The sequence below is a fragment of the Pseudoalteromonas sp. SCSIO_11900 genome (genome assembly GCF_000576475.1).
GTDB classification, from domain to species: domain Bacteria; phylum Pseudomonadota; class Gammaproteobacteria; order Enterobacterales; family Alteromonadaceae; genus Pseudoalteromonas; species Pseudoalteromonas tetraodonis.
Map to the genome: position 1 here is coordinate 804863 of NZ_KK070023.1, position 57671 is coordinate 862533.

The following is a 57671-nucleotide window of genomic DNA, read 5'->3' on the forward strand; positions in this document are numbered from 1 at the left end:
TTGCTCATATCGGTGACGGTAGATATGAAACTAAAAAGCCCTTACGGGCTTTTTTTATGCCTATAATTTAATATAAAACCCCCAAAGTTAATGAGAATCATTTTCATTAAGGTGTTGACTACCACTCAAATCTAACTGATAATCACTATCAACAAGAGGGAGTGCATTGCTTCTTGTGACTGAAAAATTCATTTGTTTCTCGACCCTGAAACAAACGTGTGGCGCACGCTAACAGCTATGGAAACCTGTTATAAACCACAACGCCCCTTGCTGTTTATGACCTGTTTCCGCCCTACTCATTTACTTGCTACATTGCTCATATCGGTGACGGTAGATATGAAACTAAAAAAGCCCTTACGGGCTTTTTTTATGTCTGTAATTTAACGCGTAAGGCCTTAACCTAAGCTTTTATAAATTAACGGCGGTTTTTTCGTGCACGTGCTCGGCGTTGTTTTTTCTCTTCTTCTTTGGCTTGCTTTTTCGCCTCTGCTGCCGCGCGCAATCCAGCTACCATTATCTCTTCTTCTTCACGCATGGTAGGTGTTTCCATGGTAATACGACCGATAATGCCATCTCGTAATTCATTAATTAGAATTTCCGACATTTTATACGTATCGATTTGGTTACCACCGCGAATACAGCCGCGCTTTTTACCCGCCATTTCAACAAACTCCCAATCGCTTTCTGGCAGTTCATCTAATTTATAGCGCGCTTTTAAAAGCTCAGGATAAGCATGCAATAAATACTCGGCGGTGTAACTTGCCACTTCTTCGTACTCAATAGCGGTATCACGTATCGCACCGGTTGCGCCTAAACGATAACCTGAGTTTTCGTTCTCTACTTTTGGCCACAGCATCCCTGGCGTATCGTAAAGCATAATGCCATCATCAAGTTTAATACGTTGCTGCGCCTTAGTAACTGCAGGCTCGTTACCGGTTTTAGCCACTATACGCCCAGCAAGCACATTTATGAGCGTCGATTTACCTACGTTAGGAATCCCCATAATCATGGCTTTAATTTGCTTATCGGCACCGACTTTATGCGGCACTAACTTTTTACACAGTTCATTAATTCGATGCACTTCTGCGGCTTTATCGTTACCAAACGCAATGGCTTTTACGCCATTTTCTTGCTCAAAATAGTCTTTCCAGATTTGCGTCATTTTAGGATCAGCTAAATCGGCTTTATTGAGAATTTTGATGACCGGCTTACCTTCACGCAGGGTAGCCACCATCGGGTTTTCGCTACTGTAAGGAATGCGCGCATCTAGCACTTCAATGATCACATCCATTTGTGGCATTATTTCTTTAATTTCATTTCGGGCTTTATTCATGTGCCCAGGGAACCACTGTATTCCTGTTCTACTCATTTGATTTTCAAACCTTTTAATTCAACCCATAACGCCATGGGGCACTGTGTGGGGTACTGGGTGAATAATTTCGATTTATCACCTCAACTAATAGTACATAGTTTACTACAGAAGCAAGCTATAGTGCTTCTAAAACTAAAAAGAGTTCACTTCAAGTTTTCTTAAGGCCAATCTCTGAGCGCACAAAATAACCGAGCACCCAAGTATTTTCCTATTTTTTAATAATGTATATTCTCTACAGTGTGAGCAATCTGGAGAGCTTCAGCCTCGTCCAGAAAACATCGAAAGTTCGAAATTCCATCACATGCTCCTGCGCTTACTTTGCCCCTGTCTTTTTCATGGCGTAACCGAACTTTGTATTAAGATCTGCAAGAGACCAAAGCCTGTCGAATATTTTGCAACTTTATCCATAACATCATCTAAGGAATGAACAACTCATGCCTCCATGGCTCAAGAACCGCACTCAAAAAAATGAATCAAAATCCCATTAACACCAATTAGGCTTGGCGACCCCTCTAAAAATAATAAAAACCAAACACAAGAGAAGATTATGAAAAACACATTTTATAGACAGCCAGTTCCTCGCTATTTTGAAACAAGTCAAAATCAATGTGCCAGCCTCTGAGCTTCTCAAGGTGTAGAGGAGTAATTAATCTATGAATCGCTCAGAACTTTTTTGCGATAAGCAGCCTGAATGACTGTGAAAAGTATATTGGACACGTTACATAACAAATAGATAACACGCCCATTAATTTAAACTTTCAATTAGCCAGCGTTATGGTTTTGTGCGCTTGCCATATCGCTGGGTTACGATGAGAAACAACAATGATTGTGCAGTCTAATTGCATTAGTTCCTTGGCAATAATAGCTTCTGTTTCGGTGTCTAACGCTGCAGTTGCTTCGTCTAAGATAAGAATAGGCGCTTTTTTTAATATTGCTTGTGCTAGGCCTATTCGTTGTTTCTCACCTCCTGATAACTGCCCGCCACCATCGACCACAGGCTGATTAATACCCAGTGGAGACTGAGATATTACGTTTGTTAACATCATTTTTTGAGCTATATTTTCTACTTCTTCATCGCTTGCAGTTGGGTTACTCATACGGATATTGCTCGCAATAGTGCCATTAAATATAACTGGCGACTGTGGCACATAAGCAAACAATGTTTCACGCTGAGTGCTGGTGATTGATGATAATGATGTGCTACCGATTTGAACACTACCACTTTGAGGTACATCAAAGCCCATTAAAAGATGGAGTAAGGTGCTTTTACCTACACCACTCTCTCCGCGGATCAATACCCTAGTACCTGATTCAATTTCCGCTGAAAAACAACTAAATGCAGGTTGATAAGTTAGTTTGTCAATTCTCATATTGTAATTATGGAGTTGTTTAGGCTGCTTATTTATTGGCTCTTGCAATTGGGGAGCTTCTAGCACATTAAAGTAACTTTTTATTGCTGAGGTATGCTCATTTACACTTAAAGCGGCTAAAGCAAGCGCCTCCATTGGAAAGGTTGCACGTAATGCCAGTAACATGACTACAAAAACATACTCCCCTGAGTAAACGCCTGCTGCCAACATATAAACCAGCACCCCTAGGCATGGTAAAGCACCTGCTACAACGGCATAAAATGTCGATTTTGCCGCAGCCTTATTGGTGCAAGCTAATGCTTTACTTTGTGCAAGCCAAGCTTCTTCAGCTCGCTTACTTGCATTGATGCAACCCGTTGCACTGCGTAGCAGTTCAATATGATCAACAAACTCTTGCCCCGCATGCTTAGATTTTTGTTCTAACCCACTACGCTGTTGATCTGATTTTAAAAGTGCCCGCTGAGAAATTAACTGTATGTACAAAGCAATCATTAATAATCCAGCCAAGATTAAAGCAACCTGGTATCCAGCAACCCAAGTCATACCTATAGTGATCACTATTGGAATTAATGGTGCATGGATAAACTGTTGTAGCTGATGGGCAGGTATCGCCATAAAACTAGGAATATGTTGACCCATTAAAGTGATTAACTTGGTTTGGTTTTGCGCCTTAAACCAACGCACTTTAATATGAGCCATGCAGTTTATTATTTCACTATAAAGCGCATCAATTAAGCTTACCGCTACATTAAAGCCTGAACGAGAGACTAAAATAGTCATTATAATGGTCACACAGCCCAGTAATAAAACTGTGTATGTAGGCCACACACCTAAAATAGCCAAGGCAATTGCTATGTAACTCAGAGATTCTAAAACAGCCACAGCCCCCCAACCGATTGTCACGGGCAGCAACACTTTAAATGCAGACTTAGTTAATATTGATGGTTTACGCATATTCTTAACCTACACCTTGATTACTTTTTAAGATAAGCTCATCATCAGCTAATAAGCTAATTTCGGGGTCATGACTCACTATGATTATGATTTTATTGTATTTTAATGCGTGTTGCTGCAATGCTTGGATAATTAGCATGGATGTTTCGTCATCTAACGCGCTAGTAGGCTCATCAAGTAGCAAAATTGCTGCTTCGCTTAAAAAAGCACGAGCTAAATTTAAGCGTTGTTTTTCACCACCGGAGAGTGCGCTCGCCTGCTGAGATAAATCGACATTAAGTTGGGCGCTCTGTAGCGCACTCAGGTATTTATTTGCAGCAGCCCTGCCACCTGTTAGAGCTAAATTATCTTGTACCGTTGCATCTAATACACTCAATCCTTGTGGCAACAACATAACCAATTTATTTAATGAGTGTTCGGTAAGATGTTTTATATTTTCAGAATTAATATAAATCCTCCCCGAATAGGCCGGTTCAAAGCCAGCTATTGCACGCAGTAAGCTTGATTTGCCAACACCGCTTTGTCCAGAAATAACAAATAGTGAACCTGATTGAGCCGATAAGTTAATACTTTGCTGGCGTAATTCATTATTAATTTGTAAGCTCAGATCACTAATAACAAGCTTGTTAGATTCAATAGGCTCACACTCTTTTTCACCAAACACCAGCGTGGGTATATTTAAAAACTCCTCAATATCTTTCGCCGCCATTTTGCCTTTATAAATGTAATCAAGCCCGTGACCTAATTTAAGTGCTGGCGCTACAATCACTAAACTAAAAAGCATTAACGGCGCAAGCGAATCAATTTCCCATTGACTGCCAATCCAGTAAACCAATGTATATGTCGCGACCGCTTGCAACATTGCCGTTGCTAGCGCCACGATGGTTGCTACTCGTTTAACTCGATTTTTCATACCGTGAGTAAAACTTGTTGTTGCGCTTTTTAAGCGAGCAAGTGGGCCAGCCGCCGCTGGAGTTGTTCGACAAACTAATACTCCTTTGCTGTACTCAGTCACACTGCCTGTTATTTGAGCCATCACATTAGTGCTCTCTTGAACCTGCTTTTTTGCTAATCTCGGAATAATAAAGAGATAACAAAGTATTGCTAACCCGCCCGGAATAAGAGCAACAAGCGCACTTATATGCGTGGTATAGAGCAATACCCCTAATGTAATAACCGGTATGATGAACAATACAGTCAATTCAGATGGTAGGTGAGCTATCATGTAATGCAAATTAGCTACATCGTCATTAATTAATTTCTTTAACTTATCACTGCGGTATTTTACCAAGCTATAAACTGGTAAAAAGCTAAGTTGGCGAGCGATATCAATGCGCAATTGGGCGGAGAACTTAGCTTCTGCATTATGGCTAAGCCATGCACTTATTCCTGCAAAAGTAGCTGCAAGCAACCAACTTATACATGCTATCAATAACCATTTATCAGCATCCCCTAAAAGTAGCTTAACCACAGATAAAAGTGCAAAAACCCCTGCTATACCACTACATACCGAGAATAAAGTGCCTATAAGCAACTCAGTTGAAATGGGCTTTACCGTGCGCTGCAACCTTTTGTACTTTGCAAATCCTAACAACATAAACAACCCAAACGATAAAGTTAAATGATAAAATTAATTATCAACACAGTGTTGATAATCAGTTCAGCAAAGAGTAATCTAAATAATAATTATTATCAACCTACCTCTTAAAGGATTAATTTGTGTCATCTTTAATACAAAAAAAGTTTTCTGTTTCACTGCTAAGATTGTTTGTATTAACTTACTCTTGCGCTGCTATTACAAACGTATACGCAGATGAGAATGAAGAGAAAAAAGAAGATATTCAGCACGTTATTATCTATGGCCAAAAATTAGCCAGAACAATGCAAGAAACCACAAGTTCGGTACAAATCATTACAGCTGAAGAACTTAAAAAAAATGCTGACCTTACGACAATTGCTGAAATCCTGCCTGGTACTGCAAACGTTATTTATGCTGGTAATACCGATGCACCTATTATTCGAGGCAACGATACAAAAGGCCCTGTTAGTGCAGGCAACGCCTACCTTTCAAAGCCTATTCCGAGTGCAACTATCAGCGTAGATGGCCGATACTTAACAGCCAGTGAGCTCGACTTAGGGGCTGCAGGCTTATGGGATGCAGCTTCGGTTGAAGTATTTAGAGGCCCACAAACAACAAACCAAGGTGCAAACAGCATTGCTGGTGCTGTGGTAATTCGTACTAATGAGCCTACTTTTACACCTGAAATTGCAGCGCAAGCTTTGCTTGGGAGTCGTAATAAACATAGAATTTCCGCTTTAGTATCAGGGCCTTTAAGTGAAGATTTTGCTGCCCGTATCGCCATAGATTACAGCGCTAGAGATACATTTGTGACCTACACTAACCCAAATTTTACTGCACATGACTTCGATCTCGACTGGCAGAACAAAGATTTGCGCGCAAAGCTTTTATGGCAACCAAGCAATATTGACGGTTTAACCAGTAAGATCACCTACGCTTATAACGAAACCCACAGACCTAGAAGTGAAGTAGTTACTGAACCCTATGACAATCTTGAAAACGCCTCTATTTTTCAAGATAACCAAACAAGTAGTAACCATGCAGGCATTTGGGATATTGAATATTTTTTTGATGAAGGCATCTCATTGGTTAATCAACTGCAATATTCAGAGGGTGATTTCGATTACTTATTTGCCGAACCTTTTTCAGGTGATGCTGAGCGCACAAATAAAAACGTTTCGAACGAGTTACGTTTAACATTTGATGATAAAAACAAAGATTTTCAAGGAGTCACAGGGCTATTTTATTGGCAAGATAAAACTAAAAATACGTTTAATAATGTTTTAGGTAATGCAGATGCCGACCTTGAACACCAAAGTATCGCCGCATTTGGGGAGTTAATTTGGCAATTCGCCAACCAGTGGGAACTCACTGGCGGGCTACGCTATCAAGAAGATACGATTAGTCATGACGGTCTAGCGAGCTATGTGCCTGAACGACATGAATATAAAGAAACATTTAATGTTTTGCTGCCTAAATTGTCTTTGGCTTATAAAGTAAGTGATGAAATAAATATTGGCGCATTAATAAATAAAGGATACATACCAGGCGGCACGGGGATTAACTTTCGTGGTGGCGAATATTATACCTTTGATGAAGAGTATGCTTGGAATTACGAGCTATTTACTCGTATGTCATTTCTTGAACAACGTTTTACCATAGATGCCAACGTATTTTATACCCAATTTAAAGACTCACAACGCGCCGTGACTGACTACTTAGATGGTCGTGCATTTGGTTCGATAATTGTCAACGCCGATGAAGCGACAAGTTGCGGAGTAGAGTTAAACGCGGCTTATTCTGCCAATGAGCAACTCTCATTGTATGGCGGTTTAGGTTTATTAGAGACTGATATTAGTGAGTTTAACGATTATAGAGGGGAGTCATTTGTCGGTAATGAATTTAGTAAGGCTCCTGGCTATATGTTTAATTTAGGTACTGAATATAAAGTCACAGAAGCGTGGTCGCTGGATATCAATATGCGTTATACCGATTCATATTATTCATCTGACACCAATGACCCTGAACTACGCGTCAACTCTTACACTGTAGTGAACTTCAACACTGCATATCAATTTAATGAGAATCTATCTGGGTTTATTTATGTAAAAAATGCATTAGACAAGCATGCTCCACTTAGAAAGAATTTTGATAGAAGTACAAATGGTGAAGCCGCCTATTTACTAGAGCCAAGGGAGCTTGGCGCTGGTATTAGGCTCTCACTCTAACTAAAAGCATTATCGCGTAATGTTGCTGTATTAAATGAAAAACATTTTACCAAACAGCGGTAATGGTTAAGATGTATTTTTTAAATATAGGAGCTCTGGCACATGACAGAAAAACGAGTTAACAACAATACGCGACAGCGCGGTAGACCAAGCCGAATTAGTCGCGAAAGCATTGCTCGAGTGGCCCTCGATATAGGTATACAAGATGCCACTTTAGTGAACATAGCTAAAGCATTACAAGTGGATCGCTCTTCACTTTATCATCATGTCAAAAGCCGCAAAGATGTGGTGAGCTTAGCCACGGAGATTGCTGTTCAAGAGCTAAACTGGGAGGCTCAAGAAGATGCAACTTGGCGCGAAGAGCTAATAATTTTAACGGATGCTCTTTGGCAACTTTATACACAAAACCCAGGCTTAGCCGAAGCTGTACAGCAAGCTTTAGTAACACCAATAGAAGGTATCCATGGCTTTGCTGAGTCAGTTGCTAGGTTACAACAAAAAGGGTTTGCTCTTGATGATGCTGTAATCGCAGTTGATATGCTCGTTGATATGGTTTGCGACTGTTTTTTAGGCTGGTGGTCAAATAACAAGCCAGACAGTAAAGGGAAGCCACGCAGTGAACGATTAATTAAGCTATGGCAAGAACAAGCCAAAGATCATCATCATGCGGAACAAATTAATGCCATGGTTGCCATTATGCAAGCAGGCCAACGACTGTGGTGGGAGCGTAAGCGCGATCTTGTATTAGATGCAATAGCGCTCAGGCTTTCCCCGTCATAACAAATAGCGCATCAAACAATTAAATTATGCCACTGAAATCATCATTATTAATTATTATAAGTACACTATTAATCGCTTTATGTTCATTATTTTTAGGGGTTTCAAAGCTACCTATTACAGCTCTTTTCCAAGGTTCTGAAGAAGCGTGGTTTACCCTAACAACTAGTCGAGTTCCTCGTTTAGTTGCACTTGTCCTTGCTGGAGCGGGGTTAGCAATATGTGGGGTAATCTTACAACAAGTTGTGCAAAACCGATTTGCCGAACCTGCAACAACAGGTGGTCTAGATGCTGCAAAACTCGGAATGCTTATTGCCGCGATCCATTTTCCTAATACTGGAGCGCTAGGAAAGTCTTTAGCAGCCTTTATTTTTTGTTTATTTTGCTGCGGTTTGTTTGTCTTGTTGCTACGTCGTATCAAGCTAAAAAGCAGTGTATTGATCCCAATCATTGGCTTAATGTATGCCAGTGTATTAAGTGCCATAGCCAATTTTTACGCCTATCAAAATAACCTAATGCAAAATATGCAGGCGTGGTTATTGGGTGATTTCTCGAAGATAGTGCAAGGGAACTATGAAACTTTATTTTTTATTCTTCCCATCGTGGTACTGACTTACTTTTTTGCACAACGCTTTATTATTATTGGTATGGGGGAAAGCGTAGCGATAAGTTTAGGGTTAAACTATTTCTCTATAGTGGCTGTGGCTTTAGTGATTATATCGTTATGTGTCGCCGCAATTATGATTACTGTAGGCAGTTTACCATTTATAGGGCTTGTGATCCCCAACTTGGTCGCAATGTATTTTGGCGACAATATAAAAAAGACATTACCTATTAATGCATTATGTGGGTCAACATTCTTAATTATATGCGATATTTTCAGCCGTTCTTTAATCTACCCATTTGAAATTCCTATCGGTTTAACTGCTGGTTGCCTAGGCGGTTTTTTATTTTTGCTCATTTTATGGCGGCAAAAAAAATGAAAAAACTCATCCTATTTGGCTTTTATTTAAGTTTTACGCTACTTATTGGTTTTTTTCTTTTTTGGCAGTCCGACTTTAACTTTCAGTATATTATTTCAAATAGACTTATACGCTTAGGTGCAATCATCATCGGTGGTGTATGCGTCGCATTTAGCGCTATTTGCTTTCAAACAATTTGTGGTAATCGTATTATTACGCCAGCAATTATGGGTTACGAAGCCATCTATCTGTGCTTTCAAGCAACGCTAATTTTGATATTTGGTACTGCAAGTCAAATTGTGATTGGCGCTTATAGCAACTTCTTTTTAAGTATAGTTGTAATGCTAATTTACTCATTTGCACTACAACAATTGCTTTTTAAAAATGGTCAAAAGAATGTCTACTTCCTGCTACTTTCAGGCCTTATAATTACCTTAGTTATCAGCAGTATTACACAACTTATTCACTATAGTATTAGTCCTGGTGAATTCGCTATTTTCCAAGGCTTTAGTCTAACGTCTTTCAATCGCGTTGAGTTACTACAACTTATTGTGGCCTTTGTTATTACAGCGACAGTTGTATTATGCTTGCAAAAGCAACATCGCCGGTTTGATATTCTTTTACTTGGCCAAGACCAGGCTCAATCTCTTGGCATCAATACCCATCATTTTATTAAATTAAATTTAGCGCTGATTGCTATATTAGTTGCTGTTTCTACAAGCTTATTAGGCCCCACAGCCTTTATGGGGATTTTTGTTGCCAACTTAGCCTATTCACTCGTTAAAGTAACTCGCCATTGGTGCATATTAAAAGTCGCTAGCATAATTGCAATAACCGCGTTCTTAATTGCGCAGGTTTTAGTGGAACATGTATTTAATTACCGCTTAACGGCAGGTATTTTGGTTAATTTATTTTGTGCTGCTTACTTTTTAGTTTTGATTATACGCCCAAGGAATCATCTATGATAACTGTTACAAACTTGTCGTATTCATATCAAAATACGCGCGTACTTAAAGATATTAATGCATGTTTTCCTGAGCAAAAATTAACATCTTTAATCGGGCCAAATGGCGCAGGAAAGAGCACTTTACTTATGTCTATTGGCCGCCTGTTAGGGGGTGATAAAAAGTGCATCACATTGAATCATAGACCTATCAGTGAAATCCCCACTAAAGAACTCGCATTAAAGATAGCAACATTAAGACAAACCACGAATATTGATTTACGGATCACAGTACGCGAACTCGTTGCATTTGGTCGATTTCCTCATAACCGAGGGAAATTAACAACATTGGATAATGAGGCAATTGATCACGCGTTAGCATTTTTATCAATTTCGCAATTAGAAAACACTTTTATTGATGAGCTTAGTGGAGGACAAAGACAGTTATGCTTCCTTGCTATGACAATTGCGCAACAAACCCCCTACTTGTTACTCGACGAACCTTTAAACAATTTAGATATGAAGCATGCATCCCACATAATGAATGCGTTAAGGCGCCTTTGTGATGAGCAAAAGCGCACTATTATTTTAGTTGTACATGATATTAACTTTGCCGCTAATTACTCAGATCACCTTGTCGCATTAAAAAAAGGTTCGGTACACAGTAGTGGCACTGTAGAGCAAGTCGTTACCCAACAAAACCTTCAAGATTTATATGAATTTAACATTGAGATCATTCCCAGCTCTCACGGCCCAATTTGTAACTATTTTCACTCGACAGGAATCGCATAAAATGAATAACGCTTTACCAACAAGTATATTTATCATCTTATTCTTACTTACTGGCTGCGAACCCAATACGGGTGCAAACATGGCTAAAGAGAGACCTTCAGCTGAAGCCATGACTTTAAATCATTCATTGGGGGAAACAATAATACAAAGCACGCCTAAAAGGGTTATAGCATTAGATATGAATGCTGTAGATACTCTCAACCAATTAAACATACCCGTAATAGGAATTCCAAAAGACTTTATTCCACATTTTTTACCATCATATAAGAACAATCCAAACGTTCGAGATCTCGGGGCAATTATACAACCAAACTTAGAACGCGTTTATTCTTTAAACCCTGATTTAATTCTCATTTCATCGCTGCAAGCCTCTCATTACAAAGCACTGAGTGAACTTGCGCCAACCTATTATTTCGATATTAATTATCAAAATAGTGGCGCTGACCATGTTGAAAAAATAAATACTTATATGCTCAACTTAGGACGTATTTTTAACAAGCAAGAATTAGCGCAAGAAAAGGTGGCAACTTTAAACGCAAAGTTAAAAGGTACTAAGCAATTAATAACTGATCGCCCAGAGTCGGCGATGATTGTATTACATAATAACGGTACGTTACGCTATTTTGGGGTGCAATCTCGATATGGCTTTATTTATAATGGGCTAGGTGTTAAACCCGCAAGTCAAGAAACGGCAACAAGTGCGCATGGCCAACCTATATCCCATGAATTTATGTATAAATATAACCCTGATATCATTTACGTTATTGACCGTACAGCAGTGATGGAAAATAAGGCCGCTGTTAATTTAAACGATTTAAATAACCCCTTACTCAAGAAGACCAATGCATGGAAAAATAACCGCGTTCGTATTGTTGACTCCGAAGCGTGGTATATAACGGGTGCTAGCTATAGCTCATTAATGATAATGCTAGACGATATTGCACAAGGTTACGTAAATTAAAAATTCAGTTCTTGTTGCGGTCATATACCTAAACCATCTTAAACTCTGAGTTCTGTATCTTGAGGTGGTTTGGGTATTAATGCGCTATACTGACGCAAATTTTTTCATATAAGACACTATGGCTCTCAAATCTACCATCATGAAGGCGCAGTTATCGCTAAGCGATATGGACCGTCACGTATACCAAGACTTTAATTTAACCTTGGCACAACACCCATCTGAAACCGAGCAGCGCTTGATGATCCGCTTACTCGCTTTTGCACTTAATAGCTGTGATGGATTAGAGTTTACTAAAGGTTTATGTGCTGATGATGAGCCGGAGCTTTGGCATGTCAATTACAGTGAAGAAATAGAGCTTTGGATTGAGCTAGGGCTGCCTGATGAAAAGCGCCTTAAAAAAGCTTGTAATAAATCTAAAAAAGTAGTGCTTTATACTTACGGTGAGAATAACCAAGCTATTTGGTGGCAAAAGCATCAGCCTAAATTATACGAGTTTAAAAACTTAAGCATTTTTAGCCTTGATTATGCTGCTACTCAGTTATTAGCTGCGTTGGTTGATCGTAATATTAAATTGGCTATTACCATTCAAGATGGTGAAGTATGGGTTAATACCGACACCACTAACATTGAGATAAAACCTCAGCAATTAATGTAATTAGAATAGGTTATACCAATTGCATTAAATTAGTTATCTATTATAGCGACAAGTAAATAAGTCGGTAACAAGGCGAAAATTGTGACATATAGCTGTTCTATATAAATAATTTTTAACGTAGGTAGCGGATTATTTAATACGCTAGAATGATCATGTTTTTAATAAAATTGGTAATAGGGGGCGTATGAAAGTTAAACGCGTTATTGTTTTACATGGCTTGTATATGTCTGGCTTGGTTATGCGCCCGTTGTGCTCACGCTTGGAAGAGTCGGGGGTTAAAGTTTTAAACTTAACCTACAATACTCGAGACCCTAATCGAGATGCTATTTTTACGCAAATAGATGAGTTTATTAGCAATGAGCCTTCTGCTTTAGTGTGTCACTCTATGGGGGGCTTAGTTGCTCGCGCCTATTTAGAGGCAAACTCAGCGCCAAGTCATCATGTTGAAAAGGTAATCACCTTAGGTACGCCACATACTGGCAGCCATATTGCTGAAAAAATGCAGCAAAAAGGGTTCGAGCTATTATTAAAAAATAGTGTTGAGTTTTTACTTTCTAAAAATGGTGATTGGCCTTTTAAAGCCAAGCTATATAGCATTGCCGGCGACTTACCGATTGGCTTAATGCCACTCATTGTAAAAGGCAGCCGCTCTGATGGCACCGTACTGCTGGATGAAACCAAACTTAAAGGTATGGCTGAACACAAGGTGTTTCATTTAAGCCATACCAGTATGATTTACTCTCGCCAAGTCGTTAATTATATTCTTGAACGCTTGAACGAGGACATTTAGTCCTCGGCTGCAGCGGCCACTTTATAGCTGATCAAAAATATAATACCCAACACCAGCGGCATGGGTGCAGCGATATAACCAAAGGTATCAGAGTTTGCAAAACTCGCACCCGCTAAGTGCGCAACTAATCCAATAACAAACGCGACCAAAGCAATACCAATAACGATGAGTTCAGCTTTATTCTCTTTACGTGTTTTAGCTTCCATTATTTCTCTCCGCATATAATCAAGTAGCCCCTTAACTCAATAAAGTGCTCTCTATCAAGTTGGGTTATAGTGATTATGCGCTTTACTTATGCGCATTTTTTGACCTAAATCAATAAATAAAATAAGTGTGCGCTGCGCCTGTCAAAAGCTTGTTTTAGATCATGTTTTATACTTAATAAAGCACTAATTTTACTGCTCAAGGTAGTATTTTTATAAACACAACCCATATCTATTAAACAGCGCTAGCTAACTTATTTAAAAAGTCGAGCTACGGTGATAGCTTTTAGCTATGACACCAATATATATAAACAATTTTATTAATACACCATCTTAGGTAATAATGACTGAATTGAACAAGGTGTAAACAAATTCATAAAACGGTTCTTTAAGGAGCAAGGTATGTCGCAAGTAAATGCAATTGGTTTAAACAGTACAAAAAGTGAAGATATTATTAAGTCACTGAATACGCTTTTAAGCAGCTATCAAATTCAATATATGAATGCGCGCGGTTTTCACTGGAATATTAAAGGCCGAAACTTTTTTGAATTACATTTAAAGTTTGAAGAAATTTATAACTTACTACTATTAAAAGTAGATGAAATCGCAGAACGTATTTTAACGCTTGATGGTGCACCGCTACATGCGTTTTCAGATTACTTAGAAGTAAGTGAAATTAAAGAAGCAAAAGGGATCAGCGATGGCGTAACCGCAGTAGAGAACTTACTTGCCGGATACAGCAGCTTAATTAAAATGCAGCGCGATATTCTTGCACAAGCCGCTGAAGCGGATGATGAAGGTACCGCGTCACTAATGAGTGACTACATTAAAGAGCAAGAAAAACTAGTGTGGATGTTAAAAGCCTACCTAGATTAAGTTATTTTAAAAAAATAAAAAGCCTCAGTTATTACTGAGGCTTTTTTGTAACAATCATTTACGGGCTATGACAAAGCGATAAAAAAGGCCATTTCTAGGGCTTTTTCTTCTAAACTCTTAAAGCGACCCGATGCCCCACCATGCCCTGCATCCATGTCGGTTTTAAACACTAAAATATTATCATCGGTTTTATATTCACGCATTTTAGCCACCCATTTCATTGGTTCCCAATACTGTACTTGTGAGTCGTGCAAACCGGTTGTCACCAATATATTGGGGTAGTGTTGCGCACTAATATTGTCGTACGGTGAATACGCTTCAATAATGTCGTAAAAATGGGGGTCATTTGGGTTACCCCATTCATCATACTCATTTGTTGTAAGCGGAATGCTTTCATCTAACATGGTGGTGAGCACATCTAAAAATGGCACATGACAGCCCACTCCACAGTAAAGCTCAGGCGCTTGATTTACCACAGCTCCCATTAATAACCCCCCAGCACTGCCACCCGAGGCAAATACTTTACTTTTGTTGCCGTATCCTTGCTCAGTGAGCGCTTTGGTTACATCTATAAAGTCATTAAAGCTATTTTGTTTATGCTGTTTTTTACCATGTTCGTACCATGAACGCCCTAGCATTTCGCTACCACGCACATGCGCAATCGCATAAACAAAACCACGGTCGAGTAAGCTAAGTGACGTACTCGAAAAGCTAGGATCAATGGTGATCCCATACGCGCCATAACCATATTGAAACAACGGATTTGAGCCATCTTTGTTAAAGCTATCTTTACGATATACCAACGACACCGGCACTTTTACTCCATCTCGAGCGCTTATCATGAGTCGCTCTGACTGGTAGTCATTTGCGTTAAAATCACCAAGTACTTTTTGTTGTTTAAGTAAGGTTTTTTCACCGGTGGTTAAATCAACATTATAAAGCGAGCCTGGCGTTGTTAAGCTTGAATAGTAAATGCGTGCATGGGTTACACTTGGCTCTGGGTTCATCGCAATAGCGGCGTAGTAACAAGGATCATCAAACTCAAGGTTCATTCGCTCGGCGTTTTTATTAACCACAACAAAGCGTGCTTGGCCTTGTTCGCGCTCGCTAAGCACTAAAAAGTCGTTAAATAGTTCAACGCCTTCTAATAATACAGTTTCACGATGAGGGGTATGTGTTTGCCACTGGTTTTTATCAGCAATGGTGTCGCTTGTTGCGGTCATTAATCTAAAGTTTTTGGCCTGCCAGTTAGTCACTATATAAAAAGTATCACCAAGCTTATCGATATCAAATTCATGCCCCTCTTCGCGCGGCATTAAAGCGGTAAACTCACCTTGCGGTTGATTGGCATCAAGCACCCACATGTCGTTAGTTTCTGTGCTCGCCAAATCAATAATAATGAAGCTTTCATCACGACTTTTACCCAACCCCATAAAAAAGCTGCTGTCTTGCTCTTCGTATACCAGCACATCTTGGTGTTGCTCAGTCCCTAGTTCATGTCTAAAAACTTGATAACCTAATAAGGTTTTTAAATCCTTTTTTACATAAAATACGGTTTTATTGTCGTTCGCCCAAACCACTTGCCCCTCGGTAATCTCAAGTACATCGTCGAGCATTGTATTGCTGCTTAAATCTTTAAACCGTACTGTGTATATACGTCTGCCATCGGTATCTTCAGAGTAAGCCATTAATTGCTCGTTGGGGCTCAGCGCCACTTCCCCTAATTCATAAAACTCATAGCCATTGGCAAGTTCATTAACATCAAGTAGTAGCTCTTTATCAGCCATTGCCATACTGCTGCTGCGATAATGACGCGCATATTCATCATCTCCGCGAACCTCTGAGTGATACCAATACTGGCCATCTTTTACCGGTACAGTGTTATCATCTTTTACAATACGGCCTTTGAGTTCCTCAAATAATGCACTTTGTAATGGCTTAATAGGGGCTAATTGCTCATCACAATAAGCGTTTTCTTGTGCTAAATGCGCGAGTATTTCGGCACTTTTTCGTTCATCATCGCGCATCCAATAATAATCATCACTGCGTGTTTTTGCGTGAGTAGTCAGCGCATGAGGTTGCTTTTTAGCAATAGGAAAATTAGGCAATAAGCTTAAAGAATAATCAGAAGAAGACACAAAAAAACCGTTTAAAAAATAACAATGGCGGTCAGTTTATCATAAAAATAAAAAAGCCAACCGATTTATAAAAGGTTGGCTTTTTTCAGCTACATGATCTGGGTGATGTTAACTTACGCTCGCTTTTTTACTTGCGAACGGGCGCTTAAATAGCGCGCCTATGTCGGTTAAAATAATATATAAACACGGCACCAAAATAAGGGTGATCAGTGTTGCAAACATAACCGCAAAGCCCAGAGCTACCGCCATAGGTATTACAAATTTGGCTTGTAAACTGGTTTCAAACATAATCGGCAATACCCCTGCAAAGGTCGTAATTGAGGTAAGTAATATGGGTCTAAAGCGTGCACAGCCTGCTTCAATAACCGCATCTTTTATACTGATACCAGCTCGACGCGCCTGATTAATAAAATCAGTCATCACCAAAGAGTCGTTAATAACCACCCCTGCAGCAGCAATTAAACCAAAACCCGACATTAAACTAATATCTAAACCAAACCAAAAATGACCCCATATTGCCCCCGTTAAACTAAATGGAATAACCGACATTACAATGAGAGGTTGTGAGTAACTTTTTAACGGCACGGCAAGTAATATATAAACTAAAATCATACCGCCAGCAAAAAATAACAATTGCTCATTAGCTTGCGCCTGTTGTTCTTCAATTGCGCCACCTAGTTCTGACTTAACACTTGGGTATTCGTCCAACAGTTGTGGTAGTAGATTTTCTTTTACTTGCTTAACCACTTCGCCTGGCTCAATCACTTCCTCATCAATATTGCCATACACATAAACAGTGCGATAACCGCCTTCACGACGAATATAACTAATACCAGGGGTTTCGGTTAGCTCAACTACATCACCTAGCAATACATCTTTGCCTTGTGGCGTAGTGATAACCGCGTGTTTAAGCGATGAAAACGCTTCGCGAGTAAGCTTAGGGTAACGTACCATCACCCGTACTTCTTCACCGCGGCGAATAACACGTTGCGCCTCGCCACCATAAAAGCTCGCGCCTACTTGATTTGCAATTGAGGCCAAATCTAACCCTAAGTCAAAGGCGACTGGTTTTAAGCTCATTTGTACTTCTTTGCTAGCAGGGTCAATGGTAGAGCTTATATCAAATAAGCCTTCTTGCTGCTGCAATAACCCAATAAAGCGGCGCCCTGCTTCATTCAATGTATCGATATCAGAGCCATACAGTAAGTAACCAAACTCACCGTTACCGCCGCCACCTCCACCGCCAACATCATCCTGAATAGTTAGTGATTTAACACCCGCGATATTAGGCATCGCTTCACGCCAGCGGCGCGAAAGCTCAAAGGCATTATAAGGGCGTAAATCTTCATCAACCAATGGCGCTAATAACTGCGCCTCTGTACGACCTTGGTTAAATACCAATACATCGCGAATCATCTTTTGCCCTTCTTCGCGCTCGGTTTGCTTATCTATTTCAAGCACCATGGCTTCGATTTGACGAATAGCATTAATGGTTTGGATGTCTGATACATTATCATTCATTTCAACATTAATTTGCGGGAAGTCATGCGGCACTTTAGGCGATGGGATCATTCTCACCTGGTTTGACGATATTAACGCAAAGGTGAAAATTAGTAGCGCAATAAAACTAAACAGCACCGTCCAACGCCACTTTATACAATTAACAATAAACTGCCTATACGGCCCATTCACAAAGCCAAAAAAGCGCTTATTAAAGCGTGCTCGCCAACCGTCAGGGTTAATAGGTGAAAAGTGAGTATGCGCAATGTGTGCCGGTAATATCAGCTTAGATTCAATCAAGCTAAATATTAAACATAAAATCACCACCACTGAAATACCTATAAAAAAGGAACTTTCAGGGCCGCTTGAAAGCGTAAACGGCGCAAATACCGCAATGGTTGTTAGTACACCAAAGGTGGCAGGGGTTGCCACTCGTTTAGCGCCATTAACCACATTAACAACACCGCCGCCTTTTTTTTCTATTTCGGTGTAGGCACTTTCACCTATGACAATGGCATCGTCCACCACAATCCCCAGCACCATAATAAAGGCAAATAAAGACACAATATTAATTGTGATACCAAATAACGGCATCAGCATCATCGCACCTAAAAAGCACACTGGTAAACCAATCATTACCCACAGGGCGAGCTTAAAACGTAAAAATAATGAAAGCATAATAGCGACTAAAATAGCCCCTTGAAACAAGTTAGCTTTCATCATATCTAAGCGTGCATTGAGGTAGTATGTCATGTCCATTAATGGCTCTAAACGCACACCCAATGGCAGCTCTTTATTTTTTTGGTCCATGTAGGCTTTAACAGAATCGGCCACCGGAATAATGTTTTGATCTTCGGTGGCTTTTACCGATAAATAAACTGCGTTTTCGCCATTAAATTTAAAGTAACGCTCACCTTCAACGAACTGATCTTTAATAATCGCAATATCTTGTAGCAACACCTTGGCACCATTGGCGCCAATTTTTACCGGAATTTGCCTAAACTCTTCACCAGAATAAAACTGATTTTCTACTCGAACCGAAATAACACCCGCATCAGTTTTTAATTGTCCGGCTGAAAAGTTAGCCGAATAACGACGTACCGCGTTCGCTACATCCGATAAGGTTAAATTATATTGGCGCAGTGTGTCAGGCTCTATTTCTATGGCAATTTCATCCAGTGGCACATCGTTTACCACCAAAGAGACATTCGATAACTGCAAGAGTTCATCTTCAACCTGATTTGCGATTGGCTTAAGCTCATTTAGCGGTAGGTCGGCAACGAGCGTCATACCAATTACATCTTGGCGAAACTCTATTTGACTAATGGTAACCGGCTCCATTCCTGCAGGGAAAGTCGCGATACCATCTACTCGCAGTTTTACCTTATCGAGAACGTCGGTAAGCTCTGCGTCAGTATTAATTTCAAGGCTGGCAGAACCCCCATTACGAAAAGCGCGATATACCCCTTTTTTTATCTCAGTTATATCTTTTAGCGATTCTTCAATTTTTATTAAGATACTTTCTTCAATTTCTTGTGGCGATGCCCCTGGGTAGTTTGCATTTACAGTAATATAGTTAACTTCTATATTAGGGAACATTTGTCGCTGAATGGTAAAGTAGCTTATAAGCCCCATTACAATAATAAAAAACATCATTAAATTGGCAGCAACAGAGTTGTTAGCAAAATAAGCAATTAACCCTGTTTGTTTGGTTGTATTGGGCTGTTCTGTGTTATTCATAACTCACCCTACCTTAAAGTTTTTCAGTGGATGCATTTTCTGCTGCATCTGTATTTTTAGTCTCTGTTAAACCGGCTATTTTTACTGCCATGCCTTTTTGAGGGTATTCCGGTAAGGTAGTAACGAGCTTATCGTTGACTTGTAAGCCATCGCTAATATAAAAATATTCACCCTCTTCACGAATCACTTTTACTTTACGCGGCTCTAACTGTTGCTCATCATTAACTATCCACACTGTTTGGTTATTTACTAACTCTTGCGGTAAACGATAAATATTATTGAGCATAGTGCCGGCAAAGTTTACTTGTACATAAGTGCCAAATTTAATTGCAGGCTGCTGATTAGTAAGCCCATAAGGATCTTCAATTCTTACCACTAAACTGCTCATGCGAGTCGCGTTATCAACAATCCCTAAATCGCGGTCTATTACTGCTTGGCGAGTAAACCCATTTAATCCTGTTTTAATAACCGTTGCCGTTACCCCTTTAACACGCTCAGGTAAAAACACACTGTCAAAGCCAGCGATCGGAATAATCACTTCAGCGGTTTCAATATTATTCAGCTCGGCAACTTGAGCGCCCATACTGACAAACTGGCCAACACCTACGTTACGACTCACTACTAACGCATCGTATGGTGCAGTGATTTCACAATTATCTAAATCGCGTTGGGCTCTTTTTAATGCTGCTTGCGCCGACTTAACTGATGCTTGCGCACTCAGCACTTGTGGTTTGCGTAAAAATAAATCTGTACGTGCTTTATTTGGGAAACGTTTTGCTTCGTCTTCTGCTACTTTGGCTTGCGCTTGCTCTTCAATTAACACCGCTTGAGCGCGGGCAAGTTCAGCTTCAGCTTGCAATACTGCGGCCTCATAGTTGTCTTTTTCAATTGTAAATAGGGTTTCACCGCGGCCCACAACCCCACCTGCTACAAAGCTCGGATGCCAGCTGACGACTTCACCTGACACTTGCGCTGAAAGCTGGGTATTTTCAAGCGGCTGCACTTCACCATAACTATTAATGATAACTTGATGGTTGTTAGCGGAAACGGCTTCAACCTGCACCGTTGGTCGAGTGTCTATGACTTCTTTTTTGTCTGACTCTTTTGCAATCGCATTAATTGCAACAAAACCAGCAACACCTAATGCCAGTGCTACAAATGGAAAAGCCCATCTAAGTACATTACCTTGCATCTGTTTATTTCTCCCAAATTACTATTAGCACTATGATACCAAAGCTTAATGAAACATTAACGTGACATTTGTAAGCAACTGTTACAAAAAGGTATAAACAAGGTCTTCTTCCGCAAATAAAAGGTAAGTCAAAAGCACTGTTAAGCCGCTTTATAAATGTATTGTTACAATCTTTTACCATTATAAATCATAAAGCTAATCACTTTAGGTTAGTATTTATTAATCATACTGTGCGAAAAAGCATGACACACCGTACAGTAAAGTTATATTAACAACTAAAAAAGACTAAACGATGAAATTAACCACACTTACCTTGGCGCTGAGTATAGCGCTTAGTGGCAGCTATGCTGTTGCAGCAGAAAAAAAAGAAGAAAAGAAACCACAAACATTAACTGAAATGATTAAAGGGCAAACCGAATTTGCGGGTATTTTTAATCTTTACCAAGATGAAAAAAACGGCGATCACTTAATGGTAATTAACGAGTCACAGCTCGATACGCCCTTTGTGTACTTTGCGCATACCATTGATGGTGTAACTGATGCGGGTCATTTTCGTGGGTCGTATCGTGAAACAAAGCTGATTGAATTTAGAAAATACTTTGATCGTATTGATATTATTAGTAAAACCCCTCGCTACTTATTTAACGAAAATAGCGCACTTGTCAAAGCCAGTGAAGCTAATATCAGCGAAGCCGTGCTTGCAAGTATAAAAATAGAAAAGCAAGAAGAAGGTAAAATAGCCTTTAATGTAAATAAGCTTTTTTTAAGTGAAGCGCTACATAAAGTGTCTCCTACGCCTAACCCGAACGATAAAAATGCTAAAAAGCGTTTTAAAGTAGGTAAATTAGACGATAAAAAATCACGCATCATCAAACAGCGCCCATACCCTAACAACCTAGATGTGGTTGTCGATTATGTTTTTACCAATAGTAGCCCAACCGTTCGAGGTTCAGGTGCTGTAAGCGACCCCCGAAGTGTGTCGGTAAAAGTTCAACACTCATTTGTAGCTTTACCTGATAATAGCTACCAACCTCGTTTTGATGATGCGCGCATTGGTTATTTCACCAATCAGTTTGATAAAATGACGTCAACCGACTGGGCGCCATACCAAGATGTCATTAAGCGCTGGGATTTGCAAAAGAAAGATCCAAACGCAGCACTTTCAGAGCCAGTAAAGCCGATTACCTGGTGGATAGAAAACACTACACCGGTTGAATGGCGTGACACCGTGCGTGATGCCGTACTTGCTTGGAACACCTCGTTTGAAAAAGCAGGCTTTAAAAATGCGCTCGAAGTAAAAATACAACCTGACGATGCCGATTGGGATGCCGGCGATATTAACTATAACGTACTACGCTGGACTTCATCACCCAAACCACCGTTTGGTGGGTATGGGCCAGCATTAGCGAACCCGTTAACCGGTGAAATTTTAGGCTCAGACATTATGCTTGAGTTTGTATTTATGAAAAACCGCTGGATATACGATACGCTTTATACTCAAGGCACGATGAGCCATACACAGCCAACCAACTATTCAGAACTCAATTGCTCTTTAGGTCATGAATTACAGCAAAGCCTAATAATGGCCAAGGGCTTAGCAAATGGCGCTGATATTGAAGATACCCAAATGTTACGCCAAGGCTTAACTCAGCTGGTTTTACATGAAGTAGGGCATACTCTAGGTCTTAATCACAACATGAAGTCTTCTATTTTATGGGATGAGAAAGAAGTTCACGACAAAAGTAAAACCCAAGGCATAATTACCGGCTCGGTAATGGACTATGCGCCAGCAAATATAGCGCCAACGGGTGTGACTCAAGGCGATATTTTCCAAACTAAACCAGGTCCATACGATGATTGGGCAATAAATTACGGCTACAGCGCAGCGCTTAAAGATGAAGCTGCAGAGCAAGCTCGCCTTGATAAAATACTCGCTCGCTCAAGCGAACATGCGCTTTCCTTTGGTAACGATGCCGACGACATGCGTGCCCCTGGCCGCCATATAGACCCTCGCGTGATGATAGGTGACTTGTCGTCTAACCCTGCAGCTTACGGCGCAGATAGAATGGCACTGATCAATACACTCTTTTCAGAACTTAAAGACAAAGCTACAGTAAAAGGTGAGTCTTACCAACAGCTTGTTACTTCAGCTAACAGCCTATTTGGCCAGTATCGTGCACAAGCAGGCGTGGTATCTCGTCAAATTGGAGGGGTTTATGTAGAGCGTGCCGTCGTGGGCGATGAAAATGCAGCAAAGCCTTTTACACCGGTACCACTTGAGCGTCAAACCCAAGCAATGGCTATTTTAGCTGAGTATGTGTTTGCTCCAAATGTACTGCAAAGCATGCAGCCATTGTATAACTTTATGCAGCAGCAGCGTCGTGGGTTTAATCATTACGGTAAAAACGAAGACCCTAAACCGCATAAAATGATTTTAGGCATGCAAAAAGGTGTATTAGCGCAACTACTGCATCCTGCTGTGTTACTGCGTATTTCAGATACCGCTTTATATGGTAATGAATACAGCCTTACGCAATTTATGGAGGATTTAACTGCAAGTATTTTTGTTGATAGTAAAAATGCTAATTCAGTCAGTCATAATTTACAGATTGAATACGTAAATCAGCTTATTGCAATTGCAGGCTTAAAAAAAGCAAGTAAATACGATAACTTAGCGAAAACAGCCGCGCTATATCAGCTAACTCAAATAGCTGATCAAGATGTTGCATGGGGTGCAGACACCGCAACCAAAGCACATAAAAAATATATCGACCGCTTAATTAGCAAAGCGCTAGAAGCATAAATAACACTGAGTAAACCAAGGCCACGTTTTACGTGGCCTTTTTTACACTAACTCAAAGGTAAATAGTACCTTTAAGGTACCTTACGGCATGACCCGTTAAAGTTACTGTTGTATCACCCACTTCACAGTAAAGCTTCCCGCCTCGTTGTGAGGCTTGATAAGCACTGAGAGAATTTTTTCCAAACTGCCCTGCCCAATAAGGGGCAAGCCCAGTATGAATTGAGCCGGTTACAAAGTCTTCATCCCCCCCACTTGCAGGCCAAAAATAACGAGAAATAAAGTCATACTCAACACTCGGTGCTGTTGCAACCACATCTAATGGGGCTAATTTTTTTAGTTGTTCATTGGTTGTTTTCAGATCTACAACCTGCTGCTCATTATCATAAATAGCAAAATAAGCTTGGCGGTTTTTCAGCACTTTAGCAGGTTGTATAGACAGGCCAGCTAATAGAGCATTAGGGATGAGTTGAACCTCTTCAGGGGCTTGTTTAGGAAAGGTCATAGCAAAGCTGCCATCGTTATTTTTATTAACAATCAGTTTGCCCACAGCCTCTGCGCTAAAGCACACCTGCGATATACTATGTTGCTCACAAAGCACATAGGCCGCCGCTAAAGTAGCATGGCCACAAAAATCAATCTCCATTAATGGCGAAAACCAACGTATCGCAAAGCTTCCATCTGCCGACTGACAAGTAAAAGCGGTTTCAGACACATTGTTTTCCGAAGCGATATTCAGCATAAGATCATCACTAAGCCAAGACTCCAATGGGATCACGGCAGCATAATTACCTTTAAACAGTTCACTGCTGAACGCATCGATTTGATGGATAGTTAATTTCATAGTGGGCACTTTTTATTTATTGGTCACTCAAAGTGCCACAAATGAAATTAACGGTCACTATAATTTTATGCCATCACAGGACGTACGCGATAATACTGCATACACGCAAATTGCAGCGCATTAGTTAGCAATATCATAATAAACATTAATATATGCGAAGTACTTTGCACTGGCATGGCTAGCTCTGCAAACAAACCACAGATACCTGCTATAAATTGCAAACTAAAATAGCGCGCACTCAGGTTACTAATATTCCCTGTTCGCAGTGTTTTATAGGTTTGTGGCATAACCCGTACTGAACTCATAATTAAGCCCACATAAGTTAAGCCGTTTAGCACAGAGGCAGTATCTAGGTTAGGGTTTAACAGCAACAAAAAAGGTAATAACGAAAAACTAAGCATGCCAAGTAACTGCAGCTTCTGACGTTTAGCGGCATTATAACGGACAAAAAAGTATAAAATTAAACCACTCAACAATCCTGTCGCAAAAAACGGCAAAGCAATATAAAAGCGAGCAAAATAAAGATTGTAGCTAATAAAGTACACACTTTGCGCTAAACCAAATGTCATCATTAACAGTGATACACCCGATACACTGCGGTTTTTAATAATTTTATTAAGTAGCGGTAAAAAACTAAAAACCAAAATAAACACTGACAAAATAGGCAAATAATACGCCAAAGCAAACCTCGCTCGTTACATTGTTGTTAATAAAAAGGAAGAAATAAAACATTTTTTAAACATTTGTTTTTAAAGGCTTTATTTTTGTGCGCGCATTGTAGAGCTGGCTAGGTTTTATACAAGCTTAACGCTTACTTTAGTTTTTAGTGATGGCAACTTGAGTATACAAAAACCGTTACTAAAACTTCACAGCACGCCACTCCAACCAATTGCAATACAAATGATAACTGTTATCATGCGCATGCGTATAATTTAACATACAAGCTAAAATAATGAGAAAAACACTGTTTAAAATTCATAGTTGGTTGGCGCTAATTGCCATTATTCCGTTAATTGTTATTAGCATTACTGGTAGTGTTTTAGTGTTTAAAAGTGAAATAGACGGCTTACTGATGCCTGACAAACACTTTGTGGTACAGCAGCAAGCTGCTCGCTTACCTATGGACTCATTAATAGATAAAGCCGAAGCAGCCTTTCCTGAGTATGTAGTAGGAAGCTGGGAGCTTTTTAATAACACCACCGCTGACCGGCTTTACTTGGTTAAGCGTGGCACTGACGATTGGTATAAGTTGCATTTAGACCAATACACGGGAGAAGTTTTATCAGAACCCGTAAGCACAACTCATTATTTTACCGACTGGTTTTTAGAGCTCCATTACACCTTTTTACTTAACGACTTAAAAAGTTTACCAGGACAAACAGGCACCGTATTAGGGTTCTTTTTTGCTTTATTTTTATTAACTTTAGGTATTACTGGCTTAATTATTTACCGCAAATTTTGGCAGCGACTATTTAGCGTACGCTGGCGCGCAACGTTACAAATAGTACTCAGTGACATTCATAAGATGACCGGTGTTTTAGGCTCACCTATCCTTATCGTTTTAGCTATTACAGGTGGTTATTTTAATGGTGCAGTGTGGTATCACGAAGTAATAGAACACGCAGAAGAAGAGCACCACACTATTACAAATAAATTATATAGTGACGACATCTCTTTTGAGCGGATTCTTAATGATAGCAAGCTGCAAATACCCACTTTTAATACAACTTTTTTAGTTTTTCCACGAGAGCCCGATGAAAATATCACTCTTTATGGCGAAGTAAATACCAATAACCCACTAACCAGTGAATACGCCAATACCATAACCTATGATAAGCAAACAGGTGAACACATGGCTAACTGGGATATTCGAGAGGCTGGTGCTGGTTGGCAAGTAATAGACAGTTTTAGAAAACTACACTTTGGTTATTTTGCTGGGCTTATCAGTAAAATACTATGGTGTATTGTTGGCCTTAGCCCTGTATGGCTCGCTGGTACAGGCTTTTATTTATGGCTTACCCGCCGCAAACGTAAAAAGCACTCACAAAAGAATCGCTTAACTCAGCGAAGAAATGTGAATGCTTGATAGTATTAATGCTCAGCTAAGTTACTGTCCTTAAAGGCAAGTAAGTAACTTAGCTAAATAGGCTTTTACAATGAATAGTAAAAGCTTAACCACGCGCGCATTTCATCTTCAAAGCTGTCGCCTTCAACACGCGACAGTCCAGCATTAAAGGTTAAATCGTTTACGCCCGCAGGCCCCATCCCGAAGCTAAAGTCACCTTGGTATTTTAAGCCGTAACTTTGTGCATAAACGTTGCTATCTAATTGATGTTGTTTGTAATAAAGCCAAGGCATCCCCTCTTTAAAGCTAACGCCACCGCCATAACCTTGATAGCGCTCTGCAGTTGCACTATAAAAAGGTAATTCAGCAGCAAGCACAAATTCACTACTTTGCTGCTGATTAATTAAATTAGAACTAAAGCCGCCTAATGTCAGGCTACTGTCATCTCTTTGCTTTTGCTCAAAGTTAACAAAAAGTGGTATATCAAACGCTTTACCAAATATTTTTGCTGCCAAGTCATAACCTTGCCAATGACTACTGTGATTCTGCCCATCATAAATGCTGGCATAAATACTCTGCCCTATGGCAAATGCTTGGCGGTCATGTTGCCATTGCTGACTAATACTCAACCGTGTCCAATTTTTATGGCTATTTTTATAATCTGTATAGTTATAAGCAAGCTCTGGGGTTAACTGAAGCTGGCCAAACTTCAATGGGTGGCTTATTGCAGCAAAACCACCTCGGGCATCAATATCAGCGTTTAAGCTAGGTTGATATTGACGTGATGTATCCAAATTATAATCAAATAGCGCAAGCTTAAACTTTGTATTCAGCGCATTGTATTTTGCTTGTATAAAGCCGCCATTTAATGCACCGTTATGCAAATCAATGTTATAACCCGCTTGTAAATCAAGTTGTTTTAATAGGTCGCTACTTTTTATACCTACACTTAGCAAACTGGTTGACGCTGAATAATACTGTGATCCCAAGGCAGACGTCGCTTGCTGCTCAAGTACTGAGTAATCGCTTTGTTCTGCTATCTCATCGGTATATATTTTTGCCGGTGGCAAGGTATGCTTATTTACCATCAACAATGGAGCTTCACTGTTTACAGCGAGATCTGTTACGACTGTACGGTTTTTTGTTGTTAGCGTTTTTACATCAGGGCCATCGGCATTAATGGAGAAATAAAGTAGTGAGCCATCTTCAGCCTCAATCGGGTATGCGAGCGCTTCTTGCCCGTTAGTTAAGCGGGTGAGGGTGTTATTTTTTATATGATAATTATAAATATCAGTCTTATTATTTAGGCCAGCAACAAAATAGATAGACTCCCCATTTTGACTAAAACTCGGCTGACTTAAATACTGATACCCGTTAGGCATTGGGATTGACTGCCTGGCATCACCGCTTACATCTTGTATATACAATTGCCAGTTTTCGTTTAATGATGCTGATAAGTAAGCTAGTTTTGTTTCATCGGGGTTTAGAGTCGGGTAATCATACGTTGTTTTTAAGCTCTTGGTAAAAAGTGGCGTGATTGCTTGTGTATTAAGATCGACTTTAACTAATTCAGAATACCCAGCTCTTATTTGCTCACCGTAAAGTGTTTCACCATCACGGGTAACACTAAAACGGCGAATACCGGCCAGCTCTGTAAGTTGCTCTATGTTGCCAGTGTCGGTGTTATAGCTAAAAATGTCAGACACTTTATTATAAATACCCGATTCTTCACTACTGTAGGCATTAAAATAAAGTGTGTTGTTATTTACCCATTGCGGGTTAGCAATACCTGCGCGATTAATTTGATTTAGTACTTGTTTTTGTTCGCGCTTAAATACGATTGGCGGGGTATCAGGAACATCTTGCTTATCGTTCTCTAGAAGCTCCTTTTGCACCTTAGTAAACTCATCTCGTGCTTTGGTGTTGTCTTCTGTACTGTAAATTATTAGTTTTGTTTTACTCTTTTCATCACGTTCAACTATCGCAATTTTGCTACCATCATTTGAAAGAGCTGGATTGCTAGCGTATAAATCTAGCTTTAACCAAAGCTTGCTATTAAGTGATGATTCGGTTTGCTCTTGTTGCATTGCTTTATAAGTGTATTCAGCAATAAATCGACGATATAGCTTGGCAGCGCTTTGCCCGAATACACCAGAAAATGCGTCGTCAAAATCTCGTGATTTCACTGCTCGCATACGAACCCATACATTATCGAGTAGCTGCTCTGAGTAATTTTGCTCTAGCCAATATAAAAAACGACTTCCCATTAAATATGCCATAGAGCCCGCCATAAAGCCCTCATCGCTATTTAGTTGCCCATAGGTGGGAAGCGCTCCCTGCTGAGCAAACTCTCTAAGTATTGCCTCAGCATAGTTATCAAATAAACGCCCTCGACCTGTCATTTTTGATTCGATTAAAGTGGCGTACCCTTCGGCTACCCAGCGCGGTGTATTACCATAGGTTAAATCGTATATATCCCATACACCGCGAATCTTTTGCTGCCAGTCGTTACGAGTTGGTTGCGCTAAATGGACTAAATGAATGTATTCGTGCAGCACCAACAATTGCTGCCAACCCGATGAATTTGATATCACGGTATCCGACTGCGGTGGCGTAGTAAAAAGCGCCATAACAGGATTATTAGAGGTTGGTAAGGCAAAGCCATTTGCTGCATTTAGAGGGTCAAACACCACCACATCGACGATTTTATCAAGCGCCCGATTTTGTTGCTCAAGCACTTTAGTGCGAACAATCTCAAGTTCTACCGCAGTCGATTTAGCAAAATCAGTATGCTCACTACTAAAGTGAACATTAAAATGCTCGGTATGAATGGTTTGCCAATTAACAGCAAAGCTAGGTGCAGCCAATAATAAGGCTGATGCAATGAGTGACTTTTTCACAATAATCCCTTAAATAGCGCCTTTAATAATGCTTAGAGTATTATCAAATGGAACAAACGGGCAGTAAAAAAGTGTAATAAAGCATGTGCAAATGTGTTTTAACACCCGCTTTATTATTTAATCTGAGTTTTGAACAAAGGAAGTTACATCCAACTGCGAGGGTCTGACTCAGCCTGCATAAGTGTAAAATCTATAATGAAGTCAGCATCTTGCTGTTTTAAATATGGGACATACGCACCGCCTGCAGCAAGTTGTATATACAGGCTTTTTAAGCCAGAACGACGCATAAAAAAGGTGCTCACACTGCGAGCGCTTTGTGCTTTGTAGAGCTCAAATACCCGGTAATGCACGCCAATCATACCTTTGCGTACCACCAAATAAAAACGCCCATCTTGTTGATGAAGGTAATATCCATAACGTTTATAAGATAAAAACACTAACGCGGCTAGTACCAAGAATAATGCTAATGCAATTAATGTATTAAGTTGCATAAAGCTAATAAAAAAACCAGAAGCAACGCTCGGTAGCAAAGCATAAAACACCGTGTTTTTATATAACAACGCCCTTTCTACCGCATTGAATGCCAGCTTTTTACTGTCAAACCACGGATAAATCCACTGACACACATTATCAATTTGCTCCTGCGTGAGCACAGGCAGCACTAAGGTTTGTTTATTCTTTTTCGCCATGCTTGCAGCACCGCCGCTACTGGCTTGCAAACACTCCACAGTAAAGCGTTTTAATAGCCTAGCAACTAGGTTTTGCTTAATAACGATTGACTGTACTTTGTCTAAACTAATTGATAGTTGATGACGCTCTAACAGCCCTGCAATACGTTTGAATTTATTATTTTTAAAGTAAAGCTGATAGTTATAAAAACGAATGAGCGACATAGTCACCGATAAAAACACCGCAATAAATACCAACATAATAATTAAAGTAATAACCGCAAACACAGCTGCATTAGCCATCATGCCCAGCTCTTGCTGATAAAAACCCTCTATTTTTGTTATGAACTGCTGCTCTAAAAAGTCGATGGCCACATTCATAAAAGGGGCAATTGCCGCAAGTGCTAAAATGGCCATATTCGACATTAAACCAAATTTAGCAATTTCTTTATTGGTGATAACTAAACTATTTTCGCTCTGCTCTTCAATATGAGATTGCGCTGTATCAGCCACCTCAGCTGATGGTTGTTGCTGCGCTTTATAGTCAAACACTCGTTTACGCATTTGTTGCGCGTAATCTTTAGTTACCCCTGGCAAAACAGCTTCTTGAGCAACACTGCCTGCCGCATCAAAAATACAATTAACTAACCCTATGGGAGTGAAGTAAAATGGCTCCGCTATATTTACGTTTTGCACTCGAGAAAATTTTAAGGTAAGTCGCTCTTTTTTAAATACGCCTTTATTAAGTAAAATTTCATGCTCGTCAGTAATACAAAAACGAAAACTACGGTAATACAAAAAACAATAGGCAAGCAATGAAGTTAAAGCAACCGCGAGCCCAACTTGCCCCCAAAATAGTTTATTTTCTACTTGGGTAACAAATACCACCAACACGGGCAGTAAATTAAATAAGCCGTCTTTTATGAAGCGCACACTAAAATGCATCACAAAATAAGCCAGCGCCCAAGGCGACACTTTTTGCCAGTTAAGTGAAGGTGACGTTATTTGCGCAGCATCAACACTCACTGGCAGCTACCTCGCTTGCGGTTTCATCGTGGCGATAGCTTTGTACAAACTGACGAATATTTTTGCATTTTTCGTGGGTCAGACCGCTAATTTGTAAATCGGCACTCATACCGCCGGCGCTATAAAGTCTTAAACTGGCTAAACCAAGTTTTCGCTCTATGGGCCCACGGTGTATTTCAATATGCTGCACACGCGCTAACGGTAAAATTGTCACCTGCTGCCAAATAATGCCTTTTTTAAAAGCAATATCGTGGGTACGCAACGCGCTGCCCTGTAATTTTATGCTGAACACGCTGTATAACATACACAGTAAAATTAATAGCGGAACAGCAACCAATAAGTAACCTTGCGCCATAGCAGCAAAGTCTGTATTAAAATAGCATACAGCCGCTAGTACTAAGCAAAAAGGAATGAAAAATAACAACCAATTCAATTGTGCATGCAACAATGCTTTGTCCGCAAGCGGCTCAAACACTATGCTTTTATGTTGCGGTAGGTCGGTTATTTGTTGATTAGTAAACACACTTTGCTCCATTTCGCGTATGGTAGGCTTAGCCAAGCCACTTTATTGTTGTTACTAGGGTATGACTTTGTTTTGGCTCAAGCGTAACCGCATCTTCAAGTACATTCGCAGCCTCTAGGCATAACATGCTTTTATAATCATCATCGGCAAAATTTGATAGTCGCTTTGATTTTTCAATCCATGGATTCCATAACACGCACGAGCGCGAGTTTTCTCTGCTAACGCTGATCGTCCCTTGAGGAGTTTCAATGGTTTGCACAGCCCCGGCTTGGGTATAAACCATATCGGTTTCACGGGTAAAACCAACCACATCACTTTGCCGATAAGGCCCTTGGCCAAATTCTATGTATTGCGCCCCTTGCAGCCCTGTTACGCAAGTATTATTAATATCATCAGTTGGAAAGTAAGTATGCAGCGCCTGTGTATAACTAAATGGGGTGTTACCTAAATTACAGGTGGTTAAACGCACCTCTAACTGCTCAGATAAAATAAACTCAACCCTTAAAGAAGATTGATGAGGCCAAAAGGTAGAATCTATCTGCTTCATTGGTAATTTAAGGCTAACAGTAATCTCGTTCTCGGTTTCATGCACTTCATCGGCTTGCCATACGTGCGTGCGCGCAAAGCCATGTGCTGGAAAGTCTTTATTTTCATGTTGACCAAACCAAGGCCAGCAAATAGGAATACCGCCACGAATGCCCTTCCCTTCGCTAAAGGTTTCATCCCCAGACACCCACAATAGTGGCAATTTACCTTTGGGTGTAAACTCAGTTATTTGCCCACCTTGTAAAAATATCTTCGCCTTACATTGGCGACTATTAATACTAATAAATTCCAAACCGCTATATGTACGCTCAATACATACTGAGGGTGATAATTGCATTTTATCTCCTTTAACACTGAGACTAATTTTTTAGTACTTAACCTGAGTTCAGGTTACTGTACACAAACAATAATGCATGCTTAAAGCATAAGCTACATAGAATAGTTATTTAAATTGAGTTAGTTACTATATTTTTATGCCACATCAACGGCTCAATTACGACTAAAGCTTTAAACCTGTGGCTTGCGTATCGCTTTTAACTTACGTAAGGTGCGCAGCCTTAACAAGGCAGAGTATTATTAACTTTTAATAAAATAAAGATAATAAATGCCATTTTAATTACTGATCAAATTAATAAAAACCAATAATAGCGGCGTTAAATGATATATATCATTTGAATTCAATTTATTTGATGTGTAACATTTCGTGATTACGGCAACTGATTCGCCTTTCATGAGACAAACAAATGCAAAAATATGACGAGTTACTAGTTTCTTTACGCAAGGTGATCCGTGCGATTGACTTACATTCAAAACAACTTAATAAAACAGCGGGTTTAACAGGACCACAACTGCTTATTATGCAAGAAGTGTCTCAAACTGACGGCATTACCGCGAGTCGTATTGCGCAAAATGTAAATTTAAGCCCGGCAACGGTCACAAATATTCTTGACCGAATAGAAAGCAAGAATTTGGTAACACGCGTTCGTAGTCAAATGGATAAACGCCGGGTCAGCTTATATCTTACTGAACAAGGTAAAGAATTACTTGAAAAAGCCCCTCAGCCCTTGCAAGAACACTTTATCGAAAAATTTTCAGCGCTTGCTGAATGGGAACAGAGCCTACTACTTTCATCAATGCAACGTATTGCCGCAATGATGGATGCAGATAAGCTAGATGCCTCTCCTCTTTTAGAAGTAGGCGCACTATTTCAAACTTCTACTAAAGAATAAAACGCAGTATAAAAACAATAAACTAAATTAGTCTGCCATTTTCTCCTATTTCCACACTAAGAGGCGCATCGTTGCGCCTTTATTTTTTAATCACAATCAAAACGGCTATTATGACTAAACTCTCAAAACTAACACTCGCATTAATTTTAAGTGGTGTTGCTAGCAATTCTTATGCATCAAACCTTCAACCTCTCCAAACCTAATTAACGCAGTTAAAGCAACAAGTAGATAAACTTGAAAGCAAACTCGCTGAAAAAAAGTCTCAGCAAGTAGAACAAGTTAGTAAACAGTTGCAAGCTACTTCTACAGACACTGCACAGCAAGAAAAGTAATAATCTGGATAAAAGTAGGAGGTGCTATTCGCGCTAACTACGGTATAAGCTCTTACGATGAAGGCAATGAAGATCGCGGTGGTGACTTTAATTTTGATATTTTCCGGTTAAATGTCTCTGGCGAAATTAATGACATTTCAGTCAATGGTGAAATACGCTTTTACGATTATATGACTGTCGTAAAGTACGCCTACTTAGGGTGCGATTTTATTGATGGCTGGGAAGCTCAGGCAGGCATAACAGCCGTGCCGTTTGGTAACGGTCCTTATAATTCTCACAGCTACTTTTTTAGCACTAACTACTATGTAGGCATAGAAGATGACTTTAATTTAGGGGTAGTCGCCAAGCGTAAGCTTAAAGACAACTGGACACTTGATCTCGGCTTTTTTTAAAACGATGAACTGGCTGGAGTTGATGGCTCAGCATCAGACAAAAATCATCGTTACTCTTATGATATTGTTGGTAGTCGCCCTGCCGATGAAGGCACCTATGCCGAGCCTGCAAAGCAACTTGGTGAATACAACACCTTTGCTGGTCGCGCTACTTATCAGCTTGAGCATAGTAAAAATATCACCACTGACATCGGGGTATCGTTACTCAGTTGCGGACTTCACGACGGTGAAGACCGTGCGGGTAATTACAGTGCGTGGGCTGTTCACTTAAACAGCAACATTAATAACTGGAATATTCAATTGCAACACGGTGAATATGACTTAGACGATGGTAATAACCGCTTTGCGGTGGGTGCTTTTGACTATTATGACAGTGTATCGAGCCAAGCCACAATGACCAACTTTAATATTGCCTATGACTACGCACTAGAATGGGGCCCAGTTCCCAATCTGCAGTTTTATAACGACTATGGGATCATCGACAACAAGTCAGATAATAGCGCCAATACTTGGATGAATGTAACCGGTATGAGCATCACTGCTGGCGGATTCTTTAGTTATGTTGATTTCGTACAAGCCCGTAATCAACCCTTTATTGGCGGTACCGTTATTGGTGATGGCGATACCGGGCGCCGTTTTAATATTAATTTAGGCTATTACTTTTAATAGGTAGTGCAATCAGGAAATTCTTTTCCTTTGCTAACCCTAAATGGCTTAGTTGATAACATGCAACTAAGCCATTTTATCTTCATTTTACCTTTTAATTAGCTTACACTTTTACCGTTTAATTAATTAAAAAAGAGCTAAAGTGAGTATAAAAAACGCTTTTATTTATTATAAAAATTTCGGCTTTAAATTGCTGGGACTACTGTGTGTATTACTCGGCATTGTTGGTGTTGCCCTACCGGTTATGCCAACCACGCCGTTTTTAATTTTAGCCTTAGCCTGTTTTGCTCGCTCATCCGCGGCGCTTGAATCTTGGCTATTAAACCACCCTCGCTTTGGCACAACATTACAACATTGGCGCGCCCATCAAGTGGTTCCTGTAAAGGCAAAGTATGCTGCGGGTATAGGTATGCTAATAGGCTTTATGTTTTTATTATACAACAGCCCTCCAGCTTGGATTATTGCTCTAGTGGCTGTTGTTGAAGTGCTGATTTTAACTTACTTAATCTCTAAGCACTCAACTCCTCCTAAAAAATAAAGTGTAAAGTTTGGTAAATAAATTTGTAACAGCTAATGAAAATCATTATCATCCGTGTAAGTTAAATAAGTTTGTACCTTTTATGCCCTTTGTTAATAAACGCACTTTATATAGTACAAGTCGCACTCTACATATCTATATTTCCACCGCTTTGTTTTTTTTACTTATTCTATTTTGTGTAAGCGGTATAGTGCTAAACCATGTTGACTGGTTAAAAAACGATAAAAACAATGGCCAAATTACGGTCCAAATCCCCCAAGTTCTGCTTACTCAAGCAAATACACAATTGAATAGCCTGCCTGCTATTTATCCACAAATAGAAGCTTACTTAGCCAAACACTATGGGCTGAATAAAGTGAAAAGCATTGAATGGGAAAAGCAAGATTCACTGGTTATGCTCGACTACCCATTACCAGCAGGATATGCCTATGCAGAGTTTGATTTTATTAGTGGCGAATTGTTACTCGATTATCAAACCGGGGGGTTTTTAAGTGTTATTGGCGATTTACACAAAGGTCGTCATTCAGGAGAAGTATGGAGCTGGGTTATTGATATATCTGCAGTACTGATGATTCTATTTGCCATCACCGGCATGATTATTTTATTTCAAAACAGAAAAAAACGCTTAGCAGGAATATGGATAACCGTATTAGGAATCGCAACACCATTGGTTATTTATTTATGCTGGGTTCCACAAATTAAAGGAGTGTTTTAATGTTCAAGTTTAAATCTTTAATTAGCACCGTATTGCTGTTAATTGCCGTGTGTTTTCACACTTCGGTGGCAGCGCAATCCCCCCAATTAGAAATCGAATTAACTTTACCTGAGTTAGATGTGCAGCCCTATCATCGACCTTATGTTGCTGTTTGGCTCGAAACACCAGAGCGTAAACATGTCACAACTTTAGCGCTTTGGGTACAAAAAGCGGAATGGTTTAAAGACCTACGCCAATGGTGGCGCAAAGCCGGTAAAAGTGATGCAAACTTCGATGGGGTTAGTAGCGCAACCAAACGCGCAGGCACTTATACCATTAATTGGGACGGAAACGATCTTAATGGCAAATCAGTTATCGCAGGAAAATACCTGTTAAATATTGAAGTTGTTCGTGAAGAAGGCGGGCGTGATTACAGCCGTATTGAGCTTGATTTAACCCAATCAGGAAAAATAACCATTGATGGCAAAAACGAATTTTCAACCAGCTTTGTCACTGTATCCGCTAGGTAGTCCCTACTTATCATTCAAATTTAAAGGAAAAATAATGAACGTTAATTTATTAAAAACAGCACTCATTGGCGTACTGAGTTTATCAACGCTGGTATCAACAGCTGCAAGTGCACATGGCCGCTGGTTACTACCTTCGCATACCTCGCTATCAGGGGATAAAGCCCATTATGTAATGATTGATGCGAGTATTTCTAACGAAATTTTTGCACCTGATAAAGCATTTCGTCCAAGCACAAAAGGCGCTGAATACGACGATACTCTGCTTATGGCACTTGCCCCAAATGGCGAGCAAGTTACCGATACCATTCGTGCCTATTACCTACAACGCAAAAGCTCTGCTGCAGTAAAACTTCAGCAACAAGGCACCTATCATATTGCGATGACGCAAAAACCTATGTACATGACATTCTACAAAAATGCAGCAGGTGAGCGAAGCCGTGTATTCGCCAAAAAAGCAGATGCCAATCTACCTAAAGACGCCAGCGACATCACTACAATTAAAACCATCTCTACTGTTGATACCTTTGTTAGTCATAATGGTACCTCTAAACCAGCACAATTAGGTCAAGGCTTAGAGCTTAGCGGCCCAACGCATCCAAACGATTTATTTGTTGGCGAGCAAGCGCGCTTTCAGCTAATAAGCGATGGAAAGCCGGTTGGCGAAGGCATTGAAGTCAGCATTTTAAAAGGTGATACACGCTACCGTAACGAACGTGGCGAAATAAAAGTAACGACCGACAAAAACGGCATGTTTAGCACAACGTGGAAAGAGCCAGGCCTATACCTAATCGAAACCTCTCAAAAAGTGACAGTAAACGAAAAAGATGTAGACGCCAGCCGCTATGTATTATTTACCACCCTTGAAGTAGCACCTGAATAAATTTTAATTCCCTACAGGCCACATTAATCGTTTGGCCTGTAGCTTCTTTATAATTAAACCCCTTTAACAAAGCTTTAAACCAAGTTAGTCATTTTCGCTGCCTAAATAAGCATAATCTTATATTTTAGCCTCCTTGTCTGTTCCTGTTTCAATCTATTATTCCGATCACTTATTTTTATGAAAATAGTTGAATAACTTAGTCAATTTAGATCTTTGCGATGCACTAGCCGCTTATATATGATGCGTCCTTTTCAAAATCTTCAAGGCACGCTCAATGACTTTTCAGCATTTATCAGCTAATAAAAAATTAGCACTTAGCTTGGCTATTACCACCGCACTTGGCGCCTCTTTTTCAGCTGCGAATGCGGCTGAGCAAACTAACCAAGTCGAAGAAAATATCGAAGTAATTTCAGTAACAGGCACGCGCCGCAGTTTGCGTAGTATTGCGCAAAGTACTGTGCCTGTAGATATTATTAGCAGTGACGATATGGCAAGTACGGGGCAACTTGAAATTAGCCAAGTGCTCGCTAACCAAGTACCAAGCTTTAACTACCCAAGTGCCACACTCTCTGATGGCACCGATCATGCTCGCCCAGCGGTTTTAAGAGGCCTTGCACCCGATCACACTTTAGTCCTTATTAATGGTAAGCGTCGCCACTCTGGTGCGTTATTAAACTTAGGGGGCACGGTTGGTCGCGGCTCTACCGCGGTTGATTTAAACATGATCCCAACCTCTGCAATTAAGCGTGTTGAAGTTCTGCGCGATGGGGCTGCAGCACAATATGGTTCTGACGCCATTGCGGGAGTAATCAATATTGTTTTAAAAGATGCCACCGAAGGCGGCAGTGTTAGCGTAACTTATGGCCAATACGACAGCCAAATGGCCGGTGTACCGCAACTAAATAGCACTTATGCGGATGATAACGGCAACCTAGCATTTAATTTAGGCGACGATCGTCACGTTAACGACGGTAGTACCCGCACAATTAGCGCAAACTCAGGTTTTTCATTAACAGACAATGGTTTTGTAAATGTATCAGTTGAATACCGTGATAACGACTCAACTCAACGCTCTGGTTTTGATCCGCGCGAACAATACAGCCGCCTAGATGATGGCAGCCTAGACCCACGCGAATTTACAATTGATCGCTACAATCACCGTTTTGGTAAAGCAGCGCTGGAAGACTACGCTTTGTTTTACAATATGGGATACGATTTAGAGAATGGCTTTAATGTTTATTCGTTTGGTAGCTATTCAGAGCGTGAAGGTAACTCGGGCGGATTTTACCGTCGTGCAAAAGACAGCCGCAATGTTTTAGAGCTATACCCTAATGGCTTTTTGCCACAAATTGCTACCGACGTAAAAGATTACTCGCTGGCACTTGGTTTACAAGGCGATAGTGGCGACTGGACTTGGGATGTAAGCACCAACTACGGCCGAAATGACTTTGGTTTGGGCGTTGTAAATAGCCTCAATACTTCTTTAGGTACTAATAGCCAAACTGAGTTTGATAACGGCGCCATGGTTTACGATCAATTTTTAGTTAATTTTGATGCCAATACCAGCGTTGATTTTGGTCTACCCGATGATGTGTTTTTCACTATTGGTGCTGAATACCGCCGTGAAAGCTATAAAATAGAGCAAGGCGAGGAAGCCTCTTATATTACTGCGCTTGATAACAACGGCAACCCAATTGCTGCTGGCGGTGCGCAAGTGCTTCCTGGGTTTGGGCCGCAAAGCACAACCAATGAAAGTCGTCATAATGTTGCTGTATTTGCTGAATTTGATACTTACTTAACTGATAAATGGAATGTTGTTTTAGCCAGTCGCTATGAAGATTACAGCGATTTTGGTAACACATTTACTTCAAAATTAGCCACGCGTTACAGTATTAACGACAACCTATCGTTACGTGGTGCGGCAAGTACTGGCTTTCGTGCGCCGTCACTTGCACAAAGCTCGTACCGTCAAATATCGACTATTCTCGAAAATAACCAGCCTTTTGAAGTTGGTCTATTCCCAAGCTCTGCTCCTGCAGCTCAAGCGTTAGGTGCAAAACAGCTCGATGCAGAAGACTCAGTTAACGTTACCGCTGGATTTGTTTACACTCAAGGTGGCTTTAGCTTAACAGTTGATGCGTACCGCATTGATATTGATGACCGGATTGTACTCTCTGAAAACTTAAGCGGTAACGCTGTACAGCAAATTCTAGCGAATGCTGGCGAGCTAAATACCGAAAGTGTTCGTTACTTTACCAACGCCATCAATTCGCGCACGCAAGGTGTTGATATTGTGGCAACGTACACACTTGATTTAAATACATTGGGTGATGTGCGCTTAAATGCGGCGGCAAACATTAACGATACCGAAGTGACTCATGTAGATGTAAACCCGAGCGAGCTAAATTCTTTAGGCGATGACTACGTGGTATTTGCCCGTCGTGAAGTAGGCCGTTTTGAGCAAGGCACACCCGATAACAAACTAAACCTATCGGCTGTTTGGAGCTTTAACCAATGGCAAACAACCTTGCGTGCAACTCGCTATGGGGAAGTGGCAGATATTTCAACCACCAGCGAGGGTGATGAATATTTAGATGCTAAATGGATTGCCGATTTAGAAGTCGCTTATCGTCCTAACGAAGCGTGGAAATTTGCAGTGGGTGCAAATAACTTGTTCGATCAGTACCCTCAAGCAACGGTAGATAATATTGGCTACTCTAACTTTGGCCAAATATTTCCGTACACGCCTTACACACCCTACAGTTTAGATGGGCGCTTTTTATACGGTAACATTACTTACAATTTTTAAGTAAAACGCCCATTAATAATAGAGTAATTACAAAAGGATGCAGTGTGCATCCTTTTTATTAACATTTAGTATTTTTAACCATATTTTGGCATTTTAACTTTTTAATTACTGCTGCCACCTCATATAAAACAACAACTTACATTTCGGCCTCAATTTTGCTCCATACTTTGTATATTAACTAAAATAATCAATATCAAAGGACTAAACATGAGCACATCAACTCTATTGAACTTCACTAAGCCCGTTTCATTAATTAGTGGCATTTTATTACTCAGCGGTTGTGTATTTCACATATCGCCCAGTGTCGCATCAGTTAAACAAACCCAGCAGCTTTCACTGCCAAGCAATAACCTTGAGTACTTAACGATATTAAGTGGTGCCGGTTCGCTCGATATTCAGGGCTCTAATACTGCAACCAGTATTAGCGTTGATGCCATCATTTACACCGTCGACATTGACGATGAATACGAACTCACCCTTGAGAAAAGCGGTACACAAGCAAAACTTGTTGCACAAAATAAAAGTAATAATGGGATTAGCTTTTACAGCGGGCAATCACCAAGTATCAATTTAGTTGTTACCGTACCTAACACCCTAAATTTAGATATTAACGACCGCTCAGGCGATATTGTTATTAACGAGATGCAAAGCAATATTGATGTAAAAGATGGTTCTGGCAGCTTATCTATCAATAGTGCTAAAAACCTAAATATTGATGATGGCTCGGGCAGTATTTACGTAAAAAATGTGGTCGGCGACTTAGTATTAAATGACGGCTCAGGCAGCATTGATATTGATAATGTCAGTGGTAATGTCGCTATTGAAGATGGCTCGGGCGAAATGCAAGTTACTAACGTAACAGGCGTATTAAATGTTGAAGATGGCTCGGGCGGCATAACTATTAAACATATTAATGGCGCAGTCACCGTAGACGATAACTCAGGAGATATGTTGATTGAACATATTGGCTCAAGCGTGACGATTGATGATGGCTCTGGCGATATTCGCGTTAATTACGCTAAAGCGCTAACTATTACAGAAGCAGGCTCAGGTGATGTCAGTATTGATAATATTTCAGGCACTGTAAAATTAGACCGCTAATACACTAATAAAGCGAAATAAATGGCAGTTCATTACATCCGTTATTGTATTTTACTAACACCTAAGCCATGATAAATGTCTTGAAATTATTAGGATAAATGCGTGTTAGAAATTGCTTTAATTTATTTAGCCGCCGCCATTGTAGCTGTTCCTATTGCCAAACGACTTGGCTTAGGATCAGTACTGGGTTATTTAATTGCTGGCATACTAATTGGTCCCTATGCATTGGGAGTCGTAGGGGATCAAACCGATATAATGCACTTTGCCGAATTTGGCGTAGTGATGATGCTATTTTTAGTCGGACTTGAACTACAACCCTCACGACTATGGAAGCTTCGGCACTCTATTTTAGGGCTTGGTGGCTTACAAGTGGTGCTAACTGCGGCGGTTATTTTTGCCTTTTGTTATTGGTTTTTTAGCATGCATTGGCAAACCGCATTGGCCATTGGTTTAATGCTGGCACTTTCCTCTACCGCAATTGTATTGCAGAGCCTCGAAGAAAAAGGCTGGTTAAAACAAGAGGCCGGACAAAACGCATTTTCGGTCTTATTATTTCAAGATATCGCCATTATTCCTATTTTAGCGCTACTCCCCTTACTGGCCTTTGCTGCACCAAGTAGTTCAAAACAAATTAGCGATTCAATCATTGCAGGCTGGCCTGTTTGGCAACAAGTAGGCGTCTCTGTTGGCGTTATTGCCGCTATCATTGCTGGTGGTAAATATGTGTCGGCACCACTGTTTAGATACATAGCACAAACTCACATGCGTGAAATATTCACTATTTTTGCATTGTTTTTAGTCGTGGCTATTTCGCTTGTAATGCACAGTATTGGCCTATCACCTGCTTTAGGTACTTTTTTAGCCGGTGTAGTATTGGCCGAAAGTGAATTTAGACACGAATTAGAAGCCGACATAGAGCCCTTTAAAGGATTATTACTGGGACTATTTTTTATCACTGTGGGGGCTTCAATTAATTTTGAGCTATTATTTAATCAATTTAGTACCGTGGTTGCTTTAGTTGCCTTATTAATTGTCATTAAAGCCTTCATTTTGTTTGCCCTTGCTGTCACATTTAAAATTAGCTCAAAGCAAAAACTATTGTTTACATTGGCACTAGCACAAGGTGGTGAATTTGCTTTTGTACTTTTAAGCGTGAGCACCACATTAAGTATTTTAACCCCAGAACAAACCAGTCTAGTGACCTTAGTGGTTGCGGTATCTATGTTGATAGCCCCTTTATTACTGATGCTGTATGAGCAAATACAAAAACGCAGTAGTAGCACTAAGCCTGAGTTTGATAAACCAGAACAAATAAATACCGCTAAACACGTAATTATTGCGGGCTATGGCCGCTTTGGGCAAATTATGGGACGTTTATTACATGCACAAGGCTACGAAATTACCGTACTTGATCACAGCCCAAGCCAAATAGAACTGCTGCGCCGCTTTGGTAACACTGTATTTTACGGTGATGCTGCTCGCCAAGAACTGCTTGAAGCCGCGGGCGCGCATACAGCACAAATGCTGGTTGTTGCAATTGATAACCCAGATAAAACCATTGAAATTATTAAGCTGGCACATAAAAACTACCCCCAATTAAAAATAGTGGCGCGCGCAATCGATCGTCGCCATGCGTATCAATTACTGAATCTAAAAGTGGATGCATTTAACCGCGAAACCGTCGACTCAGCCATTAACTTAGCCATAGAATCACTGCAGCTACTTGGCAATAGCAAAGAAGACGCTGAGCGTGCTGGTAAATTATTTAGGGATCATGACCGCGCATCTGTGTTACAACTTTCTGAGCTTTGGGGAGATGATGCCAGCTACGGCGTTGCAGTACGCCAACGTATGGAAGATTTAAAACAGGTATTACAGCAAGATAAGCAAGCACAGCAAAATTTAAATACCTGTGATGCCAACGATTATGAAAATGGCTTAACAGAAGGCTCTGCTAAGCCTAAAAAACGACCTAATGGTAATGCCCACCTTGAATAGCCTCACCTTGAGGATTATAAAAACCGGTGGCACCGTGCTCTATAAAACCTAGGTTAATCATTTTTGCTAAAAATGGGTCGCTTTCGTTATCGCCAATGTCGGCATAGTCGGTAGTTTGAAAGTTATCCCATTTTGCAAACTGAGCCTTAATAGCTGGTGTGTCATTTTGCACCGCGTCTAAGCTAAGTGACGTGCTTGCTTTATTCGCTAGGTTACTAATACTAAATGTTTTTACCAGTTTTGAATGGGTAAAAAATGCCAAGTTATACTGAGAGTTATTTTCTTCTAAGCTGTAATTTTTTATTTCGTTGCAGCCTTCGCCTTCGGTGCTTACTAATGTCATTTTTTTAATGAGATGATTATCTACCAGCTGTACTTTTGCACTCCAGTTTTGCACTCCTTGCACCTCTGATGGCTGATATTCAATACCGCGCTGCTGCGCATTAAAATAACGAATAGGTCGTATTTGATTGTTGCTAGTATACTGCCAAAGCTCTGTAATAACTTGGCTTTGGTGCGCCACTTGTTGCTCATTTCGCCAAAGGATGAGAGTTTGGCTGTTTGCCTTATTATTTTTAAGCGTTTGTGGAGCCTTATTAATAATAGTGTAAGTGGCTTTTAATACCTGTGGATTTATATCGCACTGCTCAGCAAAGCTGCTTGCGCTAAATAATGCGCTCATTATTAAAAATACTTTTTTCATTGGGCTATCTCTTTAGTTAATCGCTTTTAGCTTAATTGCCTTTATCATAACCAAAAATAATGGCAGTTTAATGACATAAAAAAACCCACACAGTGTGCGGGTTGTTTTATATCGCAAGGTTTATTGCGCTACTTTTTCATCCGCGGCTTTTACAAAGTCAGCGGCAAAGTCCATAACATGGAATAAAAAGCTTTGCTCATTAGTACCTGTTACTAAATGCGCCCCAGGGCCCATTGCATACACACCTACATCTTCGCCTGCGTGAGTTTCTGATGATAGTGGCACAAGTGCCTCTTGGTGAAAACCTGGCGTTGTAGTATCAACATTACTTAAATCAACACGCCCTGTAACGGGTGCTGCTAAGTAAGATGCATCAGCATCGGTTTCTGCACCTAGGTCTCTGTAACCCAAACCATTAGTGTAACCAACTGTAGTATAAGGCATATCGTCGGCAGCAAGGCTGGGCTCTGTTTGCCCTACACCAACCACTTTACCTAAAATTGGGTTACCGCGTTTAGGGTAACCCGCAATGGTAAATACGTGACTGTGATCGGCTGTTACTACAATTAGCGTCTCTTCTGGGTTGGTGTTTTCCATCGCTACTTTTACTGCTTTAGCCAGCTCTACAGTATCGTTAAGTGCGTTGTATGCATTACCCGCATGATGCGCGTGGTCAATACGTCCCGACTCAACCGTTAAGAAAAACCCTTGCTCGTTATTATCAAGCACATCAATCGCTTTTTCGGTCATTTGTGATAATGAAGGCTCGCCTGCAATATCATTGCCACGGTCGGCTTCGTACTGCATGTGAGATTCATTAAATAAACCAAATACACGCTCAGTTGTGGTTGCATCAATAGCAGCAAAACCCGCTTGATCCATCACATAAGCACCATTTGGATATTGCGTTTTCCACTCGGCGGTTAAGTCGCGATTATCTGTACGATCGCCCTCTACAGCACTAACAGCATCAGCTGAGTTAAACGCGGCATCTTTTGGTAAAAAGTGACGACGCCCGCCACCCATAACCACTTCAATTCCGTCTACATCTACACCACTAAAACGTGCTTCTAGGTTCTTTTCAAAGTTAACCAGCTGTGAAGCAATATCTTCACAATTAGCTGACTCAGAAGCAGGCATATCTGAAATATCTTCCCAGTTACGGTCTGCCGATTTAGCGTAGGTTGCCGCAGGTGTTGCATGGGTAATACGCGCAGTAGAAACAATACCCGTAGACTTACCGGCAATCTCAGCCAGCTCTAATGACGTAACAAGCTCATGCCCTTTGCCTGATGCACAACTACCACGTTCAACCGCTTCGTCTATACCAATTACACCCACATCGGTTTTTACACCTGAGGCCATTGCCGTCATCGTACCGGCAGAATCTGGCGTTTGTGCATCCACGTTATAGGTTTTTACAAACCCAGAGTACGGCATGGTTTCAAAGCTTAATTGGTGATCTTCACCCATTTCACCCTGTAATTGCCCCGCTAAAATACGGGCAGCTGTCACAGTAGAAATACCCATTCCATCGCCAACAAACAAGATCACATTTTTAGCTTTACCCGATTCAGTTACCACTTTACTTGCAGCATCTTGCGCGCCGGCGAGCTTAGTTTGTGCATCACTAAACCATACGTTATTGCTAAGAGACGCCAGCTGCTCACTCGTTAATGAGGTGGCTGGGTCGTTACAGACTAAGTTAGTCTGCGTTACTTCGTTGCTCTCTAATTGCCCGTTTGTATTGGTATCAACACCGCTTTGTGTTTCTACGCCGCCATTGATACATTGCGCAGATCCCACTGCAATTGGGAGATCGACCGCTAAAATATTATTGCTGTTTTTGTCGTCATCACTCGAACACCCCGTTAATGCGACCATTACTGCTAAAGAAAGTACTGTTAATTTATTCATGTGAGCCGCCATTATTGCTGAGTTAGTTCAAGAGCTTGATTAATTAAATGAAATACAACGTTTTGCTCAATAACACCTTGAGCTAGGTGAGCACCCGGTCCGGTTGCATGCAGTGAAATATCTTCACCTGCGTGTGTTTCAGAGCTCAGTGGTACCGTGGTTTCTTGGTGAAAACCTGGCGTTGTTGTATCAACACCATTTAGCTCAACACGTCCTGCAACCGCAGCTGTTTTATAGCTTGCGTCCGCATCCGTTTCATCGATTAAGTTTCTAAAACCGAGGCCGTTTGCATAACCTACTGTGGTGTATGGCATGTTATCAGCAGCTAGCGTTGGTGTAGTTTGCCCTACAGCAACCACTTTACCTAAAATTGGGTTACCACGTTTAGGGTACCCTGCAATAGTAAATACATGGCTGTGGTCAGCTGTAACTAAAATAAGGGTTTCTTCTGGATTGGTGTTATCAACGGCAGCTTGTACTGCTTTTGCAAATTCAATGGTGTCATTAAGTGCATTGTATGCGTTACCCGCATGGTGAGCATGGTCAATACGGCCCGACTCTACGGTTAAGAAAAAGCCTTTTTCGTTTTTACCCAGTACATCAATCGCTTTGGTGGTCATATCGGTAAGCGACGGCTCACCAGCTATATCGTTTGCACGGTCAGCTTCGTATTGCATGTGCGATTCGTTAAATAAGCCAAATACTTTAGTGGCGTCATCGGCAATAGCATCAAACCCAGCTTGATCCATCACATAAGTGCCATTTGGATATTGTGTTTGCCACTCAGTAACAAGGTTACGCTCATCGGTACGATCGCCTTCTACGGCGCTCATAGCATCAGTAGAATTTGCCGCGGCCTCTTTTGGTAAAAAGTGACGACGGCCGCCACCCATAACAAAATCTAAGCCATCAACATCGGTTCCGACAAAGCGTGCTTCTAGGTTTTTTTCAAAATTAACCAGCTGTGAGGCAATATCTTCACAGGCAGCATTCACTGCTGCCTCAGGCATGTCTGAGATATCTTCCCAGTTGCGATCAGCCGATTTAGCATAGGTTGCCGCAGGCGTTGCATGGGTAATGCGGGCAGTAGAGATAATTCCTGTTGCTAGGCCTTTAATTTCAGCAAGCTCAGTGGCTGTAAGTAACTCATTACCAGCCACCGTTGAGCACTCACCGCGCTCAATTTCTTCATCAACACCAATAACACCCACATCGGTTTTAACCCCTGAGATCATCGCAGTCATTGTGCCTGCAGAGTCTGGCGTTTGTGCATCCACATTATAGGTTTTAACTTGCGCAGAATAAGGGAACTGCTCAAAGCTTAAATAGCCTTCTTCGCCAAGCTGATTATTGCGTTGACCTTGTAAAATACGCGCTGCCGTTAAGGTAGAAATACCCATGCCATCGCCTACAAATAAAATAACATTTTTAGCTTTAGTGTTTTTAATTGCCTGCGCTTGCGTTGTTTTTGTTGTTAGTTTTGCTTGGGCAGCGCTGTACCAGCTGCTGTCTTTTTGACTTTGCGGTAAAACATTGGCATGACTAACGGCACTAAACGCACAGGTTAGTGCGATTGCCGCAGCAACTTTTTTAATTTTCATCCATAATTCCCATTATTTAGTGATTATTTTTTAAAAAATGTGTGACCACAAAAAGATCAACCGCTGCACTATAAAAAATAGATATGACTAATAAAGGTAATTTTTATGAAAGTTAAATGACTAAATTTATGAATGTAACTACTATAAAATCAAAACACATCAAAAATGCAAAACAAAGTTAAAAAATAAAACCCTTAATTTACAAAAGGATATAAAATAATCATGCCGTTTTATATAACTTTTAATTATATAAAGCTTGCTACATGTTTTAACTTACTCTAACATGCCTGCATCGGGTTGATTGAAAACCCAGCTTATTTGTAAGTACCACGTTGTTATTAGCAATAATCCTGCGCGTTATCCTCAGTTATATGCTTGTTTTCTCCCTGTTAAATTGCCTATTTTAAGGCACACTTTTATTAATTCTTAGGATACTATTATGTCTAATACTACAACTGGTACAGTAAAATTTTTTAACGAAGCAAAAGGTTTTGGCTTTATCGAGCAAGAATCTGGCGCAGACGTGTTTGCACATTTCAGTGCAATTTCAGGCGACGGTTTCAAAACTTTAGCTGAAGGCCAACGTGTACAGTTTACTGTTACTCAAGGTCAAAAAGGCCCACAAGCCGAAAACATTGTTTGCATCTAATTGCATAACAATTTAATGGGTTAGCAATAACCCATTTAGAATACTAGTTTGAAAGAAGTTCTGTTTTATTTGTTAGTACCGAGTTGTTTTAGTAATAATCCTACGCGTTATCCTCAAGTTAACTATTTTTTCCGGCTCAATCGCCTCTTTTCTGGCACACTTATATTAATTTTTTAGGATACACATTATGTCTAATACAACTACTGGTTCAGTAAAATGGTTTAACGAAGCAAAAGGTTTTGGCTTTATCGAGCAAGAATCTGGCGCAGACGTGTTTGCACACTTTAGTGCTATTGTTAGCGACGGTTTCAAAACTTTAGCTGAAGGCCAACGTGTACAGCTTACTGTTACTCAAGGTCAAAAAGGCCCACAAGCCGAAAACATTGTTTGTATATAAACACTGTTAAATAATACGCTTTAGTGTATTAACAGCTCACATATAATTAATTTGTCTGTGAGCTAATTTTTTACCACTTACATTAAGTAATTGGTATTACTAAACATTTAAAATTGAGTATGTACTATGCAGCTTAATTTATTTTCGACTCACTGTTCGAGTCAGTCTCGCCTTATGCTTTATTCCACCTTATCTTTATCAATCTTAAGTCTTTTATATTCCTAGTTTGTAGATACACAGTAAAAGCGCTGGGCGAATTTAAGAGAGTTTTATGAATTTGAACCCAACCGCACCATTATCATCACCAATTTATGACAACCCGATCCCGGGTCGTGAATTTATTTTAAGCCTTTTTGGCAAAATGAAAAAAAACCTTAACCGTGAACAAATCGCGCATGCCTTAGAGCTAAAAAATGCTGAGCAAAAAGAAGCCCTCAGAAGGCGTTTACGCGCCATGGAACGCGATGGCCAACTTATGTTTAGCCAACACAAAGGTTACCAAGTTATTGATCAAGCCTTACTTGTGAGTGGTGTAATTACCCTACATGCAGATGGCTTTGGTTTCGTTAATTATAGCGCCAGCGAAAAAGATTTATTTATCGCTAAGAACCAGTTAGCTCACGTATTTGAAGGCGATATAGTACAAATACTACAAGAAGCCGCTAGTCATAAACGCTCAAACAATAAATTAATAAGAATTATTGAGCATAAAACCACCCATTTAGCCGGTATATTAAAGCGCCAAGGCACAGACTACGTGCTAGTAGCCGATAACACAAAATGCCCACAAAAAGTGCAAGTAGCGCAGTGCCAATTAGCAAACACCAGTGTGGGCCAGTATGTAAACACTAAAATTACCCAGTACCCTACTTTTCGCCATGCAACTCAAGTGCAAATAACCGAAGTACTTGGTCTGCCTCACTCTGCAGGTATGGAAACAAAGCTTGCGCTGCGTCGTCATGGTGTTGCAGATAGCTGGAGCAAGGATTTACTAGCACAAGCAAGTTCACTTGGTAATGAAGTAACCGAGCAAGATAAATTAGCGCGTGTAGATTACCGCTTGTTTCCGTTTGTTACTATTGATGGCGAAGACGCAAAAGATTTTGACGACGCCGTATACTGCGAAAGAACAGAGCAAGGAAACTGGCGTTTACTGGTCGCTATTGCCGATGTGTCGCATTATGTAAAACCCAATGATGTGTTAGATATAGAAGCGCAACAACGCGCCACCTCTATTTATTGCCCAGGGCAAGTTGTTCCTATGCTGCCAGAAGCATTATCAAATGGCCTGTGCTCGTTAAACCCACATGAAGATCGCCTAGTATTAGTGTGTGATATGACCATTAGCCAAGATGGTCAAGTGACTCAAGCTAATTTTACAGAGGGGCTGATCCACTCACATGCAAGGCTAACCTACACACAAGCACATGCTGTCATTGCTAAACCTAGTTCTAGCTCAGCTAAACAATTAGCCGAATTGAATGCTGATGTGTCGCCACTGATTAAAAATTTGCATTATCTTTATTTAGATTTAAGCGCAGCGCGCAAACTTCGCGGCGCTATTGACTTTGATACGCAAGAGCTCAAGCTTAATCTGAATAAAAATCAAAAAATTACCAGTATTGAGCCAATAGAGCGCAATGACGCACACCGCATGATTGAAGAATTTATGCTGTGCGCTAACGTGTGTACCGCACAGTTTTTAGATAAACACCAAATCCCCGGATTATTTAGAGTACATGCAGGGCCACAACAGAAAAAGCTACAAACGCTACGGGCGCTACTGGCCGAAAAAAGACTGCAGCTTGGCGGCGGTGATAAGCCAACACCAGCCGATTATAATAAATTACTAAATAACATTGGTCAGCGCAGCGATGCCAGCGTGATCCGTACTTTATTACTGCGCTCACAATCGCAAGCCGAATACTCGGCTAATAACCAAGGTCACTTTGGTTTAGCATACGAAGCCTATGCACATTTTACCTCGCCGATTCGTCGTTATGCAGATTTAGTTACCCATCGTGCAATTCGTGCCAAAATTCAGGCTAAGCAGAAAAATGGTTTACAGCGGGCGATAAGTTTCTTAAATGTGTTTGCTAATAAAACGTCTAGCGTTAGCAAGTTAGCTAAAAAGGCATACCCTTATAACCTTGAAAGTATAGAAACATTAAGCTTACATTGCTCAGCACAATCGCGCAAAGCCAACGATATTAGCCGTGAAGTAGAAAGCGCCTTAAAATGTAGCTACATGGAAAAATACCTTGGCGATACATTTACCGCCACTATTAGTGGTGTATCAAGCGCTGGCTTTTTTGTTGAGCTAGACTGCACAGGCGTTGAAGGGTTAGTGCCAGTGAGTAGCTTTAGCCAAGGTGAATTTGTATTTAATGCCGCAAAACAACAGTGGAGCAACAGCAAGCAAAAATTTACTATTGGTGAGCGTGTGAATGTGACCTTAAAAAGTATTGACTTACGCCAGCGCAAAATGAGCTTTTCACTGGCTAGTTTAACGTTTCATTAATTGCAGACAAGCTGCACTGTTAGTTATTAATTTAAACCGCCGCGCTTAACTGTAAAGTTTAATAGCTAACTTTATTCGCATTTATTGTTGTCGTGCTTGAGCATAACACCTGTATTGCCTACAATAGCGCATCACTTTTTAATAAAGATTAAAATCATGACCGATTCAACAAAACCAGCATTACCTGATCAGCTTTCTATTAATCCACGCAGCAAGCATTACGTAGAAGAAGTGTTTGAACACGAAATTGGCGTAAAGTTAAACGGTAAAGAGCGCTTTGATGTAGAAGAATACTGCATTAGCGAAGGCTGGATTAAAATTGCCGCACCTAAAGCGCTAGACCGCCGCGGCCAACCTTTACTTATGAAAGTAAAAGGCACGGTAGAAGCGTTTTACAAGTAATTGCTTACTTGTAAAAAGAAAAGCGACACCTTACTGGGTAGTCGCTTTTTTTGTGCCTTTTAAAAACAGCTTTAACATGTTGAACTTTTTTCATACTCAACCTGATGAAGTTTCATTATGAATTTTCAAAAAGTATGTTTGAATAGCCCAACCATTTAGACGTATAAAAGTCTATTATAAGCAAATTAATAATATTAGATGGCGGCATGGGTTGTGAACTTAAACGCATGGGCGCGCCATTTTCACAGCCACTTTGGAGTGCACAAGCTTTAATAGAAGCACCACAATGTGTAACTCAAGCGCATCAAGCTTTCATAAGTGTGGGCGCTGAAATTATTACAGTAAATAGCTATGCGTGTGTCCCCTTTCATTTAGGTGAAACGCTTTACCAAGCACAAGGTGCAGCACTTGCACAGCAAGCTGCTGTAATTGCAAAAAAAGCAGCTCAAAACACTAATCAAAACGTGCTAGTTGCGGGTTCATTGCCACCCGCATTTGGATCGTACCGTGCTGATTTTTTTCAAAGTGAACGCGCATTTACTATTTTAAATACCCTGTATAAAGCACAGGATGAATATGTAGATGTTTGGATTGGTGAAACCATATCAAACATTGAAGAGTCGCGGGTTATGGCAAGGGTACTTAAGAATTCAAACAAACCATGTTATTACGCATTTACCTTAAATGATGAAGTAAGCGAACAAGCGACATTGCGCTCTGGTGAATTAGTATCCGACGCTATCTTAGCATTACTCGAACATAATATAACGGGCATACTCTTCAACTGCTCTATTCCTGAGGTTATAGAGCAAGCCTTTAGCGATACCAACGCGGTATTAGCCAAGCAAAATAAACATCTTGATTTAGGAGTCTTTGCAAATGGTTTTACACCAATCGCCAGCGATTATAAAGCCAATGAAGGCTCGCAAGGTTACCGCGACTTATCACCCGCTGAGTATGTAGCGTTTGCAAAGCAATGGCATAGCCTAGGCGCAACAATTATTGGCGGCTGCTGTGGTATTGGCCCCGAATTCATAGCAGCGCTGGTAAAGTGGAAAAGCGATATTGAAGCGCTTTAATATCATTTATTTAATTACAAAAGTATCGAGAATCCCTTTCGAGCTTATTGACTGATTCCCAATACCCAATCGAGCCCTTGTATTATTTAGAACGGCCTCGCCAGCCACTCCACACATCATTTTCTGGGTTAGCTTTATTTTTTTTCTTTTTCTTGCCGGTGCCTTCGGGCTTGGCCATGGGTTTATCGTTTTTAAGCGCATCAGCTGCATCAAGATTCGCTTGGTTTACTGCAAAGCCTGCTACCTCTTCGCGCTCTAAGCGTAGTTTATTTTTCTTTTCGATAATTCTAAAGTGATGGAAGTCTTCATAATCAATTAACGATAACGCTAGGCCAACTTCACCGGCACGGCCGCTGCGGCCAATACGGTGCATGTAATCAGCGGGGCTGCGCGGTAAGTTAAAGTTAATAACAACAGGCAGTTTGGCAATATCTAAACCACGGGCTGCTATATCGGTGGCAATAAGTACTTCTATTTCGCCCGCTTTAAATTTTTCGATTACGCGAGTACGCTCACTTTGGCCTTTATCACCATGGAATACTTGTGCATTCACGCCGCGCTTTTCAAGCTTGCTGGCTAAGTGCTCACAATCTTTTTTAGCGTTGACAAATATCAGCGCTTGGCGCCATTTGTGCTGCTTAATTAAATGCGCTAAAACCGTGGTTTTTTCGCCTTTATTAACTGTAAATACGCGCTGTACTAAGGTGCTTTCGTCTTTACTCTGAACTTGTATTTCAACCGGATTATTTAACAGCGATTGCGTTAAAAGCGTTACTTGCTCTGGGAAAGTAGCTGAAAACAACATGGTTTGCTTTTTAGCAGGCATAAGCGCTAATAAGTTAGCCAACTCTTCGGTAAAGCCTAAGCTTAATAAGCGGTCGGCTTCATCAAGCACTAAGGTATTTACTTTATCAAGCTTAATGGCGTTGCTTGAGATTAAATCGAGTAAACGCCCTGGGGTTGCTACGATAATATCAGCACCACCGCGAAGTGCCTGCATCTGGGTATTAACCGACACACCACCAAATACCGCCACCGTTTTAATGGCGCCATTAAAGTGTGCAGAATACGATTTAACATTATCAGCTACTTGCGTTGCAAGCTCACGGGTAGGTACCAAAATAAGCCCTGAAACAAAGTTATCTTTGCTAGCAGTTTTTTTAGCACCTTGCGCTAAAAATAGCGTTTGTAGCATAGGCAAGGCAAACGTTGCTGTTTTACCTGAGCCGGTATTTGCCCCCGCAATTAAATCGCTACCAGCAAGTACACTTGGGATCGCCTTAGCTTGAATTGGCGTAGGCTGGCTATATTGTAAATCAGTTAAACGAGCAATTAGCTCTGGAATAAGGCCAAGATCGTTAAAAGTACTAGGGCTTGCGGCTGAGGTCATATTTATTACGGGCTTATTGCTAAAAAAGTAGCCTGTAATTTTAGCGTATTTAGCAGCTATTAAGTAGAGATTAGTGATTTAAATAATATTTAACTACAACTAATAAAAAGACGCTTGCGCGTCGTTTTTATTTAACAGTAACTAAAAACCCTAGTTACGCTTATCAAACTCTGCCTGCAACCTAGCTTTTGTTTCTCTTAAATAATTTATATAAGGATATGAGTCATCTGCAATGGCTAAAGCAGACTCCATCTGTTCAAGTGCTTGACGAGTATCACCTTGCATTTCATAGCCATAAGATAGGGCAGAAAGCGCATCAGCTGATTTTGGGTAGTTTTTTATATTGTACTTAAACACCTCTATAGCGCGGGTAAACTGCTTGCTGCCCGTTAAGTTATAACCGAGCGATCTAACAGCGCGATCCGGTGGTGATATTTGCTCGCCCCATTGCTGAGATAATGTTTGATAATAAGCATCAATAGAAGCTACATCGTCAGTTAAAGCACTGATTGGCATTTGCTTAGGTAAAAATAAGTTGTAATAGGCATTAAATACGCCAGCAACAGAGGTTAAGCCATGTGAGATACCATCAAACGCATCATTAAAAAAGCGTAACCCCCGCACTTTAGGCGATTGCATACCTTGCAGCAATTCATCATACCTTTCCCGCATTATGCCGGCTTCTTCGCCGATATTGATGTAAACGTAGTTATTCAGGTCTTTCGTTTTAGTTATAAATGATTTTGTGCTTTTTACCATTGCGCCATAATTCCACCAAACAGCAGGGCTATACGCAATATGCGCTTGAAATAACTCAGATTTGGCCTGCAACGCATACAGCGCAAATACACCACCAGCAGATGCGCCAGCAATAACCTTATAGTCATGCGTGCGATAGTTCTTATTTACTAAAGGAATGAGCTCTTGTTCAAAGAACGCTAAAAACTTTGCCGCGCCGCCCCCTTCACCGACAGGCCCTTGTGGTTCCTTGTTCACTGTAGGATACATATCTCTAAGTCGATTAGTGTTTTCAATAGCGACAATAATAACCTCAGGCGCACGATTATCATTTTGTAAACGCTCAATAACAGCACTAGCAAGCGGTATATTACCCGCGCCATCTAAGCGATATATGACAGGATATACCTTATTTGGCTCAGCTTGATAGCTCTTTGGTAACTGTACAACAACAGTGCGTTCTTCATTTAAAACAGTAGATTTAAATGTATGTGTGTACTGAGAATAATCAGCACTTTGCTGTTTAATGCTAGCTTGTGCAAAGGCACTTTGTGAACTAAAAATACTAAAGCTAACAAAAAAAATAACGGTTAATAAACGCATGACTAATCCCTTAGAGAATAATAAGTTACTTAAGCTAACAGAGTTTCAGGCACAAAAAAAGCGCCTTAAGCGCTTTTTTAACATTAATAAAAAACTATAACCTGTTGATTTTACTCAACTGTAACCGATTTTGCTAAGTTACGTGGTTGGTCAACATCTGTGCCTTTAATGACCGCTACATAGTACGACAGCAACTGTAGTGGAATTGTATATACAACAGGAGCAATTACGTCGTCTACGTGGTTTACGTTGATTACACGCATTGTGTCGTCTGACTCAAAGTGTGAATCTTTATCAGCGAATACATAGATGATGCCGCCACGTGCACGTACTTCTTCTACGTTTGATTTAAGCTTTTCAAGCAGCTCGTTGTTTGGTGCTACAACAATAATTGGCATGTCGGCATCAATCAGTGCTAATGGGCCGTGTTTAAGCTCACCTGCTGCATAGGCTTCTGCGTGAATGTATGAAATCTCTTTAAGCTTAAGCGCGCCTTCCATTGCAATTGGGTATTGTGAACCGCGACCTAAAAACAGTGAGTGATGCTTATCAGCAAACTCTTCTGCAAGGTCAGCAATGCCATCAGCCAATAGTAGCGTTTCTTCTAATTTAGCAGGAAGTAATTTAATAGCGTTAACAATCGTGCTTTGATCTAAGCCTTTCTCTTGCGCAATAGACGCAGTAAGCATTAACAAACCAACAAGCTGCGTAGTAAATGCTTTAGTAGAGGCTACACCAATTTCAGCGCCTGCTTTGGTCATAAAGGCAAGGTCGGATTCGCGTACAAGCGATGAGCCTGGTACGTTACAAATAGTCATTGACCCCATATAGCCTTGCTCTTTGGCTAAGCGCAGTGCTGCTAGCGTATCGGCTGTTTCACCCGATTGTGAAATAGTCACAAGTAGGCTGTTTTCGTGTACATACGATTGGCGGTAACGAAACTCAGAGGCTATTTCTACGTTACAACTAACACCTGCAAATTGCTCAAGCCAGTAACGAGCAACCATACCTGAGTGGTATGACGTACCACAGGCAATAATTTGTACGTGTTTTACATCTTTAAATATTTGCTGTGCGCTGTCGCCAAAAGCATCAATCGCTACGCGGTCATCGTTTAAACGTCCTTCAAGGGTGTTACGTACTGCAAGTGGTTGCTCATAAATTTCTTTTAACATGTAGTGACGGTAATCACCTTTACCTGATGCATCTTGTGTAATGTTTGATTCAACAACTTCACGCTCAACCGCGTTGCCATCGGCATCAAAAATTTCTACTGTGTCGCGAGTAATGCGCGCTACATCACCTTCTTCTAAGAAGATAAAGCTGCGAGTCACCGGTAATAATGCAAGTTGATCAGAAGCAATAAAGTTTTCACCAAGGCCTAAACCAATAACTAACGGGCTGCCTGAGCGCGCTACAATAATTTCGTTATCATTCGCTTTATCGAACACAACTGTACCAAATGCACCTTCAAACTGTTTAACAGCAGCTTGAACTGACGCTAATAAAGTGGTGTGCTGCTGACGTAACTGATGAATTAAATGCACCATGACTTCAGTGTCGGTATCTGATAAAAACTCGTAACCGTCGCCTTTAAGTGCTGCACGCAAACTTGCGTGGTTTTCAATGATACCGTTATGTACAAGCGCTAATTGATTGCTTGAAACATGTGGGTGAGCATTGGCTTCAGTTACACCGCCATGAGTTGCCCAACGAGTGTGTGCAATACCTGTGTGACCGCTAACACCAGCTTGTTCAAGTGCTGATTCTAAGTTTACAACCTTACCAACTGCTTTAACTGTATTAAGAGTATTACCCTCAAGTAAAGCTACACCTGCTGAGTCATAACCACGGTACTCAAGACGTTTAAGGCCTTCAACTAAGATTTTATTTACTGGACGTTCTGCAACAGCCCCAACGATTCCACACATAGTGTCTCCATTAATTTTTTAATTCTAGCAACTCACGGCGTAGTTACTAATCCATAATCTCTGCGCAAATTAGTTTTACACCACATGCCTCAATCGCTGCGCGTTTATCATGCGCTAAGCCACTGTCGGTTATTAATGTGGTTACTGTTTGCCACGGTAATTCTAAA

The 57671-nt window shown here is 40.5% G+C and carries 44 protein-coding genes and 1 pseudogene (1 of these 45 cut by a window edge); 25 read left to right on the plus strand and 20 right to left on the minus strand.

Features of this window, described 5'->3' with window-relative positions; genetic code table 11:
• Positions 1–415 precede the first annotated feature (415 nt).
• The 3 genes from ylqF to BG00_RS03780 form a co-directional block, all read right to left on the minus strand.
• Positions 416–1369 (minus strand): ribosome biogenesis GTPase YlqF, encoded by a 954-nt coding sequence (ylqF, locus tag BG00_RS03770; RefSeq protein ID WP_036980631.1) that lies wholly within the window; start codon positions 1367–1369, stop codon positions 416–418.
• Between the two features lie 761 nt (positions 1370–2130).
• Positions 2131–3696 (minus strand): ATP-binding cassette domain-containing protein, encoded by a 1566-nt coding sequence (locus BG00_RS03775; RefSeq protein WP_036980634.1) that lies wholly within the window; start codon positions 3694–3696, stop codon positions 2131–2133.
• A 4-nt stretch (positions 3697–3700) separates the two neighbouring features.
• Complete coding sequence (locus BG00_RS03780; protein ID WP_036980635.1) at positions 3701–5293, minus strand: ATP-binding cassette domain-containing protein; 1593 nt, start codon at positions 5291–5293, stop codon at positions 3701–3703.
• Between the two features lie 122 nt (positions 5294–5415).
• Between BG00_RS03780 and BG00_RS03785 the strand changes: the two genes are divergently transcribed.
• From BG00_RS03785 to BG00_RS03820, 8 genes are all read left to right on the plus strand, one after another.
• Positions 5416–7503 carry a TonB-dependent receptor gene (locus BG00_RS03785; protein WP_036980637.1) on the plus strand — a complete coding sequence of 696 codons (2088 nt, stop codon included), beginning with the start codon at positions 5416–5418 and terminating at the stop codon, positions 7501–7503.
• 102 nt (positions 7504–7605) lie between these two features.
• On the plus strand, positions 7606–8283 hold the full coding sequence (locus tag BG00_RS03790; protein ID WP_036980639.1) for a TetR/AcrR family transcriptional regulator: 678 nt from the start codon (positions 7606–7608) through the stop codon (positions 8281–8283).
• Between the two features lie 26 nt (positions 8284–8309).
• Positions 8310–9263 (plus strand): ABC transporter permease, encoded by a 954-nt coding sequence (locus tag BG00_RS03795; protein ID WP_036980641.1) that lies wholly within the window; start codon positions 8310–8312, stop codon positions 9261–9263.
• The gene (locus tag BG00_RS03800) at positions 9260–10207 is read left to right on the plus strand and encodes an iron chelate uptake ABC transporter family permease subunit (protein ID WP_036983342.1); all 948 of its coding nucleotides are present in this window, start codon (positions 9260–9262) and stop codon (positions 10205–10207) included. The genes BG00_RS03795 and BG00_RS03800 overlap by 4 nt, the downstream gene beginning before the upstream one ends.
• Positions 10204–10977, plus strand: a complete 774-nt coding sequence (locus BG00_RS03805; RefSeq protein ID WP_036980643.1) for an iron ABC transporter ATP-binding protein — start codon at positions 10204–10206, stop codon at positions 10975–10977. The genes BG00_RS03800 and BG00_RS03805 overlap by 4 nt, the downstream gene beginning before the upstream one ends.
• A 1-nt stretch (position 10978) precedes the next feature.
• Positions 10979–11938: a siderophore ABC transporter substrate-binding protein gene (locus BG00_RS03810; protein ID WP_036980644.1), complete on the plus strand. Its 960-nt coding sequence runs from the start codon at positions 10979–10981 to the stop codon at positions 11936–11938.
• Between the two features lie 118 nt (positions 11939–12056).
• Complete coding sequence (locus BG00_RS03815; RefSeq protein ID WP_036980646.1) at positions 12057–12593, plus strand: YaeQ family protein; 537 nt, start codon at positions 12057–12059, stop codon at positions 12591–12593.
• Between the two features lie 184 nt (positions 12594–12777).
• Positions 12778–13383 (plus strand): PGAP1-like alpha/beta domain-containing protein, encoded by a 606-nt coding sequence (locus BG00_RS03820; RefSeq protein ID WP_010392243.1) that lies wholly within the window; start codon positions 12778–12780, stop codon positions 13381–13383.
• On the opposite strand, the gene BG00_RS03825 is transcribed toward BG00_RS03820, so the two are convergent.
• On the minus strand, positions 13380–13589 hold the full coding sequence (locus BG00_RS03825; RefSeq protein ID WP_036980649.1) for a hypothetical protein: 210 nt from the start codon (positions 13587–13589) through the stop codon (positions 13380–13382). The genes BG00_RS03820 and BG00_RS03825 overlap by 4 nt on opposite strands.
• A 399-nt stretch (positions 13590–13988) precedes the next feature.
• Between BG00_RS03825 and BG00_RS03830 the strand changes: the two genes are divergently transcribed.
• Complete coding sequence (locus BG00_RS03830; RefSeq protein WP_008112861.1) at positions 13989–14462, plus strand: Dps family protein; 474 nt, start codon at positions 13989–13991, stop codon at positions 14460–14462.
• 65 nt (positions 14463–14527) lie between these two features.
• Here BG00_RS03830 and BG00_RS03835 read toward each other — a convergent pair whose 3' ends face one another.
• From BG00_RS03835 to BG00_RS03845, 3 genes are all read right to left on the minus strand, one after another.
• Positions 14528–16600 carry a S9 family peptidase gene (locus tag BG00_RS03835; RefSeq protein ID WP_036980652.1) on the minus strand — a complete coding sequence of 691 codons (2073 nt, stop codon included), beginning with the start codon at positions 16598–16600 and terminating at the stop codon, positions 14528–14530.
• A 108-nt stretch (positions 16601–16708) separates the two neighbouring features.
• Entirely contained in the window at positions 16709–19840 is a 3132-nt protein-coding gene (locus tag BG00_RS03840; RefSeq protein ID WP_036980653.1) for an efflux RND transporter permease subunit, read from the minus strand.
• A gap of 13 nt (positions 19841–19853) precedes the next feature.
• Complete coding sequence (locus BG00_RS03845; RefSeq protein ID WP_036980655.1) at positions 19854–21032, minus strand: efflux RND transporter periplasmic adaptor subunit; 1179 nt, start codon at positions 21030–21032, stop codon at positions 19854–19856.
• Positions 21033–21324: 292 nt separating this feature from the next.
• On the opposite strand from BG00_RS03845, the gene BG00_RS03850 reads away from it, so the two are divergent.
• Entirely contained in the window at positions 21325–23835 is a 2511-nt protein-coding gene (locus BG00_RS03850) for a zinc-dependent metalloprotease (RefSeq protein ID WP_036980657.1), read from the plus strand.
• A gap of 52 nt (positions 23836–23887) precedes the next feature.
• On the opposite strand, the gene BG00_RS03855 is transcribed toward BG00_RS03850, so the two are convergent.
• Complete coding sequence (locus tag BG00_RS03855; protein WP_036980659.1) at positions 23888–24676, minus strand: PhzF family phenazine biosynthesis protein; 789 nt, start codon at positions 24674–24676, stop codon at positions 23888–23890.
• Positions 24677–24741: 65 nt separating this feature from the next.
• Positions 24742–25356, minus strand: a complete 615-nt coding sequence (locus BG00_RS03860) for a PQ-loop domain-containing transporter (RefSeq protein ID WP_036980661.1) — start codon at positions 25354–25356, stop codon at positions 24742–24744.
• Between the two features lie 272 nt (positions 25357–25628).
• Here BG00_RS03860 and BG00_RS03865 point away from each other — a divergent pair, with 272 nt between their 5' ends.
• Positions 25629–26762 carry a PepSY-associated TM helix domain-containing protein gene (locus BG00_RS03865; protein ID WP_036980663.1) on the plus strand — a complete coding sequence of 378 codons (1134 nt, stop codon included), beginning with the start codon at positions 25629–25631 and terminating at the stop codon, positions 26760–26762.
• Between the two features lie 65 nt (positions 26763–26827).
• On the opposite strand, the gene BG00_RS03870 is transcribed toward BG00_RS03865, so the two are convergent.
• The 4 genes from BG00_RS03870 to BG00_RS03885 all read right to left on the minus strand — a co-directional run bounded on the left by BG00_RS03870 (position 26828) and on the right by BG00_RS03885 (position 32741).
• Entirely contained in the window at positions 26828–29641 is a 2814-nt protein-coding gene (locus BG00_RS03870; protein WP_036980665.1) for a TolB family protein, read from the minus strand.
• 143 nt (positions 29642–29784) lie between these two features.
• Positions 29785–31335: a PH domain-containing protein gene (locus BG00_RS03875; RefSeq protein WP_036980667.1), complete on the minus strand. Its 1551-nt coding sequence runs from the start codon at positions 31333–31335 to the stop codon at positions 29785–29787.
• Positions 31325–31870, minus strand: coding sequence for a PH domain-containing protein (locus BG00_RS03880; protein ID WP_036950028.1), 546 nt, complete (start codon positions 31868–31870; stop codon positions 31325–31327). Before BG00_RS03880 ends, BG00_RS03875 begins: the two co-directional genes overlap by 11 nt.
• 16 nt (positions 31871–31886) lie before the next feature.
• Positions 31887–32741, minus strand: coding sequence for a D-hexose-6-phosphate mutarotase (locus BG00_RS03885; RefSeq protein ID WP_036980670.1), 855 nt, complete (start codon positions 32739–32741; stop codon positions 31887–31889).
• Positions 32742–33147: 406 nt separating this feature from the next.
• Between BG00_RS03885 and BG00_RS03890 the strand changes: the two genes are divergently transcribed.
• The 9 genes and pseudogenes from BG00_RS03890 to BG00_RS03930 all read left to right on the plus strand — a co-directional run bounded on the left by BG00_RS03890 (position 33148) and on the right by BG00_RS03930 (position 43573).
• A complete protein-coding gene (locus BG00_RS03890) occupies positions 33148–33633 on the plus strand; it encodes a MarR family winged helix-turn-helix transcriptional regulator (RefSeq protein WP_008466785.1) in 486 nt (161 codons plus the stop codon).
• 110 nt (positions 33634–33743) lie between these two features.
• Positions 33744–35023 (plus strand): annotated as a pseudogene (locus tag BG00_RS03895) (carbohydrate porin).
• 142 nt (positions 35024–35165) lie between these two features.
• Positions 35166–35561 carry a YbaN family protein gene (locus BG00_RS03900; RefSeq protein WP_036980673.1) on the plus strand — a complete coding sequence of 132 codons (396 nt, stop codon included), beginning with the start codon at positions 35166–35168 and terminating at the stop codon, positions 35559–35561.
• A gap of 82 nt (positions 35562–35643) precedes the next feature.
• A complete protein-coding gene (locus BG00_RS03905) occupies positions 35644–36276 on the plus strand; it encodes a PepSY-associated TM helix domain-containing protein (protein ID WP_036983344.1) in 633 nt (210 codons plus the stop codon).
• The gene (locus tag BG00_RS03910) at positions 36276–36785 is read left to right on the plus strand and encodes a DUF2271 domain-containing protein (RefSeq protein WP_013466240.1); all 510 of its coding nucleotides are present in this window, start codon (positions 36276–36278) and stop codon (positions 36783–36785) included. Before BG00_RS03905 ends, BG00_RS03910 begins: the two co-directional genes overlap by 1 nt.
• A 34-nt stretch (positions 36786–36819) precedes the next feature.
• Positions 36820–37665, plus strand: a complete 846-nt coding sequence (locus BG00_RS03915; protein WP_036980675.1) for a DUF4198 domain-containing protein — start codon at positions 36820–36822, stop codon at positions 37663–37665.
• Positions 37666–37939: 274 nt separating this feature from the next.
• Entirely contained in the window at positions 37940–40474 is a 2535-nt protein-coding gene (locus tag BG00_RS03920; RefSeq protein ID WP_036980677.1) for a TonB-dependent receptor plug domain-containing protein, read from the plus strand.
• Positions 40475–40681: 207 nt separating this feature from the next.
• Complete coding sequence (locus BG00_RS03925; RefSeq protein ID WP_036980678.1) at positions 40682–41575, plus strand: DUF4097 family beta strand repeat-containing protein; 894 nt, start codon at positions 40682–40684, stop codon at positions 41573–41575.
• A gap of 102 nt (positions 41576–41677) precedes the next feature.
• Entirely contained in the window at positions 41678–43573 is a 1896-nt protein-coding gene (locus BG00_RS03930) for a monovalent cation:proton antiporter-2 (CPA2) family protein (RefSeq protein WP_036980679.1), read from the plus strand.
• Here BG00_RS03930 and BG00_RS03935 read toward each other — a convergent pair.
• The 3 genes from BG00_RS03935 to BG00_RS03945 form a co-directional block, all read right to left on the minus strand.
• Positions 43548–44276 (minus strand): hypothetical protein, encoded by a 729-nt coding sequence (locus BG00_RS03935; protein ID WP_036980680.1) that lies wholly within the window; start codon positions 44274–44276, stop codon positions 43548–43550. The two genes, BG00_RS03930 and BG00_RS03935, sit on opposite strands and share 26 nt — an antisense overlap.
• A gap of 120 nt (positions 44277–44396) precedes the next feature.
• On the minus strand, positions 44397–46193 hold the full coding sequence (locus BG00_RS03940; RefSeq protein ID WP_036983345.1) for an alkaline phosphatase: 1797 nt from the start codon (positions 46191–46193) through the stop codon (positions 44397–44399).
• Between the two features lie 11 nt (positions 46194–46204).
• Complete coding sequence (locus BG00_RS03945; protein WP_036980681.1) at positions 46205–47794, minus strand: alkaline phosphatase; 1590 nt, start codon at positions 47792–47794, stop codon at positions 46205–46207.
• Between the two features lie 439 nt (positions 47795–48233).
• Between BG00_RS03945 and BG00_RS03950 the strand changes: the two genes are divergently transcribed.
• The 5 genes from BG00_RS03950 (at position 48234) to BG00_RS03970 (ending at position 52842) form a co-directional block, all read left to right on the plus strand.
• Positions 48234–48443 (plus strand): cold-shock protein, encoded by a 210-nt coding sequence (locus BG00_RS03950; protein ID WP_011329603.1) that lies wholly within the window; start codon positions 48234–48236, stop codon positions 48441–48443.
• 187 nt (positions 48444–48630) lie between these two features.
• On the plus strand, positions 48631–48840 hold the full coding sequence (locus tag BG00_RS03955; RefSeq protein WP_036980682.1) for a cold-shock protein: 210 nt from the start codon (positions 48631–48633) through the stop codon (positions 48838–48840).
• Positions 48841–49111: 271 nt separating this feature from the next.
• A complete protein-coding gene (gene rnr / locus BG00_RS03960) occupies positions 49112–51361 on the plus strand; it encodes a ribonuclease R (protein ID WP_036980683.1) in 2250 nt (749 codons plus the stop codon).
• A gap of 156 nt (positions 51362–51517) precedes the next feature.
• Positions 51518–51763: a DUF3297 family protein gene (locus BG00_RS03965; protein WP_036980685.1), complete on the plus strand. Its 246-nt coding sequence runs from the start codon at positions 51518–51520 to the stop codon at positions 51761–51763.
• Between the two features lie 176 nt (positions 51764–51939).
• Positions 51940–52842, plus strand: a complete 903-nt coding sequence (locus BG00_RS03970; protein ID WP_036980687.1) for a homocysteine S-methyltransferase family protein — start codon at positions 51940–51942, stop codon at positions 52840–52842.
• Positions 52843–52924: 82 nt separating this feature from the next.
• Here BG00_RS03970 and BG00_RS03975 read toward each other — a convergent pair whose 3' ends face one another.
• The 4 genes from BG00_RS03975 to BG00_RS03990 form a co-directional block, all read right to left on the minus strand.
• Complete coding sequence (locus BG00_RS03975) at positions 52925–54232, minus strand: DEAD/DEAH box helicase (RefSeq protein ID WP_036980689.1); 1308 nt, start codon at positions 54230–54232, stop codon at positions 52925–52927.
• A gap of 150 nt (positions 54233–54382) precedes the next feature.
• The gene (locus tag BG00_RS03980; protein ID WP_036980691.1) at positions 54383–55573 is read right to left on the minus strand and encodes an alpha/beta hydrolase-fold protein; all 1191 of its coding nucleotides are present in this window, start codon (positions 55571–55573) and stop codon (positions 54383–54385) included.
• 110 nt (positions 55574–55683) lie between these two features.
• Positions 55684–57504, minus strand: coding sequence for a glutamine--fructose-6-phosphate transaminase (isomerizing) (gene glmS, locus BG00_RS03985; protein WP_036956987.1), 1821 nt, complete (start codon positions 57502–57504; stop codon positions 55684–55686).
• 46 nt (positions 57505–57550) lie between these two features.
• Positions 57551–57671, minus strand: partial view of a DeoR/GlpR family DNA-binding transcription regulator gene (locus BG00_RS03990; RefSeq protein ID WP_036980693.1) — the 3' end only. 644 nt of this gene lie beyond the right edge of the window; 121 of the gene's 765 nt are visible here — the last part of the coding sequence; its start codon lies off the right edge, out of view — the gene reads right to left on this strand; it ends in the stop codon at positions 57551–57553.

Coding starts and splice junctions, on each gene's coding strand:
- BG00_RS03980 (WP_036980691.1), bottom strand. CDS start 55,573: ATGCGTTTATTAACCGTTATTTTTTTTGTTAGCTTTAGTATTTTTAGT.
- BG00_RS03925 (WP_036980678.1), top strand. CDS start 40,682: ATGAGCACATCAACTCTATTGAACTTCACTAAGCCCGTTTCATTAATT.
- rnr (WP_036980683.1), top strand. CDS start 49,112: ATGAATTTGAACCCAACCGCACCATTATCATCACCAATTTATGACAAC.
- BG00_RS03880 (WP_036950028.1), bottom strand. CDS start 31,870: ATGGAGCAAAGTGTGTTTACTAATCAACAAATAACCGACCTACCGCAA.
- BG00_RS03855 (WP_036980659.1), bottom strand. CDS start 24,676: ATGAAATTAACTATCCATCAAATCGATGCGTTCAGCAGTGAACTGTTT.
- BG00_RS03845 (WP_036980655.1), bottom strand. CDS start 21,032: ATGCAAGGTAATGTACTTAGATGGGCTTTTCCATTTGTAGCACTGGCA.
- BG00_RS03940 (WP_036983345.1), bottom strand. CDS start 46,193: ATGAATAAATTAACAGTACTTTCTTTAGCAGTAATGGTCGCATTAACG.
- BG00_RS03905 (WP_036983344.1), top strand. CDS start 35,644: ATGCCCTTTGTTAATAAACGCACTTTATATAGTACAAGTCGCACTCTA.
- BG00_RS03935 (WP_036980680.1), bottom strand. CDS start 44,276: ATGAAAAAAGTATTTTTAATAATGAGCGCATTATTTAGCGCAAGCAGC.
- BG00_RS03945 (WP_036980681.1), bottom strand. CDS start 47,794: ATGAAAATTAAAAAAGTTGCTGCGGCAATCGCACTAACCTGTGCGTTT.
- glmS (WP_036956987.1), bottom strand. CDS start 57,504: ATGTGTGGAATCGTTGGGGCTGTTGCAGAACGTCCAGTAAATAAAATC.
- BG00_RS03915 (WP_036980675.1), top strand. CDS start 36,820: ATGAACGTTAATTTATTAAAAACAGCACTCATTGGCGTACTGAGTTTA.
- ylqF (WP_036980631.1), bottom strand. CDS start 1,369: ATGAGTAGAACAGGAATACAGTGGTTCCCTGGGCACATGAATAAAGCC.
- BG00_RS03775 (WP_036980634.1), bottom strand. CDS start 3,696: ATGCGTAAACCATCAATATTAACTAAGTCTGCATTTAAAGTGTTGCTG.
- BG00_RS03800 (WP_036983342.1), top strand. CDS start 9,260: ATGAAAAAACTCATCCTATTTGGCTTTTATTTAAGTTTTACGCTACTT.
- BG00_RS03815 (WP_036980646.1), top strand. CDS start 12,057: ATGGCTCTCAAATCTACCATCATGAAGGCGCAGTTATCGCTAAGCGAT.
- BG00_RS03885 (WP_036980670.1), bottom strand. CDS start 32,741: ATGCAATTATCACCCTCAGTATGTATTGAGCGTACATATAGCGGTTTG.
- BG00_RS03825 (WP_036980649.1), bottom strand. CDS start 13,589: ATGGAAGCTAAAACACGTAAAGAGAATAAAGCTGAACTCATCGTTATT.
- BG00_RS03955 (WP_036980682.1), top strand. CDS start 48,631: ATGTCTAATACAACTACTGGTTCAGTAAAATGGTTTAACGAAGCAAAA.
- BG00_RS03810 (WP_036980644.1), top strand. CDS start 10,979: ATGAATAACGCTTTACCAACAAGTATATTTATCATCTTATTCTTACTT.
- BG00_RS03950 (WP_011329603.1), top strand. CDS start 48,234: ATGTCTAATACTACAACTGGTACAGTAAAATTTTTTAACGAAGCAAAA.
- BG00_RS03920 (WP_036980677.1), top strand. CDS start 37,940: ATGACTTTTCAGCATTTATCAGCTAATAAAAAATTAGCACTTAGCTTG.
- BG00_RS03890 (WP_008466785.1), top strand. CDS start 33,148: ATGCAAAAATATGACGAGTTACTAGTTTCTTTACGCAAGGTGATCCGT.
- BG00_RS03780 (WP_036980635.1), bottom strand. CDS start 5,293: ATGTTGTTAGGATTTGCAAAGTACAAAAGGTTGCAGCGCACGGTAAAG.
- BG00_RS03795 (WP_036980641.1), top strand. CDS start 8,310: ATGCCACTGAAATCATCATTATTAATTATTATAAGTACACTATTAATC.
- BG00_RS03965 (WP_036980685.1), top strand. CDS start 51,518: ATGACCGATTCAACAAAACCAGCATTACCTGATCAGCTTTCTATTAAT.
- BG00_RS03865 (WP_036980663.1), top strand. CDS start 25,629: ATGAGAAAAACACTGTTTAAAATTCATAGTTGGTTGGCGCTAATTGCC.
- BG00_RS03850 (WP_036980657.1), top strand. CDS start 21,325: ATGAAATTAACCACACTTACCTTGGCGCTGAGTATAGCGCTTAGTGGC.
- BG00_RS03830 (WP_008112861.1), top strand. CDS start 13,989: ATGTCGCAAGTAAATGCAATTGGTTTAAACAGTACAAAAAGTGAAGAT.
- BG00_RS03910 (WP_013466240.1), top strand. CDS start 36,276: ATGTTCAAGTTTAAATCTTTAATTAGCACCGTATTGCTGTTAATTGCC.
- BG00_RS03840 (WP_036980653.1), bottom strand. CDS start 19,840: ATGAATAACACAGAACAGCCCAATACAACCAAACAAACAGGGTTAATT.
- BG00_RS03820 (WP_010392243.1), top strand. CDS start 12,778: ATGAAAGTTAAACGCGTTATTGTTTTACATGGCTTGTATATGTCTGGC.
- BG00_RS03805 (WP_036980643.1), top strand. CDS start 10,204: ATGATAACTGTTACAAACTTGTCGTATTCATATCAAAATACGCGCGTA.
- BG00_RS03975 (WP_036980689.1), bottom strand. CDS start 54,232: ATGACCTCAGCCGCAAGCCCTAGTACTTTTAACGATCTTGGCCTTATT.
- BG00_RS03790 (WP_036980639.1), top strand. CDS start 7,606: ATGACAGAAAAACGAGTTAACAACAATACGCGACAGCGCGGTAGACCA.